The sequence below is a fragment of the Acinetobacter sp. YH12249 genome (assembly GCF_013417475.1).
Taxonomy (GTDB): domain Bacteria; phylum Pseudomonadota; class Gammaproteobacteria; order Pseudomonadales; family Moraxellaceae; genus Acinetobacter.
The window spans coordinates 1-57671 of sequence record NZ_VPDX01000018.1 but is presented as its reverse complement, the minus strand read 5'-3'; the positions used below and the strand labels follow the sequence as shown (position 1 = coordinate 57671).

Sequence of the window (57671 nt, the reverse complement as noted above, 5' to 3'; positions counted from 1 at the left end):
AAGAGTATGTAGAGGTACACGACCTTCACGATACCATTCAGTACGAGCAATCTCAGCACCACCTAAACGGCCTGAAACTTCTACTTTGATACCTTTCGCACCAGCACGCATAGTGTTTTGAACCGCACGCTTCATAGCACGACGGAACATTACACGTTTTTCCAATTGAGAAGCGATAGCTTCAGCAACTAGACGCGCGTCTAAGTCTGGACGATCAATTTCGTTGATACTTACTTGCGCAGGAACACCCATAATAGATGTTAATTCGCGTTGTAATTTCTCAATGTCTTCGCCTTTTTTACCGATTACGATACCAGGACGAGCAGTGCTAATAGTTACTTTAGCAGCGCCTGTTGGACGTTCGATAAGAATATTGCTGATCATTGCATTCTTAAGTTTTTTAGTTAAAAACTCACGAACTTGCAAATCTTTAAGCAAGTATTCAGCGTATTGTTTCGGACTCGCATACCAGTTAGCGTTATGACGTTTCACAACACCTAGGCGGATACCGATTGGATGAACCTTCTGACCCATATCAAACCCCTACCTTAACGGTGATGTGACAAGTACGCTTAGTAATACGATCTGCACGGCCTTTAGCACGTGGCATAATACGTTTCAGGCTCATGCCTTCATCAACGTAGATCGTAGAAACTTTAAGGTCGTCTACATCTAAACTGTTATTATGTTCAGCGTTTGCAATTGCAGATTCCAACGCTTTCTTAACCAATACTGCAGCTTTTTTGTTGCTGAAGTTTAAGATGTTAAGAGCGTGCGCAACAGATTTGCCGCGGATAAGATCTGCAACCAAACGAGCTTTTTGTGCCGAGATAGCGGCACCGCGTAATTTAGCAGTTACTTCCATCATAGCACCTATTAACGTTTAGATTTCTTGTCAACACCGTGACCACGGTAGGTACGAGTCGGTGCAAATTCACCAAGCTTGTGTCCAACCATATGTTCAGAGATGATCACTGGAACATGGTTACGGCCATTGTGTACAGAAATTGTTAAACCAACAAAATCCGGGAGGATCATCGAACGACGCGACCAAGTTTTGATCGGCTTACGGTTATTAGCCGCGATAGCCGCTTCAACCTTAGCGAACAAGTGCGCATCGACGAATGGGCCTTTTTTCAGAGAACGAGGCATTGTCAGATTCCTTTACTTGTTACTTAACGCGACGGTCGCGAATAATCATCTTAGTCGTACGCTTGTTGGTACGTGTTTTGTACCCTTTAGCTTTTTGACCCCATGGGCTTACAGGTTGAATACCTTTGTTACGCCCTTCACCACCACCGTGTGGGTGATCAACTGGGTTCATCGCCATACCACGAACGGTAGGACGAACACCACGCCAGCGTGATGCACCAGCTTTACCTAGTGAGCGAAGATTGCTTTCTGAGTTAGATACTTCACCTAACACAGCGCGGCATTCAACATGAATTTTACGCATCTCGCCTGAACGAAGACGAACGATAGCGTAAGAACCGTCACGACCCAACAACTGAACAGAAGTACCAGCTGAACGAGCTAACTGCGCGCCTTTACCGATTTTAAGTTCGATGTTGTGAAGAGTAGAACCGATAGGCATGTTGCGAAGTGGCAAGCAGTTACCTGGACGGATTGGAGCATCGTTACCAGATTGAACTGAATCACCAGCGCGTAAACCTTTAGGCGCGATGATGTAGCGACGTTCACCGTCAGCATACTTCAACAACGCAATGTGCGCAGTACGGTTTGGATCGTATTCAATACGCTCAACTACAGCTGGGATGCCGTCTTTGTTACGTTTGAAGTCGATTAAACGGTAGTGTTGTTTGTGACCGCCACCAACGTGACGAGTCGTAATGTGACCGTTGTTATTACGGCCGCCAGTACGTTTTTTAGCTTCAACTAGTGGAGCATAAGGCGCGCCTTTGTGAAGGTGATCATGAACCACTTTCTCTACAAAGCGACGTCCTGGAGACGTTGGCTTACATTTTTGAATAGGCATAGTTTTCGTCCTTATTCCGCTGCGCTTTCAGCGGCATCGCCCAAGTCAGCCATTTCAACATCTTGGCCAGCTTTCAGGGTGACGTATGCTTTTTTAACATCAGAACGACGTCCTAATGTTTTACCAAAGCGTTTAGTTTTACCTTTAGTGATCGTAGTGTTAACTTTAACAACTTCTACACCAAACAATTGTTCCACTGCTTTTTTGATTTCAAGCTTGTTTGCATCAAGTGCAACTTTGAATACTTGAACACCAGCAGTTTCACCTAAAACTTGTGCTTTTTCTGAGAAAACAGGTCCTTGCAGGACTTGATATAAACGTTCGTTGTTCATCCGAGTTCTACCTCAATTTTCTTAGCAGCAGCTACAGACATAACAACTTTATCGAACGCGATCAAGCTAACAGGATCGATTGCAGTCGCATCAACCACATCAACGTGTGGAAGGTTACGAGCAGCTAGATACAAGTTCTCATCAACAGCATCAGTAACGATCAATGCACGAGTAGCATTCAAGTCGTTAAGTTTTGCAAGCAATTCTTTAGTTTTTGGAGCTGCAACAGCAAACTCTTCAACTAGAACTAAGCGATCTTGACGAACAAGTTCAGCCAGGATGCATTGCATAGCACCGCGGTACATTTTACGGTTTACTTTTTGAGACCAGTCTTGTGGACGAGCAGCAAAAGTTTTACCACCGCCAACCCAGATTGGGCTACGAATAGAACCAGCACGAGCGCGGCCAGTACCTTTTTGACGGAATGGTTTTTTACCACCGCCAGAAACGTCTGCACGTGATTTCTGAGCTTTAGAACCTTGACGACCACCAGCTAAGTAAGCTGTAACAACTTGGTGTACAAGAGCTTCATTAAATTCACGACCGAACGCAACTTCTGATAATTCAACAGCAGAGCCGGAAACAGTATTTAAATTCACGTTATTTCCCCTCAGGCCTTGATCGTAGGACGAACAGTTACGTCGCCACCAGTAGCGCCAGGAATCGCACCTTTAACTACTAGAACTGAACGTTCTGCGTCGATAGATACAATTTCAAGACCCTGTACAGTTACGCGTTCAGCACCTAAATGGCCAGCCATTTTTTTGCCTTTGAACACGCGACCAGGAGTCTGGTTTTGACCTGTAGAACCTAGAACACGGTGAGAAACAGAGTTACCGTGAGTAGCGTCTTGAGTACGGAAGTTCCAACGCTTAACACCACCTTGGAAACCTTTACCTTTAGACTGACCAGTTACGTCAACGATTTGACCCACTGTGAACAGATCTACACCGATAGTAGCGCCAACTTCACGACCTTCAAGCTCAGCTTCTGAAACGCGGAATTCTTGAACCAGACGACCAGCAGCAACACCAGCTTTCGCGAAGTGACCTTTCTGAGCGTTAGTTACGCGAGATTCGCGACGTTCACCAGTAGTGATTTGAATCGCTTGATAACCATCAGTTTCAAGCGTTTTGATTTGAGTGATGCGGTTAGGATCAACCTCAATCACTGTAACAGGCACAGAAACACCAGCATCTGTAAAGATACGTGTCATACCGCACTTGCGACCGACTAAACCAATAGCCATGTGCATAAACCTCTAAAAAAGCGGCCTAATTAACTTAGAGCGTTAATTAACCCGAAAGCCTTAACCCAATGCGATCTGAACATCAACACCAGCTGCAAGATCTAACTTCATCAATGCATCTACAGTTTTGTCTGTAGGTTGAACGATGTCGATCAAACGTTTGTAAGTGCGGATCTCGTATTGGTCACGCGCATCTTTGTTAACGTGTGGTGATGTTAAAACGTTAAAACGTTCAATGCGTGTAGGCATTGGAATTGGACCACAAACTTGTGCGCCAGTACGTTTTGCTGTTTCTACGATTTCTTGAGCTGATTGATCAATAAGACGGTGATCAAAAGACTTAAGACGGATACGAATTCTCTGGTTAGACATACCAGTTAACTCCAAGCCAAATATATAAAGAATCACTCTTGACGCATCTCACCCCACTATTTTAAGGCAAGTGTCAAGAGCAGTGAAATATCACTAAGGTCGTGATCGATGCCACGACTGTAACGATAGTTAACTACTTTCTTCGCAGTTAACCCCCTTCCTCTCGAAGGGTCGCTTATTATAGCCATTGTTTATTGCATAAGCAAATCCCTTTTACGGTTTTTCTTGCTGTATTTCAATTTATTCGGGAAATCAATTGTTTATTTTTTACCCACTAGGCTGTTTTTTCCAAAACATACTGAATAGCTTGGTTTAGTATTTGATTTCCTTGAATAAAATTATTTTTGGTTGTTCTTTTCAGTTGTTGAATGTCCTGTACATATTTTCCAGAAAATTGTGAAATTTCTTCTTCATTTTCCAAAAACAGCTTTAAAGTTTCCGGGGTGATTTCCGGATGAAACTGGAACCCCAAGACATTCTTGCCGAGTTGATACATCTGATTACGACAGGCTTCATTTTCTGCCAGATGAATTGCCCCTTTAGGTAGTTCAAAGGTTTCACTATGCCACTGCATAATTTCAAACTGTTCAGGTAAAATAAAACAATCCTCGGGTACATGCGCGACTTTGCGTACCGTGGTCCAGCCTAACTCCTGCTCCTGGTTACGGCTGACGGCCGCACCCAAGGCATTGGCAATCAGCTGCCCACCTAAACATAGGCCAATCGCCGGTTTGCCTTGAGAAAGATAACGGCGTAACCAGCGTTTTTCGATCTTTAACCATGGATAATTCGCCTCATCATTAACGCTCATGGTGCCTCCCATGATGATCAGCAAATCAACTTCATCCACTGATGGCAAAGCTTCAATATCCAGTGGACGATCGACGGGTAAAGCAAAGAATTCAGTCGCAGTAATTTGCGCCTGATGCTGCTTTAAAAAATCAATACAACTACCAAAACCCTCGCCAGCAATATGCTGAAAATAATGTACTTTTAACTGCGACTTCATGCGCCTAAACCTTTTGTTGTAGCTCTCTGATTTTAGGTTTTGCAAAAATGAAGCCAACTTTTTAGCAATGTCAGTTTTTTCAACATTTCACAACATAACTGGCAGCAATAATGAGATTCTCTTAAGCTAAAGCAATATTTGATTACATTTAAGAGCATTCACGTGAAAAAAAATCCTCAAACAGCGCTGATTCATGCACCACGAAAGGCCCCGCAATACATTTCCAGTATTCAACCTCCCCTGTTTCGTGCATCCACCATTATCTTTAACAACACCGATACCCTATTTAATCGCCATTGGACTGATGACTATGACTATAGCTATGGCACGCATGGTACACCGACGACATTTACCTTAGGCGATAGCATTGCCCAGATCGAAGGCGGTCAATATTGCTTGCTGGCACCGAGTGGTTTATCCGCGATTAATCTCGTGAATTCTTGTTTTTTAAGCCAAGGCGATGAAGTGTGGGTTGCAGATAATATCTATGGTCCAAACATGGAACATTTACGTAATCTGGAAAACCGCTATGGTATTCAGGTCAAAGTCTATAATGCGATAGATGCGGATACTTTTCAGCCCTCGGAAAAAGCCAAACTGCTTTGGCTGGAAGCGGCGGGTTCCGTGACTTTAGAATTTCCCGATTTGAGTCGCTTGGTCAAGAAGGCTCAAGCCAACAATATTCTCACTGCGCTGGACAATACTTGGGGCGCAGGTCTCGCCTTTAATGCATTTGATTTTGGTGAGGATCATTTAAGTGTCGATATGACCGTGCATGCCCTGACTAAATATCCAAGTGGTGGCGGTGATATCCTGATGGGTTCAGTGGTTACCCGCGATAAAGAATTACATCACAAATTGTTCCGTGCCCATGCCATTCAGGGTATTTCAGTATCAGGTGATGATGTCGCTCAGGTACAACGTAGTCTGGCTTCAATGCAACTCCGATATGAACATCAATCACAAAGCTGCTTAACCTTATTAGACTGGCTCAAACAACAACCAGAATTTGTTCAGGTCTTACATCCGGCTGATACTGACAATGCTGGCCATGAAAACTGGAAAGAAATTTGCAAGCAAGGACATAGTGCCGGACTGGTCAGCGTGATTTTTGACAATAACTACAAGTTGCAAGATATTCGAAATTTCTGTGACAGCTTAAAACTGTTTAAGCTTGGATTTAGCTGGGGTGGCCCTGTGAGTCTGGTCATGCTATATAACTTAAAAGAAATGCGTGTGCTTGAACATTCACATTTGAAAGAGGGTTTTCTGGTTCGTTTCTGTATTGGTCTAGAACATCCGAAAGATCTAATTGAAGATATTCAGCACGCACTACAAAACATGAAAAAACTTAAAAATGAGTAAATAACAACAGGAAAATCTATGGGTACACCAATTATTATTGCTAAAAAAACCAGTGATACCACGCAAAATATTGTGCTGCACTCACAGCTTGCCAACCGTCACGGACTGATTGCCGGCGCGACCGGAACCGGCAAAACGGTAACCTTGAAAGTTTTGGCAGAAAACTTTTCTCGCATTGGTGTACCCGTGTTCCTTGCCGATGCCAAAGGCGATGTTTCCAGCCTGGCCAAGCCAGGCGAAAGTAATCCTAAGTTTGATGAACGTATTAAAAGTCTGAATATTGATTCGATTCCTTTTGAAGCTTCGCCGGTCGTATTCTGGGATCTGTTTGGTGAACAAGGCCATCCGGTCCGTACTACGATTTCTGAAATTGGGCCACTCTTGCTTGCCCGCATCCTTAACCTGAATGACACGCAAGAAGGCGTTCTCTCGGCAGTCTTCCGAATTGCCGACGATCAGGGCTTGTTACTGATCGATTTTAAAGACCTGAAAGCCATGCTCAGCTATGTCAGCGAACATGCTGCAGACTTTAAAGCGGAATATGGCAATCTCTCCCCCGCCAGCCTCGGTGCGATTCAGCGCAACCTGCTTGCACTAGCAGATCAGGGCGGGGATAAATTTTTTGGTGAGCCAGCACTAAACCTGATGGATTTCCTGCAAACGGATAGCCAAGGCCGCGGCAATATCAATTTGCTGGCTGCCGACAAGCTGATGAACACACCGAAGTTGTACGCCACTTTCCTATTATGGATGCTGTCAGAGTTATTTGAACAGTTACCGGAAGTGGGTGATCTGGACAAACCGAAACTGATGTTCTTCTTTGATGAAGCGCATTTACTCTTTGACAATGCCAGCCCTGCCCTACAGGAAAAGATTGAACAGGTGGTACGCTTGATCCGCTCCAAAGGTGTCGGGATTTACTTTGTCACCCAGAATCCACTGGATTTACCAGAAAGCGTCCTCAGTCAACTCGGCAACCGGGTTCAGCATGCCTTACGCGCTTTTACTCCTAAAGATCAGAAGGCAGTCAAAACGGCGGCGGATACCTTCCGTGCCAATCCAGAATTTAAAGTACAGGAAGCGATTACTGAACTTGCTGTAGGTGAAGCGCTGATTAGCTGTCTGGATGAAAAAGGGACTCCACAGATTGTTGAACGTGGCTGGATCATGCCACCACATTCTTCTTTTAGCCCGATTACACCAGAAGAACGTAAAGCACTGATGCAGCAAAGCATTGTCGCTGGTATTTATGAGCAGGAAGTTGACCGTGACAGTGCGCATGAGATGCTGCAGCAAAAAGTACTGGAACTTCAGCAGCAGGCTCAAGCTGCGGAACTTGCCAAGCAACAGGCCAAAGAACAGGAAGCTCTGGCTAAACAGCAAGCCAAGGAACAGGAACGTTTGGCACGTGAACAGCAAAAAGAAGCTGAGCGTGCAGCCAAGCAACGTGAAAAACTCACACAGGATATTGTGGGTACCTTTGCCAAAAGTGCAGCACGTAGTCTGGGTGGTAGTACCGGACAGAAAATTGTGCGTGGTCTATTAGGTTCCCTTTTCGGGCGGAAATAACCTTCATTTCTCCGATCGAAAACATCATTTTTATGGGATATTTTTATATCCCATAATTTTTTTATGGTTTTATGCATTTCTTATATTGTAAAAGCATTTTATAAGATGTATTTTAAATACATCTTATAAATAACAGCCATGAGAGATCAACTATGACTCCACAGCAAATTGACCTTGTAAAAGCCACTGTTCCTGTACTTCGTGAAAATGGGGTCGCCCTGACCGGTTATTTCTATAACCGCATGCTAGGCAATAATCCTGATTTGAAAGAAACCTTTAACATGGGACATCAACGCAGTGGAGCTCAAGCACAAGCCTTGGCAGGTGCGGTTCTGGCTTATGCTGAAAATATCGAAGATCCATCTGTGCTGTTACCCGTGGTTGAGCTGATCGCACACAAGCACGTGAGCTTAAACATTAAGGCACCGGACTACGGTATTGTTGGGGAAAACCTTTTACATTCGATCAGTGAAGTGCTGAACATTTCGATGGATGATCCACTGATTGATGCTTGGGCTGCAGCGTACGGTCAACTGGCGGATCTGTTCATTGCCACTGAAAAAGCGATCTATGATCAGCATGAACAGACTAAAGGCAGCTGGTTAGGCTGGCGCAACTTCAAGATTGCCAAGAAAGTCGTGGAAAGTGACGAAATCACTTCTTTCTACCTGGCTCCAGTCGACGGCGGTCCATTACCAAAATATGAAGCCGGCCAATACATTTCAGTACGTGTATTTGTACCTGAGCTGAACCTGAGACAGCCACGCCAATACACCCTGTCAACTTGCCCACAAGCGGATTACCTGCGTATCTCGGTGAAACGTGAAGATCAGAAAGGCGACATGGTTCCAGGCTGGGTATCGAATACTTTACATAGCCTTCCAGAAGGTTCAGAAATTGAAGTCTCTGCACCAACAGGTAACTTCTACCTGATCGATCCGAACAAACGTAATGTGTTTATCAGTGGCGGTGTAGGCCTGACTCCAATGGTGGCCATGCTAAACCAGCTGGTGACTCTGGACATGCCACAACCTGTGACTTTCATCCATGCCTGCCGTAGCAAACAGGTTCATGCGATGAAACAGCATATTCATGACCTGAAAGCCAAATATCCACGTTTAAGCACAATGACTGCTTATGAATTCCCGCACCCAAGCGATAAACTGGGCGAGGATTATGATGTTGCCGGTCGACTGGACTTAAGCACTGTAGATAGCGCATTATTACCAGCCAACGCAGACTACTATCTCTGTGGCCCAATGCCATTTATGGCTGAACAGCAAAAGGCGCTCGTCGCTCGCGGAATCCCTGCTGAGAACATTCATAGCGAAGCCTTTGGCACAGGTGGTGTAAGCCACTAACAGCTTCTTCAGCTTAAAATAAAAACAGAGGGTTAGTCTGGTATGCTAGACTAACCCTAATTTTTTTCATCAAAAACATCAGTATTATCATGCAACTGAATAAATTTACTGACTATGCGCTGCGCATACTGATGTATGTTGCGCAACCCCGCGATCTGCCTTACACGATTGCCGAGTTGGCGGAGCGCTTACAGATTTCTCAGAACCATGCCATGAAAATCGTCTACTTTATGGCAAAACAGGACTGGCTGATTACCTCTCGCGGTAAAGGGGGCGGAATCCGTCTTAATCCGGCTGCCCTGAAAGTTCAGCTCGGACAGATTGTGCGTATTCTGCAATGTGACAACCAGATTGTGGAATGTAATGATCCACCCTGTGTATTACGTACCAATTGCGGATTAAAAGGCATTCTGGATCAGGCGGTGGAGCAGTTCTACACCAGTCTCGATCAATATATTCTGGGTGATGTCGTTGAACCGACCAAGGAACATTTTAGTATCCAGTCACCAATTAGCCTGATCAATCTCTAATACCCTTATTCTATTGGGCAATTCTAAAGTTCGCTTGCCCGCCCGACTTCCTTTATAATAGCTTCTTGTATAATTAGTCATTGAAGTTGAGCCATGCATCACAGCAGAGGAAAGTCGAAAAACAGTAAGGCATCAAATGCCCCAAAGCAAAAGATCAGCTATGAAAAAAAGGTCGATCCAGCCATTACTGAATATTCGGTACAAGCCCTCAACTGGTTACGCAAAGCTGAGTTCCTGATGAGTGCACCCAAGCTCAGCTTGTGTGTAGAAGATACCGGTTATGAAGTCGCTTTTGCTGGCCGTTCCAATGCGGGTAAATCGAGTGCCATCAATGCCCTGACCAATCAGAAACAGTTGGCTCGTGCGTCCAAAAAACCAGGCCGTACCCAAATGATCAACTTCTTTAGCCTTGGCAATCCGGATCAGCGTCTGGTCGATTTACCAGGTTATGGCTATGCAGCGGTCCCAGAAGCTATGAAAATTGTCTGGCAGAAAGAACTGGAAAACTATCTGATTCACCGTAAGAGCCTGCAGGGTCTGGTGCTGCTAATGGATATTCGTCATCCTCTACAACACTTTGACGTGATGATGCTGGAATGGGCGTATTCACGTAAATTATTCGTACATGTGCTGCTGACTAAAGCCGACAAGCTGAACCGTGGCCCTGCTTCGAAAGCGCTACAAGAAGTGAAAGCCAAACTGAAAAAGATGAAGCTGGATTTCTCGATTCAACTGTTTTCTTCTCTAAACAAGCAAGGTCTGGAAGAACTGGCCAGTGTGATGGGCGGCCGTTTGAACTTCACTTTGAATCAAGCACCTGAATTTGATCTGGACAGCATTCCTGAAGCTTCAATGCATGATTTAAATGAAGCTGATGAACCAATTGAATTATTAGAAGATGAAGATGAGACTAACAGCGCTCATGAAGTCACTGCCAGTGAACTGAATGATCTGGATGCACCTGTGGAAGCCGATCCAACTGAGATTGTCGAACAGGATCCACAAAAATAAGCCGAATGTGTTTCATCGGATAAAAGAATGTCCCGTATTGCCTGCTGCAATTCGGGATATTTTTTTCATACTGTCTTGATCAAGCAGTGATGGATTCACACCATGTCTTTACTTTCGCGCTTCAAAACAACAAGAATTGGCTCTTCCATTTCCTATTTTATCCAGCCTCGCAAAGTCAGCTTTGAATGGCAAGATACTCCGGTCGACTGGATTCCTGATCAGCCCTTTGCCAGTTACTTCGTCAATGAAATTAACAATATTCTTCCTGCAGGTGAACTCTGGTTCTGCCGTTTATATAACAAAGTCCTCCCCCAGATCACTGACGAAAAATTAAAGCATGATGTACAGGCATTTATCCGTCAGGAAGCCATACATGCGCAAGCGCATAATTCGGCCAATAAAGAATATTTATCTGAACGTCAGATTGATATCCAGCGCAATCTGGACATCATGCATTTCCTATTTAACAAGCTGCTCGCCGATCAGCCATTCGGTCTCAAAATCCCTAAAATCCTAGAACACCAATGGGATCTGTTTCGTCTCGGTATCATTGCGACAGTAGAACATATGACCTGTGTCCTGGGTAAATACGCACTCTACAATACTGAATGGGAACGTCTGGGTGCTGATCCGAATATGCTGGATCTGGTGAAATGGCATGGTGCTGAAGAAATTGAACATCGTAGTGTGGCTTTTGATTTATATCGTCACCTAGGTGGCGGCTATATTGCCCGTTATTATCTAAGTGTGGTGGTCATTATTGGTGTAATTGGCCTTTGGGTGGATGGTGCTGCACATCTGTTATCGCAGGATTCACGTTTCAAGCAGTATAAGCCAGCCGTATATAAACCCTGGATCTGGAAAGAATGGTTGCGTATTTCCCAGTCAGATAACCGCCTTCTGCCTAACCCGCTGTGGTTAGTATCCCAACAGCTCGGTTATTTAATGCCTTGGTATGATCCGGTGCATGAAGGCAGTACCGATGATGCGCTGCATTATCTCAACCATTCACAGGCAGCCAAACGCGCTACTCTCAAAGTCGCTTAAGCTTGCCTGTTATTACAATTTCTAACAGCAGGGATCGCTTCCCTGCTTTTTATTTGTCCTAAGATAGAAATATAACAATCATAATCAGGAGGGACTTATGCAAGCACGGATTTCTGTGATTACCCTCGGTGTGCTCGATCTGGAAGCTTCACTACGCTTTTACCGTGATGGACTGGGTTTTCCCAGTGAAGGAATTATGGGTGAAGAGTTTGAATATGGCGCGGTGGCTTTTATTCAATTACAACCTGGTCTTAAGCTTGCCTTATGGCCACAGCGTAGTATCCAGCAAGATACCGGTCTGGAGCCAAGCCCAATCTGTCCGACGCAAATGACTCTGGGGCATAATGTCTATAGTCCCTTAGAAGTCGACCAGGCAATGGCACAGGCTGAACGTGCCGGCGCTAAAATTATTAAACCTGCACACACGACTTTTTATGGCGGATATGCAGGTTATTTTCAGGATCCCAATGGTCATCTCTGGGAAATTGTCTGGAATCCGGACTTAGATAAAGCTGAATTAGACAAAGATTAAACCGGCACTTCAGGCTCGCGGGTATGTCGATCTACCACCACACTAATCATCATATCGCCCTGCACGTTTACTACTGTACGTACGGTATCCAGCAGACGGTCAATCGGAAGTAGAATCGCAATCGCTTCAGCAGGTAAACCCACTGATTGCAGTACCATGATCATGGTGACCATGCCGGCGCTTGGAATGCCCGGTGCACCTAATGACGCAATCATTGCCGTGGCACAAACCACCAGCTGCTGACCTAAGGTTAAATCCAGCCCCATCAGATTGGCAATAAACAAAGCTGCTGCAGCTTCATAAAGTGCCGTTCCATCCATATTCAGCTGCGTGCCAAGAGGAATCACAAAACCGGCTGTTTGCGGACGTACGCCCAGGTTCTCCTGCGCGCATTTTAAAGAAATCGGCATGGTTGCCGAACTGGAGCTGGTGGCAAAGGCAGTAATTAATGCACTACGGGTGCCTTTAAAAAAGGTCAGCGGATTCATTTTTCCGAAGATCCATAGCAATAACGGCAACACCACTATTCCGTGGAAAATTGTAGTGCCTGTCACCACTGCCGCAAACTCGGCCAGACGGCTCAGCACTGAAATATCTTCAGTGGCAATTAACTTGGTGAGTAATGCAAAAATCCCAATCGGTGCCAGTTTCATGATCCAGCCAATCATCAACATCATGATGTCAAAAAACTGGTGACTCAGCTTACGCACAGTACGGAAGCTGTCTCCACCTGCGACCAGCGCCACACCGATAAACAGAGCAAAAATCACAACGGCCAAAACATTGCCATCAGCAAAGGCCTTAAAGGGATTGATCAGGGTATTCTGAATAAAATTAGTAAAGAAAGACGACGGCGTTAAAGTATCAGGAGTCTGATGCTGAGCCATAGCATCCTGAAACATCACCACATCCACACCTCTCCCCACATTAAACAGATGCGCACAGGTTAGCCCTAAAATCAGTGCCAATGAGGTGGTGGTCACACAGCACAGCAAAGTAATTTTCCAGGTTCGACTCAGCTGCCCCCCCGCCTGCAGATTAGAGACCCCAACCACAATTGAGGTAAAAATCAGGGGAATCAAAATCATTTTCAGCAGACCAATAAAAAGGCTGCTGGCGATTCCAATCCCGTACAGGCCGACATCAAAAAATGTGCTTTGCGGAAATAAAGTCAGTAAAAATCCAAACAGCACCCCCAATACGGCGGCAATTAAAATCTGCGTATTTAAGCTCATTTTACATGCATTTTTAATATTGATCTTAAAGGCACTATGCCATGCAAGTACTGGAGAATCGAGTAATTTTTTATAAAGAGTCGTGTTTAAAAATGTATAAAGCCGGATCTGGGATCCGGCTTTATTTAAATTAAAAGTATGCTTTATTGAGTTTCAATTTCACGTAAACGGATCAGACCTTCTTGTGTGGTACTGCAGACCAGCTCACCATTTTGCCACATGCGGCCAAAGTTCAGACCACGTGAACTGGCACTTTGAGTAGCATCCATGTCGTATAACATCCATTCATCTACCCGGAATGGTTTATGGAAATACATGGCATGATCAATACTGGCACATTGCAAGCTTGGAGACAGATAACTTAAACCATGCGGACGTAGCGCCGTGGTCATTAAAGTAAAGTCTGAATAGAAAGCTGCAATCGCCTGATGCAGGGAAATCTCATCCACTTCTGCAGCAATCTTTCCATGAGTACGAATATAGTGCGCATAATTTGGCGCTTCCGGTTGCGGCTGGAATGGATTCACTGGCATTACAGGGCGAATTTCGACATGACGGTCACGCATGAAAGACGCACGCACATTTTCCGGAATAAATTCAATAATCTGTCGGGTGAGCTCTGCTTCATTTTTCAGGCTTTCTGCTGGTGGATACTCAGGTTCTGAAATCTGATAGTTCAGACCTTCTTCCTGATGCGCAAAAGAAACCATACACATGAAAATGGTACGGCCATGCTGAATGGCGCGAACCTGACGGCTGACGAAACTTTTACCATCACGGATACGGTCCACTTCATAAATGATCGGTGCATTGACATCGCCACCAAACAGGAAATAGGCATGCAATGAATGTGCAGGACGATCTGTGGTATAAGACGCAGCACGCAGGGCCTGTCCCAGAACCTGCCCACCAAATACGCGCTTGCCTACCAGATTACGGCTAATTCCCCGGAAAATATTTTCTTCTAACTTTTCTAAACTGAGCAGCTCGACCAGTTCCTGTGTTAAGGCATTCATAAGCAACCTGTGTGATATTGGCAAGATCCAGAAGTGTAGAAATAAATCTATACAATTTATTCTGAATATTCTGCCATAAAATCCAAGCAATCTTCTAAAGATTGATTGACTGTTCTGTCAATTGCTCTTGCAACTTACTAGGAAAAACATCTGCTTTCGCGCTAAAATTGAACCACTTCGATTGAATTTGTCAGAAAATGACATATTGTTTGTTTTTATAATCAATCAAAATAAATTCCCTCAGAAATTCTGTAGTTTTGGTCAGTAAAATTAGGAGTAACTATGTCCAAGAGTGGCTTTGGTCAAATGTATCGCAAGCTTTCAAGTAAGCTACTTGATCTTGTGGTCACCCCGCATGTTCTTGGGGAAGTACCAAGTGAAGTGACAACTCCTACTGCTGACCAGACTCCGGCAGCACAGCAGAAAATCGTCTGCTATATCTTGCAGAATCATTCACGCAGTAATGCATTGGTGGTCGATGCGGAAACTCGCCGTTTAAACATGCCGCCCGCGCTTGACCCTCTACAGATTGGTGACAGCAAGGAAAAGGCTTCGGTGCTGTTCCTGCAGCATCATGATGAGAATAATCTGCTTAGCTCACCACCACATGCTTTTCCTCCACGCCTGTTACGCCTGATTGAAGTCCTAGAAAAAAATCCCGAACTGGATGTGGAACTGGTACCGGTGACTGTACTTTGGGGTCGTGATCCTGAAAAAGAAGATTCTTGGTTCAAGCTTTTATTTACCGATACCTGGTCTACGCCAAGCCGGGTCAAACAGCTGGTCAATATCGGTCTGCATGGTCGCCAGTCTTATCTGGAGTTTCATGAGCCACAATCTTTGCGCGCCCTCATGGAATTTGCCAAAGAAACTTATCCAAATTCAGCGCCAGCGACCTATATTGTCAGCCGTCTGAATGACTATTTGGATGCACAGCGTGAAGTGATCCTCGGCCCTGACCTGTCAGACCGCCGTAATGTGATGCATGGCCTGATTAAATCTCCGGATGTACAGGCGGCTATTCGTAATGAAAGCATCCGCAGCAAAATCAGTATGCTGGAAGCAGAACGTCGTGCGATTGGCTATCTGAATGAAATTGTATCGGACTACTCTCACTCTACCGTACGTTTCGCCGATAAAGCCCTGACCCGTTTATGGACCCAGCTCTATGACGGCGTAGAAGTACATAATTTCAGTACTGTGCGTGAACTGGCCAAAGATTACGAGATTGTCTATACACCATGTCACCGCAGTCATATCGACTATTTGTTATTGTCTTATGTGATTTATCGTCGTGGTTTGATGGTGCCATATATTGCAGCGGGCGATAACCTGAACATGCCATTTGTGGGTCAGATCTTACGGGGTGGTGGTGCTTTCTTTATCCGTCGTACCTTCCGCGGTAATGCACTCTATACCACCGTATTTAAAGAATATCTGTATAGCGTGTTGTCACGTAATACTCCACTGGAATACTTTATCGAAGGTGGCCGTTCACGTACTGGTCGTCTGCTGCCACCAAAAACCGGCATGCTGGCGATGACCGTACATGGTCATTTACGTGGCAAAGCTAAGCCAATTGTCTTTGTTCCGACTTATATCGGCTATGAACGCCTGATGGAAGGTGGTACTTATGTCGGTGAGATGAATGGCAAGCCGAAAGAAGCAGAATCTATTTTTGGCATCCTGAAAACCTTGCGCAAAATTGAACGTATTTTTGGCAAGGTCCATCTGAACTTCGGTGAACCGGTATTTCTGGATGACATCCTGAAACAGCATGGTGCAGAACATATCAAAATTGAAAAGAATGATGATCCGATTCCGCAGCCAGTATCCGACGCAGTCAACAGTTCTGCCCAAGCCATTCTGGAAAATATCAACCGTGCAGTCGTGGTGAATCCGGTTTCACTGCTGTCACTTATTTTATTGGCAACACCGAAACATACGCTGGACGAAGAAATCTGTATCAAGCAGCTGGATACCTACCGTAATCTGCTGGTGGCTTTACCTTATGATGAGCGTATGCAAATTACCTCACTTTCAGGTAAAGAGATTATTGCCTATGCAATGAAGCTCAAGCTGATTAAACGGGTGAAACACGTTCTGGGCGATATCATTGCCATTGAAGATAATCAGGCCGTATTGCTGACTTATTTCCGTAATAACATCGTGCATAGCTTTGTATTGCCGTCCCTGATTGCGGCACTGGTAGAACACAATGGCATGATTCGCCGTGAAGATGCGATCAACGCTAGCAGTACACTCTATCCATTCCTGAAAGCTGAGCTATTCCTGAAATGGAAAGAAGACGAAATTCAGCAACATGTTGATGCTTATATCGATGCTTTACTTGCAACCAATCTGATCAGTGCAGATGGTGAAAATCTGGTAGCGCCAGCACCGAATACTGAAGCGCATCACCAGCTTGAAGTTCTGGCTGCTCCAGTGACCCAAAGTCTGGAACGCTATTACATGACACTGGCTTTGATCACCCAGCGTGGCCCAGGCAATATTTCAACCCGTCAGGTGGAAGAGCTGAGTCATCTGGTGGGGCAACGTCTTTCTGTACTGTATGAATTCAACTCGCCAGAATTCTTTGACAAGGCCTTGTTCCAAAGCTTTATCAAAGTTCTGACGCAAAAAGGCTATATTTGTACCAACGAAGACAATGCCATTGTCTATGATGAGCAGCTGACCAATGTTGCGCAGTATGCAGATCTGGTACTGGATGAAGTGAAGCTGCAAATGCTGCATCACATCACCTCCTTTACCGATGAAGAGTTGAAAGAAGCACTAGATGCGGTTGCGGCTGAACAAGCCAAGAAACGTGCGAAACGCAAGAAAAAGTAAAGTTTACTTAAAGAAAAAGAGAGGTTTTGGCCTCTCTTTTTTTGCTTGAGAATTAATAAAAATGATAAATATTCCCTCTCCTTTTAGGAGATGAGCAGCACTGCTGCGCAAGGGAGAGGTGATTTTAAAAAAACCCTCCTCCTAACCTCCTCCCAGAGGGAGGAGGAACTTCCAAATTTATAAATCAGTCTTATTCATCAACTCTAAATAATCCTGAAAACAATCCTGATGCTCTAACTCAAAGCCTATCTTTTCCATTCTTGTGGCATACAGCTTTTTACCCGTCACCCTGTCACTTTCCACTTTCAATATAAATAAACCCATCTGCTGCTGGAACCATTGCAGGACTTCATGCAAAAGTTGTGGCTGATTATTAGTCAAAATATATGAAGAATCAGGACGTTCCACGTGAATCATATGAGCTAGAAAACGTGATAAGTCTTCAATATGAATACGATTCGACCAGTGCAGATTTGGATAACTGATCATTGAGGTTGCCATTTTCTGCATACGTGCCACAGAAGTCCCATAAATCCCACTTGGGCGGATAATGGTACATTGATCAGGATAAGCCGCGAGATACGCCTGTTCCATGTGATGCAGAATTTCACCTTGAGCATCATTCGGATGAATTTCAGTTTCATCATCCACGCTTTCACCTGCATTCTGTCCATAAACCCGGGTTGATGAAACCACCACAATTCTTTTTACCGGATGGGATTTCAAGGCAGTGACGATTGGCTGAACCGAATCCAGATAAATGTGCTGATAGGCTTCGACACCACTCTGTTTGGGACTGAGTAACACATAGACCCAATCAATCGAAGCGACTGCACTTAAATCTAGAGTATGCACATCCTGAATCAGATGAGTTGCGAATGAATCTGTTTTGGGACTTTGGCTAATTGTGCTAATTTGATGACCTTGCTCAAATAATTGTTTAGCTACCCGCTCGGATGTTTTACCATAACCAATAAATAAAATATGCATTCGACACCGAATCACAGACCTGGTTGAGGGGACATGGCTGCAGTCCATCAGTTACAAGGCGTTGGCAATGCCGCCGCTGCTTTACTCGAAAAACTAAATATCTTTAATACTGATGATTTGCTTTTTCATCTACCACGTGACTATGAAGACCGTAGCACGATCATTCCCATGAATCAATTAATGGTGGGACGCAGCTATTTGCTGGAAGGTGTCGTGAAAGGAATTGACTTCCCACCTGGTAAACGTAAGTCCATGGCAGTTTTACTGGATGATAATTCTGGCAAAGTCACTTTGCGTTTTTATCATATTTATAAAGGCATTACCGATCGCTGCAAGCTCGGTAACCGTTTAAGAGTCTTTGGTGAAGTGCGAGTCGGTGCCCGTGGTCTGGAAATGTATCATCCAGAGCTGCAAGTGATTACTGAACATACGCCTCTGCCTCATACCCAACTCACCTCGATCTATCCGGCAACCGAAGGACTGACTCAGCCCAAGCTACGGGAATATATTAAACAGGCATTAGAGCTGCATAGCGATGATTTACCTGAACTGTTACCACAAAAATTTAGCAATGGTTATGGCCTGAAGCAGGCACTGGAATATATTCATCATCCGCCGCTGGATGCCAATATGTTGCAGCTCACTCAAGGCTCACATCCGGCACAGCAGCGTCTGATTTTTGAGGAACTGGTGGCACATCAAATCAGTTTACTGACCCGGCGTGCTTTTATTCAGCAGATTGAAGCCCCTTCATTTTCCCCGAGTAAAACCTATGCCAAACAGCTTCTGGCTGGTTTGCCTTTTGAAATGACCGGTGCGCAAAAACGCGTATCCAAGGAAATTGCCAAAGACCTGAAACAGAATAAACCGATGCTACGTCTGGTGCAGGGTGATGTGGGTGCAGGAAAAACCTTGGTTGCCGGCGTAGCAGCCTGTCATGCCCTAGAAGAAGGCTGGCAAGTCGCGCTGATGGCGCCAACTGAAATTCTGGCCGAACAGCATTACCTCAACTTCAAGCGCTGGTTCGAACCACTCGGTTTAAATGTCGCCTGGCTTTCCGGCAAGCAGAAAGGTAAAGCGCGTACTACAGCAGAGCAAGTGATCCGTGATGGTAGCGCGCATCTGGTGGTGGGCACACATGCCCTGTTTCAGGAAAATGTCGAGTTTGCCAAACTGGGCTTAGTAATTATTGATGAGCAGCATCGTTTTGGGGTCGATCAACGCTTAGCCTTGAGAAATAAAGGCTTGGATGGCATGTCGCCGCATCAATTGGTGATGACCGCAACCCCGATTCCACGCACGCTTGCTATGTCGGCGTATGGCGATCTGGATACGTCAATTATTGATGAATTGCCACCGGGTCGTACTCCGATCCAGACTGTGACCATTCCGCTGGATCGTCGCGAAGAGGTTCTGCAACGGATTGCCACGAATTGTGCTGAAGGTAAACAGGCTTATTGGGTCTGTACTTTGGTGGAACAGTCGGAAACTCTGGATGCTCAAGCCGCAGAAGCAACCTTTGCCGAGATCAAGGAACGCTTCCCTGAACTGAATATCGGTCTGGTACATGGCAAAATGAAAGCCGATGAAAAACAGGCAGTCATGCAGGAATTCAAAGACAATAAACTGCAGCTACTCATTGCTACAACTGTGATCGAAGTCGGTGTTGATGTCCCGAATGCTTCGATTATGGTGATTGAAAATGCCGAACGGCTTGGCCTGTCACAACTACATCAGCTGCGTGGTCGGGTGGGTCGTGGTGCCAAAGCCAGTTTCTGTGCCCTGCTCTATAAAAATCCATTGTCACAAAATGGTCAGGAACGTCTGCGTATCATGCGCGAAACCAATGATGGCTTTATCATTGCCGAGAAAGACCTGGAATTACGTGGTCCGGGTGAATTGTTAGGAACCAAACAGACCGGTGATATGGGTTTCCGTGTAGCCAAACTGGCACGTGATGATCACTTGCTGAATCAGGCGCATTATGTCGCCCAGCAGATGTTAAAAGATTATCCGAAACAGGCGGATGCATTATTAAAACGCTGGCTACCTGAGGCTCCACGCTATGCCTATGTTTAAGCTGTTACAACAGGGTAAACTCTGGCTGAATCGTTTACAGCCTTGTCAGCTGTGCCAGACAGATTATCAAAACCTGCATTCTGTCTGTCAGGATTGCTGGCAACAGTTACCTTGGGCACATCAGACTATTCAGCGTCAGGAAATGCAGTTTCAGGTGGCTTGTGACTATGCCTACCCGATGGATCGCCTGATTCAATTATTTAAATATGAGCAAAAGCTGCATCTGGAACCTTTATTGGCGGGTGCATTACTAACCTTAAAATTTCCTAAAGTCAGCGCAGTGGTTCCTATGCCGATTTCAACCGAACGGCTGGTCGAACGTGGCTATAATCAATCTTTGTTGCTGGCCAAGCATGTAGCTAAACATTTACAAGTTCCTGTCTGGCAACCAGTTGAGCGACTCAAGCAACATTCACAAAAGGGCTTAAGCCGTCTGGAACGTATCGAAGACATTGAAGCTCAATTTAGGGTCACTACCTCTTCAAAAGTTCGTTATCGTAAGGTTCTGATTATCGATGATGTGGTTACGACTGGCAGCTCGATTCGGGCTTTAAGCCAGCAACTGGAAAAACTGGGCTGCCAGCAGATTTACGCCGCCTGTCTAGCAGGAGCCAAACTTTAAATCAGGCTTGGGCCAGTAAGTTCTTTTTAACCCAAGGTATGACAATTTCTGTAGTTAAAGGTGCAAGTTTCACATCTTTCTGATCCAGATCCACCCATTTCATCTCGGCAATCTCAGCTTCAATATGTGGTTCGCCATCTAACTGCACCAGATAAACATAACTGACCAGTTGATGATCCGGTTCATTGGCAGTTTGAGTTTCAAAACACCCGATAAATTGCTGAATCTCAGCCTGACAGCCAATTTCTTCCTGAATTTCACGTAACATAGTACATTCAGGCGCTTCATCCGGTTCCAGCTTGCCACCGACTTGCATAAAACAGACAGTATTTTTCTTACGAACCACCAGCAGCTGCTGATCTGAATTCAAAATAATGGCAGCTGCGACGGTAATAATTTTCATGAATTCGGAACGATCAAGTGGAAAACACTTATTTTACGAGATCTTCCTGATCGACCATACCCCATTTTGCTTCAGGCGGCTGGTAGTCTTGAAATTTCTGTAAAATTTCTTCGAAGTCATCACTCACGATCAGGGATTCAGTAAAACGTGGCTTGGTAAAACCCTTGTCCGTGGTCATCTGAATAAATTTCAGCAAATCATCATAAAAGCCATCGACATTGAGAAAAGCACAAGGTTTTTTATGAATCCCGAGCTGAGCCCAAGTCCATTGCTCAAAAATTTCCTCGAGCGTTCCCGCCCCACCCGGAATGGCAATAAAACCATCGGAGAGTTCTGACATTTTGGTCTTACGCTCATGCATATTATCGACCACATACAGCTTGGTAATATGCGGATGCGCCAATTCACGATTCACCAAGGGTCTTGGAATGACACCAATGACCTCGCCCCCTGCAGCCAGGGCACTATCTGCTACAATGCCCATTAATCCGGAACGACCACCACCATAAATCAGTGTTTGCTGTCTTTTTGCCAGGGCTTGGCCTACCTTTTCGGCAATTTGTTTATAACCAGGTTCAGAACCTAGCGCTGAGCCACAGAAAATTGCGATAGAATTCATCATTTTCACCATTGCATTGCCGGTATATAGTACGCAGGCAGCGCCTGAGAGTTTTTTTTCAAAAATAACTGCACAATCAGTGTTTTTATTCAATTCCTTGTCTAAAATACACGCATTTAGATTAACATACTGCGCAAGGGAGAAAAGACAGCATGCTTGAAGCCTTTTACGCCACAGAGCGCGGTAGCCTAGAAGATGCCACCATCAATGGTGATTTCGACCTGCATCCGGAACTGGTTTGGATAGATTTAATTGCGCCTTCACAGGAAGAACAGCAATGGATTCTGGATGCCTATGAGCAAAACCTACCCACTTTAAAATCTCTGGAAGATATTTCTTCGAGTGCCCGATTTTACCGTGATGATGACGGTATTTTGCACATCAGTACCTATTTCTTAACGAAAAATAAAAATTATCAAGTCGAAAGTGAACATGAGGATGATGCCAGCATCCTCGCAACGGTTCAGACAGTCGCTTTCATTTTGCATAAAGACCGGCTCTTTACCCTACGCGGTGAAAAGCTGGTAGCTTTCCGGGCCTTTCGTGCCCGTGCGCGTCGCAATGATTATGATATTGACTATAAAGATCCGACATGGATTCTGCTGGGTTTGCTCGAGGCCAAACTGGATGAGTTGGCCGATATTCTGGAAGATGTGCATAAGGATCTGGAAAAATACTCAACCGAAGTGCTGAATAACCGGCATCGTGAACAGATCCTTGATCTGGATGACATGATTACCCGTCTGGCCCAACTGGAAGATATGCTCGGGAAAGCTCAGCTCTGTCTGATCGATTTACGACGGGTACTTACCTTCCTGTCACGTCCACGAGCCTTAGGCAGTCATATTTATGATGCAGATATTCGAGAACTCAGTGAAGACGTCCGCTCACTGGTCGAGCATGATGCCTTCCTGTTCCAGAAAGTCCGCTTCTTGCTGGATACCACGTCCGGATTCATTAACACTGAACAGAATGATACGATCCGTCGCTTCTCGATTTTACCGAGTATGCTTGCGCCACCCATGCTGATTGCCAGTATTTACGGGATGAATACTGATGTCTTGCCCTTCGCTCAAGGTTCGATGAGCTTTGTGATGGTAAGCATTATTATTATGGGCTTTTTGATTGGGCCTCTTATTTACTTTAGATGGAAGAAGTGGATTTAGAATCCCTCCTAATTTCTCCTAAGGGAGGAATTTCCCTCTCTTTTCAGGTGATGTGCAGCACTGCTGCTCAAGGGTGAGGTGAGAATTAACTCTCTTGTGCTTAGATTTAAGGCAGTGCTTTAAATCTCGCTCAGAGAGAAAAGACTTCCAATATTTGCTTAAAGTTCGAGTCTAGGCCCATTTCTCCACTTTTTTAAAATACAAGTTCCCTCTCCTTTAGGGAGAGGTTAATTAACTAACCCCTCCTAAGCTCCCTTTGAGAAAGGGAGGAACTTTTTTAAAATATACCGGCAATAAAAAAGCACCTTTCGGTGCTTTTTTATTTACTGAATGATCTGTAAATCATCCTGCAAATGACAGGCCTGAATGATCTTCATCATTTTTTCAGGAACCGCTTTAAACTGTAGTCCTCGTGCTTGCGGGGTCTGGCGCAACCAGCGCACCAGAACGGCCAAAGCCAAAGTACTACCCTGCTCAAGTCCAGCCAGATTAACTACCACAGGAAACTTGTCCTGTGACTGAATGAAGCGCAGACCATCTAGGTAATAGTTCTGCGCATTGTCAGCGTCAATCTTGCCTGAAACCTGTAGTTCCTGATTATTGAATTGAATCACAACTCACCTATCTTATTTTTTCTTGTCAATCGCCGCTTCTGCATCTGGCTTGAAGTTGGCAATGGCTTTATCCAGATTACCACCATTACGTTTTACTGTAGCCGCAAACTGGTTACGGAACTGCAGACCTAGGTCAATACCAGAAACATTGATGTTACGGATTTTCCATTGTGAACCTTTATCAACCAGCTGGAAAGCAACCGGGATTTTCTCGCCTTTGTTATTAAAGTCGATAGTCACCACAGGATTTTTGCTGTTAGTCGCCTTGTAAGGACGAACGCTGTAAGTCTGGTTACTGAACTTAGAGAAAGCCGTACCATAATTTTCAATCAGGGTTTCACGGAAGTTCTTTTCAAACTGTGCACGCTGCGCCGCAGTACTATACTGATTGGTCGCATAAGTCCCCATCACAATCCGGGTAAACGATTGTGAATCGATATACGGGTCAAGATTCTGACGAACAATCGTTTTCACAAGCGCAGGATTATTCTGCAATTTGGCATGATCGGTTTTAAGACGATCAATCAAATTGTCTGCAACTCTTTTAATAAAAGCAGGTGGGGCTTCAGACGGTGCAGCAAACACTGTACCAGCAACCATTGTTGAAAGAATGCTTGCAGCAAGCGTTTGTTTTACTAAAGTCTTCACTCAAATCTCCTCAATCTGTTATTCAACAAATGCAGGTTCTGCATCTGTTGTTTCTGAAAATGCAGCTTCTTCTGAGGCACTTTCCTGACTATCTGACGATTTTCCGGCACCACCGGTAATAAATTTCGTCACTAAATCTTCAATTTCCATGGTGCCTTGAGTGTTCGCAATCTGCTCACCACGTTTCAAGTAAGTCAGACCGCCACCTGGAATAATTTTCAGATACTTTTCACCCAATAAACCATTTGTTGCTACCATAATGTAAGCATCTTCATCAATATTGGTGATGGATTTCATGTTATCTAATAGTTGTTTTTCCATTGTTTTTTGTTGCGCAAGATCGGCTGCGGTATAGTCTGAACTATAACGTAACTCTTCCAATGCTTCCTGCTGAACCTGCTTGAGCTGCTCGGCATTAAAAGAAGTCAGAGAGCCATCTAGCGTCATATGGACAGTGGCTAAACGGGTCACCGGATCCAGCGTAATTTTATCAACCTGACCGACTTTCACCCCACTTAAAGCAACTTTAGCGCGTGGTTTGATGCCATTTACATTTTCAAAAGTCGCTGTCATCTGATAGCTATCAGAAATATTGGTGCCTACCAGACCGCTAACACGCATCGCCAAAAAGAACAGGGCGATACCAAAAAGAATGACAAAAACACCAACGGCCAGCTCACTAGTACGTGATTTCATTAAATACCTCCGAACATGACCGCAGTCAACACGAAATCAAAACCTAATACGCACAGCGAAGAATAGACGACCGTACGTGTTGTAGAAGTTGCGATACCTTCTGATGTTGGTTCACAAGCATAACCCTGATAAACCGCGATCCAGGTACAAATTAATGCAAAAACAAAACTCTTGATAATGGTGCCATTCAGGACATCTTTATAGAATCGCACGGTACTTTCCATGCCACTCCAATATGCGCCTTCATCAGCACCCAGAAAATCAACGCCTACCATTTTTCCGCCCATGATCCCGACCGCAGCAAAGATCACAGAGAGCATTGGCAAGCTAAAAATACCGGCCCAAAGGCGTGGTGAAATCACCCGTTTTAAGGGATCGACCCCGATCATTTCCATACTGGACAATTGCTCAGTTGCTTTCATCAGACCAATTTCGGCGGTTAAGGCAGAACCGGCACGACCCGCAAATAGTAAGGCAGCAACCACAGGTGCCAATTCACGTAACAAGGTTAAAGCCACTGCAGTACCAAGCATCGCTTCACTACCAAATGTCGACAGAATGGTATACATCTGCAAACCGAGTACTGAACCAATAAACAGGCCAGATACCGCAATGATCAAGAGCGACAGTACCCCGACCCGATACATCTGATAAACAAACAGCTTTACTCCAAGCCAGGTTGGCATGGAAAAGAGAATCTGCAACAGCATCAGTGTTGCAACACCAATTCCCTGAACACGTTCAATAACGCGTCTACCTAAGGCAGCAATGACATTCATGAACGTACCTCATCACTTAAATAAGCCTGATGACTAAACTGATAATCTACCGGGCCTTCAACCGAACCGGTTAGGAACTGTTGCACAAAGGCTGAAGGATGATTTTTCAATTCTTCTGCTGTGCCCTCACCCTGAATTTTGCCTTCAGCGACTACATAAATGTAATCGGCAATCGATAAAGTCTCTGCTACATCATGCGAAACAATAATAGTTGTTAAATCCAGCGCTTCACGTAGAGAGCGGATCAGTCGGGTCAAAACACCCATCACAATCGGATCCTGCCCGGCAAAAGGCTCATCGTACATGATCAGCTCCGGGTCCAGTGCAATCGCACGAGCCAATGCGACACGACGATTCATCCCGCCAGACAGCTCTGAAGGCATCATCTGCTCTGCCCCACGCAGTCCTACTGATTCGAGTTTCAAAGCCACGATTTCAGCAATCAAATGTTCAGGCAATTTGGTATGCGCACGAATCGGAAAGGCAACATTTTCATAGACGCTCATGTCGGTAAACAGAGCACCACTTTGGAACAGCATCCCCATACGTGCACGTGCGGAAAAAAGCTCGGAACGGGACATCTTGGCAATATCTTTACCGTCCAGTAAAACCTGACCCTGTTCAGGCGTCAGTTGCCCACCGATCAATCTTAATAAAGTGGTTTTACCAGTTCCGGAAGGTCCCATAATGGCGGTAATCTGCCCACGACGAATTTTTAAACTGACATCGTCATAAATTACACGCTCACCCCGCTTGAAACTCAAATTCTTGACTTCAATCAAAGACTGAGGATCCTGCGCTGTTTGATTTTTCATAGCTGAGTTTATTCCTGCATTTTTTCAGCATGCATATGACAAAAGAACGAAGTTCAACATGTTAGCATTTGAAAATGAAGGGTCAAGTTCATGGAAAACATAATGCTCCATGCCTGGCCATATATTTCTAGTAATCAAAAATTTTATTTCGACGCGATTTTAACAGACTATGATCCATTTAAAAAACGATATACATAATAAATCAGATTGCACAAAAGCAAAGTTACCGCAATGTAGGACATGTACCCCTCAATAATATGAAAGACTATAAAAAGACACTTTCAGATTACGGATCATCATAAACCTAGAAAAAGTTAATGAATTAGGCATTTTATGCTGAAAAAACAAAAAATCAATGCATAAAAAAACCAGCACTCAGGCTGGTTTTTTTTCAGACGTTATTCAATTAGTCATTGAATTTACGACGTGGACGATCTTCACCGAATGAACGCTCGCCACGTGGCTTGTCATCAAAGTTGCGACGCGCTGGACGGTCACCAAAGTCACGTTTTGGACGGTCATCACCGAATGAACGTGCTGGGCGATCACCGAAACCACCTTCGCGACGTGCTGGACGATCACCGAAATCACGTTTAGGACGGTCACCGAAACCACCTTCACGACGTGGAGCAGGACGATCACCAAAATCACGTTTAGGACGGTCACCGAAAGAACCTTCACGACGTGGTTTGTAATCTACACGGTTACCGCGGTTGTCATCATTACCTTCGAAACGAGGACGGTCACCAAAGTCACGACGTGGACGATCATTGTTAAACTCGCGACGTGGACGGTCTTCATTGAAGTCACGACGTGAACGATCACTGAAACCACCTTCACGACGTGGACGATCGCTGTTGAAGTCACGACGTGGACGATCTTCGCCACCGAACGCAGGACGTTCGCCACGAGGTTTGTCATCGAAGCTACGACGTGGACGGTCATCACCACCTTCACGACGTTTGAAGTTGCTCTCGCCTTCGAAACGACGACCACCACCGAAGCCACGACCACCATCACGACGACCGCCACGACCACGACCAGCGCCATCACGGCTACCGCGTGCAGGAGGTGGAGATGGCTCAAGACCTTCAATTTCAGATACGTTTAGACGAGCTTCAAGGAAGTCTTCTAGTGCACGGATTTTACCGCGTTCACGATAAGTCGCTAAAGTAATTGCTTTACCAGTACGGCCCGCACGACCTGTACGACCGATACGGTGTACATAGTCTTCGTTCTTCATAGGAAGACCAAAGTTGATCACGTGAGAGATTGTCGGTACGTCAAGACCACGTGCTGCAACGTCAGTTGCAACCAGGATTTTTGCACGACCTTCACGGATGCTGCGCAGACGACGGTTACGAACGGTTTGTGGCATCGCACCATGTAGAGCAACAACGGACAAACCTGCTTCAGCAAGTTCTTCAGCCAGCATATCTGTATCTTCTTGAGTAGAAGCAAAGACCACTGCCTGATCAACGTCTTCTTCGTTTAACCAGTGAGTAAGAAGTTTTTTCTTGTGCTCAAAGCCATCAGTCCAGTGTAAAGTCTGGGTAATGTCAGTATTGGTAGAGTGACCAGTTTCAATTGCAATACGCTCTGGTTCATTCATCATGCGTTCAGCAAGGGTAATGATACGTGGAGCGAAAGTTGCAGAGAACATCAGTGTTTGTTTACGGTTTGCAGCCAAGTCACCGATTGCTTCTAGGTCTTCAGAGAAGCCAAGATCCAGCATACGGTCAGCTTCGTCGACGATCAGCGAGTCAACTTTGTCAAGTTTGATTTGACGACGGTTAACAAGGTCAAGTAAACGGCCTGGAGTTGCTACAACAACCTGTGCACCTTTTAACTGCTGGATTTGTTTACCAAATGGCATACCACCCATAATTGCAGCAATACGAACACCTTTCATGTGACGTACAAATGCGATCGCGTCTTGGCATACTTGTTGTGCCAATTCACGAGTTGGTGAAATCACCAGAATAGTTGGTTGAGTCACCGCTTTCATACGTTCTTTAAATGGTACGAAAGTATCTTGGTTAGCAAGTGCGTTCAAAGTTGGGAGAAGGAACGCAGCGGTTTTACCCGAACCTGTCTGGCTAGATACTAAAAGGTCTTTACCTTCTAGTGCAGCAGGGATAGATTGTTCTTGTACAGGAGTCGGAGTAGTAAAACCTAAGCCTTGAAGGGCTTGTTGTAACGATTCATGCAAAGAAAATTCAGCAAAAGTTTTGCTCATAGAGTATTCCACCCGGAAATTGGGTGCTCCATTAAAAATAAAGTCAAATGGACATCGACAAAAAGCGGTACAGCAATTAAACGCTGAAAAGAGATGATTCAGCGGCGATCCGAGTAACGACGATGTGATATAACGCACGCATGATTACGGCATAACCTGAAGGAATCGCTTTAGCGATTGGGGCGCGAGATATCGTCCTCTCTTTGGACCGCACGCGCATACACAATGATAAGAAGAGAAATGTTCAGGTGACGAACAGAAATTAAGTGCGTGCGCAGATTATAGCAGGATTATTCATAAAGTCATCCGCTTTTCAGATTATTTTGTTTAACTGCTAATTTCTTCATCAATTTCTAAGACTTAACCAAGAAAAGAAATGTAATTAATCCTCCAGCTGGTCAATTTTCTTTTTATCAATGCTGTGAATCATCTAAATATGAAGATATTTATCTCGTAATTATTTTTAAAAAATAAAAAAGGCATCCCGAGAGATACCTTTTTAATATTCGATTTACGGCGTTAAACCCGATTATTTCGCTGCCTCACCCCAAGCAGGAACAACTGCTTGCATAAGAGGTTTCAGCATTTTCATTGAACAAGCCAAAACTTGACCATTTTCCATAGAATCGCTACCACCACGCGCATCAACCACAGTTCCGCCCGCTTCTTTCACGATTAACTCGCCTGCTGCAATATCCCAAGGTTTCAAGCCAAGCTCGAAGTAACCATCAAGACGACCAGCAGCGACATAAGCCAGATCCAAGGCAGCTGAACCACCACGACGGAATTGTGCACCTGCTTCAGTCACATTGAGCAATGCATCAAAATGATTCTTGGCATAAGAGACTACTTCACCATTACGTTTAGTACGGTAAGCATGACCTACTGCCAGGAAAGTATTGTTCAGACTGTCTTTAACATTTACACGGATACGGCGCTGGTTCAGCATCGCACCACGACCACGGCTCGCAGAGAATAGCTCATCTTTCACCGGGTCATAAATAACACCGTGTTGAGTTACACCTTTGTGCTGAACTGCGATAGAGATACAGAAATGCGGAAAACCGTTGATAAAGTTTAGTGTGCCATCAAGTGGATCGATCACCCAACACCAATCAGCGTCGTGACCTTTACCTTCTTGCAGACCAAATTCTTCACCAAGGAAACTGTGATTTTTATAGCTTTTACGTAGAGTATCGATGGTCAACTGTTCCAGATAACGATCTACACGCGTTACCGGACCATCAATGCCTTTTTCTTCGACTTGCAGATCGAGTTTATGACGATTTTGATGCGCTTTTAAAAGCTCTTGACCAACTAATTGAGCCGCACGCGCAGCCATCACCACCATAGGTTCCATTGAACACCCACTACAAATTTGAAGATACTGATAAAGAATAATGCATAAAAGCCCGCATATTTTAGCAAATATCCGGGCTTTTTGGGAAAAAATGTGTCGAAACTTTTTAAGCGTTTATAACAGAACGCTTTGACCTAGCTTTGACCAGGCCTCATTGATTGATTTTTCAATGCCTTGGCTATCAAGTCCTGCCTGCTGCAACATCTGGCTATGTGTTGCTTGTGCCATAAAGTTATCCGCTAAACCTAGATTCAGGATTGGTTTAACGATTTGAGCTTCAGCCAGATACTCATTCACTGCACTTCCTGCGCCGCCCATAACTGCATGTTCTTCAACAGTGACAAACAGGCTGGTAGAATGGGCCAGCTGGTTTAACATTTTGGTATCCAGTGGTTTGATGAAACGCATATTTACCACGCGTACACCCACATCATGCTTGCTGGCAAATACTTGAGCGGCTTCAACTGCGGCTTGAACCCGACTACCGAACGCTAGAATTGAAACATATTCATCATATTGTTCGTTCAGACTGAGCAACAATTCTGCCTGACCGATCTGCATCTCGGTCATGGTTTTCTGGATTTCCACACCCAGTCCATTCCCGCGCGGATAACGCACTGCTGCCGGACCATGATACAGATAAGCCGTATGCAACATCTGACGGCATTCATTCTCATCTTTTGGTGCCATGATCACCAGATTCGGAATGGTACGCATATAGGCATAATCATAGGCGCCGGCATGCGTTGGACCATCTTCACCAACCAGACCGGCACGATCGATCCCAAACGTCACATCCAGATTTTGCAGCGCTACATCATGCACCAACTGGTCATATCCCCGTTGCAGAAAAGTTGAATAAATTGCGACGACCGGTTTTAAACCTTCACAAGCCATACCAGCGGCAAGCGTCACTGCATGTTGTTCGGCAATAGCCACATCAAAGAAACGTTCAGGGTATTCTTTGGCAAACTGCACCATGCCTGAACCTTCACACATTGCCGGAGTAATCGCCAATAGGCGTTTATCCTGTGCTGCTTCATCACATAACCATTGTCCAAATACATCTGAATATTTGGGTGCTGGATTAGGGGCTGCAACTGCATTGAGTTTGCTAATCGCGTGATATTTAATCTGATCACATTCTGCTGGCGCAAAGCCCTTACCTTTTTTGGTATAGATGTGGATCAGACGTGGGCCTTTACGTTTTTTCAAGGCTTTAAAAACGTGTACCAGCTGTTTAACATCATGGCCATCATAAGGACCAAAATAATCAAAACCAATGGCTTTAAACAGGTTATCTGCGGCATCAGTTGCAGCCTGATGTAAACGCGAGTTATACAGCCATTCCGGATGCGGCTGTACATAAGCCTCACCATCTTCAGTCACGTTGACGAATTCGCCACGTTCCCAGATTGCAGCAAGATGCTTGGCAAAACCACCAGTACTGCAAGAGATCGACATATCATTGTCGTTCAGAACCACCATCAGGTCAGCCTGATGTGCCACAGCATCATTCATAGCTTCAAAGGCCATGCCTGCTGTCATGGCCCCATCACCAATGATTGATACGACTTCACACGGATTGTTCTGATAACGGCGGGCCAAAGCCATGCCAAGGCCAGCAGAAATGGCGGTAGATGAATGTCCTACCCCAAAAGTATCAAATTCAGATTCTTCACGCGCTGGAAATGCGGCCAGACCATCTTTTGCACGGATTGTAGTGAGCTGTTCACGACGTCCAGTCAACGCCTTATGCGGATAAGCCTGATGACCCACATCCCAGATCAGGCGATCATGTGGCGTATTAAAGCAATAATGTAAAGCGACTGTGAGCTCAATCACACCCAGATTGGCCCCAAAGTGTCCACCACTCTGACCCGCAGCATACAAAATGAATTGACGTAACTCATCCGCCACTTGAGTGAGCTGGCTTTGCTCGAGTGCACGCAGTTGCTCAGGATGATCGATCGCATCAAGCAACGGTGTTACAGGGCGTTGAGTTGGTATTTCTGTATACAGCATATATGGCAAAGCCTTCTAAAGCCTGGCAAAATCTTAAGCTAGGTCAATGGGGAATAACCGATCATATAGTTGAATTGTAGCAGCTTCAATTCAGCTACGCTTCTAGCGATGCAATATTAAACAGCGATCTCGTCGGGGTGAAAAATTTGCAGGCTACGATTATCCTGAATAATCTTACTATTTATCAACTATTATCGTTCGCTTTCTACAAAAAAGAAAATGTTCTTCATAAATTCAGCTGAGCAATTCTACTAATGTTTAAGCATTACGCTATACTTTAGCTACTTTATTAGGATTTTACGGGTTCAGCTGTGCCTATCGAATTTGTCGCAACTTCAAGATTACCGACCGCTCATGGCGAATTTAAAATTACTGTTTTTCAAGACCCTAAAACTGGCGAAGAACATGTCGCTCTTTCTAAAGGCTTAGAAGAACCAAGTGATGAACCTGTGCTGGTCCGTGTACATTCTGAATGTTTAACCGGTGATGCCTTTGCTTCATTAAAATGCGACTGTGGCCCTCAACTCCAGGCAACACAAAAACTGATTAATGAAGTGGGTCGCGGTGTCATTCTTTATTTACGTCAGGAAGGACGCGGAATTGGCTTGACCAATAAAATCCGTGCATACGCCTTGCAAGACCAGGGCCATGATACGGTCGATGCCAATCTGATGCTGAATTTACCGGCAGATGCACGTCAATATGATATGTGCAGCATCATGCTGGATCACTTAGGTGTAAAAGCCGTCCGCTTGATCACCAATAACCCTTTAAAAATTGATGCACTGAAAGAGCAAGGCATTAATGTAGTGGACCGTGTACCACTCACTGTGGGTCTGAATCCATTCAATGAGCAATACCTCAAAACCAAGCATGAGCGTATGGCGCATATGTATCAGAAGGAAGATTTTTAATTATTTTTAAATCTCTTCGACCTTTTAACTTAACCCCTCCAAACCTCCCTTTCTTGCGCTTCGACTTAAAGCCATGCTTAAGTCTTGCTCAGGGAGGCTTTTCCCCCTCTTTTTCAAAGATGAGGAGCACTGCTCCGCAAGAGGGGGAGATTCAGATCGTCATCGAGAAAATCCGGTTCTCTGGCATACGACGCTTTAAACGTAAATCAAAAGCCATGCAAATATTGCGTACAAATGGTTTCCCTTTCTCCAAAATCGTGACTGAAGAGTCTTCAATTTTGATCAACTGATCCTGCTGCATTTCCACCAACTGCTTTAGAACTTCATCAATTTCAGCAAACTTCATGTCAGGTTTTGCCCAAGAAGTAGTAAAGCTACACATCAGATTCAGGATATGTTTACGAATAATCAGATCTTCCTGAGTCAGGATATGGCCTTTCACCACTGGAATCTGATTCTGCTCTAACAGTTCATAATATTCTTCAATGGTTTTCACATTCTGCGCAAAGCTATACCAGCTATCACTAATCGAAGAAATTCCGAGTCCGATCATCACCTGAGTTTTAGACGCGGTATAACCCATAAAATTACGGTGCAAAGTCCCAGACTGAAAGGACTGGTACATGCTGTCTTTTTCTAGCGCAAAATGATCCATACCAATTTCATGGTAACCATGCGCCAGGAGCTTTTTCTTACCCTCTTCATAACATTGACGCTTGATCTCATCTTTGGGTACATCAGCATCTTTAAAACCGCGCTGGCCATTCCCTTTAATCCAAGGTACATGTGCATAGCTATATAAGGCCAGACGGTCTGGTAATAGGGAATTGGTCTGATCGATGGTATTTAAGACATCCTCCAGGCTTTGAAATGGCAGACCAAAAACCAGATCATGCGAAATCGATTCATAACCAATTTCACGTGCCCATTCAGTCACCTGTTTAACATTTTCATAAGGCTGAATCCGGTGAATGGCTTTTTGTACGGTTTCATTATAATCCTGCACGCCATAACTGACCCGACGAAAACCCAGGTCATGCAAGCCTTGCAAATGCTCACGCGTGGTATTGTTTGGATGACCTTCGAAGCTGAATTCATGCTCTGCTGCAATCTTGGCTTTGGACAAAATACCTTGAATCAGCTGGGTTAAATGTTCAATGGAAAAGAACGTCGGTGTCCCACCACCAAGATGAATTTCTTTGATGATGGGTTTTTCTTCTAATAACTCACAATATAACTCCCATTCTTTCAGCACAGCTTGTATATAAGGCAGCTCGACTTCATGACGTTTGGTCACCCGTTTATGACAGCCACAAAAGGTGCATAAGCTTTCACAAAATGGTAGATGGATATACAGGCTAACGCCTTCAGTCGCATTCGACTCCTGAAAAGAACGTTTTAGTGTCTGCTTCCAAAGCTCTAGTGAAAATCCTGACTCTTCCCAATAAGGTACAGTTGGATAACTGGTGTAGCGAGGACCGGGGACATTATATTTTTGAATGAGAGAATTTGCCTGCACAGTCATGAATGCCTACCACCTTATCAGTCAGGTTAATGCGCTGCATAGAGCGCTGTTAGGGTTATTGTGCGGAGCTCAAAAAAAGAATTCAACCTAGTAGTGTGGTCGGATTTGAGCTGAAGCAAATTGCTCTAAAACATTAGATTGAATGTTGTTACAGATGGTGAGCCTCCAGAAAAACACCTTAATTTTTAGGCCATTTTATGCTTTGATGTAAGCAGTCTTTTTATTTCCCTATGAGGGTTCTGATGCAGCATCCTACCTCTGCAGATATTCAACGCGTTCGCGATTTTCTCCTCGACCTGCAAGCCCGGATTTGTGCCGCGCTGGAACAGCAGGAACGTGCCGGTGGCGGCACGGCTGAATTCGTGATTGATGACTGGGAACGTCCTGAAGGTGGCGGTGGCCGTTCACGCGTGCTGCAAAATGGTAAGGTGATTGAAAAAGGCGGTGTGATGTTCTCTCACATCAATATTTCCAAACTGCCCGCTTCTGCCACTGAACGCCATCCGAATATAGCCGGAGCTAAAGCCCAAGCCATGGGTGTATCTTTAGTTATCCATCCTAAAAATCCGAACGTCCCGACCTCACATGCCAATGTACGTTTATTTGTGGCGGAAAAAGAAGGTCAGGATCCAATCTGGTGGTTTGGTGGCGGTTTTGACCTCACCCCTTTCTATCCAAATGATGAAGATGTGCTGTCATGGCACCAGACAGCGCATGATCTCTGTGCGCCTTTTGGCGAAGAGGTTTATCCAGAACATAAAAAATGGTGTGATGATTATTTCTATCTAAAACATCGTGATGAGCAGCGCGGTGTCGGCGGTCTATTCTTTGATGACCTGAATCAATGGGATTTTGAAACCTGTTTTCAGTATATGCAGGCTGTAGGCAATGGCTATTTAGAGGCCATTCTGCCAATTTTCCAGCGTAACCAAGACAAGTCTTATACTGAAGCACAACGTGATTTCCAGCTGTATCGTCGTGGCCGTTATGTGGAATACAATCTGGTATATGACCGGGGCACACTATTTGGCCTGCAGACGGGTGGCCGGATTGAATCAATTCTAGTCAGCCTGCCACCTCTTACCGGCTGGTTATACCGTCCGGAATGGGCCGAAGGATCACCAGAAAAACGCTTGACTGATTACTACCTTAAACCACATGACTGGTTAACAGAATTAAAAACAAAATAAAGCAATCAAAATATTTAAATACAAATTGCCCTCAGATCGAGGGCTTTTTTAATGGATAAATCCTCTATACTGCAACTCAGAAAGATATTTCAGGATCTACTCCTTGATCTTGACTCTGATAAAGATAAATTCTGCTAGGTAAAAATAACAATGTTTAAGCTTCACCTTAATCCTGCTACGTTGGCCTTTTGGCTATTTCTGGCGCTTGGTATTAGTGCGATTAGTACCGCTGTCATCAGCCATAACCTGATTCTAGATGTAGTTGCCATTTCTGTGAGTGTTCTCACGATTGCCGGAACCTTATTTAGTATGGCCTTGCTTTTTGTCGAACATATTATTGAGATTTGCAGTTCCTAAACCTTTAATCTTTAGCCTGCTTTTCACTGCTGACAGGCTTTAGCCCTCCTGCATTTTCACGTATATTAATGGCCATTTCCGCACATGGACATGGTGAAATGAGCAAGCAATTTGCCGTCATTGGCAACCCCATCGAACAATCACGCTCTCCTGAACTGCATCAGGCTTTCGCTGCCAAAACCGGGGTCAATCTGACCTATACCAAACGCCTTGCCCCTCTGGATGGTTTCACAGCCAATATCCAGGAATTTTTTGCTCAGGGCGGTATTGGCATGAATGTGACTGTGCCCTTCAAAGAACAGGCCTTTGCCCAGTGCCAGGTCCTTACCGAACGCGCCAAAATCGCCAAAGCCGTGAATACCCTATGGATGAAAGATGGCATTCTGCATGGTGACAATACTGACGGACAAGGCTTAGTCGAGGCTATTCGTGCTCTTGACTGGACTCTGGAAAATACCGATATCCTGATTATTGGTGCTGGTGGCGCGACCCGCGGCGTGATCTATCCATTGGTACAGGCTAGTGTGAAGAAGATTGTTATTGCTAACCGTACTTTGTCACGTGCAGAACAACTGGTTGCCGATCTAAAAGACGCTGTGCCTCAAGCGGAGTTACAAGCCATTGCCTTAACTGATTTAGCTGGTGAGTTTGATATCGTGATTAATGCGACTTCTGCCAGTCTTAGCGGTGATGCGCTGGTACTACCTGAAGCTCTACAGTTTAAACATGCCTATGAAATGGCCTATGGCAAACCGTCCACGTTCTTAGATCAAGCCAAAGCCCGTGGCGTCCCTACCTCTGAAGGTTTCGGCATGCTAGTCGGTCAGGCCATTGAATCTTTTTATATCTGGAACGGAGTAAAACCTGAGCTGAAAGATTTTCTTTAATTCTGAATATTTTTGAGATGAACGGGTTAGCCATTAATCCGTTCACTCTTTTCCTTTCATTAAAAATAATAAAATTAAATTGGATTTAATGACATGATTTATCCAATGATTAGCCCCTAACATTCGTGTACAATTCATACAAAAATACCCCTAGACAATCTCCCTAAATATTGATTAAAGTCCAGACAGATAAGCATTTTTCAATATAAGTGCCTTATTTAAAGATGGAGAGTTCCGTTATTTAATCTTTAAACTTGTCTGATCTTCTCGATTCGCTTTTCTGACATTTTTATTTGTTGTCTTTATCAATGTTTTTTTATCCCCAATGTGAATAATCATAGAATCGATACAGATAATCCAAAACTATTTTAATCAGGATTAAACGCATGCCAGCATATAAAGCTCCTTTACGTGATATTCGCTTCTTAATGAATGAAGTGCTTGATTACCCTGCACATTACCAAAAACTGTCAAATGGCGAATATGCCGATGCAGATACGGTAGACATGATTCTAGAAGGTGCGGCAGATTTCTGTGAAAATGTACTTTCTCCACTGAACCAGACCGGCGATGCAGAAGGCTGTCATTTTGAAAATGGCGAAGTACGCACACCTAAAGGCTTCAAGGAAGCTTATGATCAGTTCGTACAAGGTGGCTGGCAAGGTCTGTCTTATCCTGAAGAATTTGGCGGTCAAAACCTGCCGATGTCTTTAAACCTGATCAAATCCGAAATGATGGGTACAGCAAACTGGTCTTTCCAGATGTATCCAGGTTTGAGCGTGGGCTGTATCAATACCATCATCCAGTATGGTACTGACGAGCAGAAAAACACCTATCTACCGCATTTGGTTGCAGGTACCTGGTCAGGAACCATGTGTCTGACTGAGCCACAATGTGGTACCGACCTGGGTCAGGTAAAAACTAAAGCAGAACCGCAAGCTGATGGTACTTATGCGATTTCTGGCACTAAAATCTTCATTTCTGCGGGTGAACACGATTTAACTGAAAATATCGTGCACATCGTTTTGGCACGTCTTCCAGATGCGCCACAAGGCACTAAAGGCATTTCCCTGTTCATCGTACCGAAATTTATTGCCACTGAAGATGGCGGTATTGGTGAACGCAATGCGGTGAACTGTGGTTCGATTGAACACAAAATGGGGATCCGTGCCTCTGCAACAGCGGTACTAAACTTTGACAATGCAGTAGGTTATTTAATTGGCGAGCCAAACAAAGGCTTGCATGCCATGTTTACCTTCATGAATACCGCGCGTATTGGTACCGCAATCCAAGGTATCTGTCATGCAGAACTATCGTTCCAGGGTGCATTGCCATATGCCAAAGAACGTATGTCGATGCGTGCCCTGTCTGGTAAAAAAGATCCAGAAAAAGTGGCGGATGCGATTATCCACCATGCTGATGTACGCCGTATGCTGTTGACCCAGAAAGCGATTGCTGAAGGTGGTCGTGCCATGATCTATCATGCAGCACAAATTGCAGATAACATGAATGATGCCCTGCTGCGTGGTGATACTGCTGAATTTGAACAGCAGGATGATCACTTAGGTTTCTATACCCCTATTCTGAAAGGCTTCCTGACTGAAATGGGTTATGAAGCAGCGAACCACGGTATGCAAGTATTTGGTGGTCATGGTTACATCAAAGAATGGGGCATGGAGCAAATCGTTCGTGATTCACGTATCTCTACCCTGTACGAAGGAACGACTGGCGTTCAGGCACTTGACCTGATTGGTCGTAAGGTCCTGCTAACCTCTAAAGGTAAAGTGATTCGTGATTACACCGCTGAAATTCTGAAATTCTGTGGACAGCATGCACGCAATAAATACATGCGCCGTTTTGCCTGGGACCTGACCAAGCTATGTGCACAGTGGAATGCGTTAACTGTACGTATCATGCTGGCAGCACGTAAAGACCGTGACATCGTATCCTCTGCTTCTGTGGACTTCCTGATGTTCTCAGGCTATGTAATGATGGCTTACTTCTGGGCACAACAAGCTGCAGTGGCTTCAGCGAAACTGGTTGCTGGTGATGGTGCAGAAGTTCCAGAGTTCTACAAAGCGAAAATTAAAACTGCTGATTTCTACTTTGAGCGTTTATTGCCACGTGCCCAAGGCCATGCTGAAGCAATGGTGAATCCATCCAAAACCATGACTTCACTGGCAGCAGAACACTTCAGTTTTGATTACTAAGTCAAAAGTTTAGGTTTTAGCTTTAAAAAGAGCGCTACGGCGCTCTTTTTCATATGTCAAAATGATGACTGGATACAAAGAAAAATCTGCTGCGTACACAAACTACACAAATTTATATCTATAATTTTCAGACGTCTATTAAATAATCCATATAATTTACTTGAATATCTATAAATACAGGGTATGATGGCGATAACTAGAAAAATTCTTGTTTTGGTTAGTCTTCTTTTAAGTATCGCAGTTTTAGTCATAAACCTTCGTTTTAAAGATCAATAAGCTCCATCCTTTTTATTTTTCAAAGTTACAGCTAGTCATCTGAAATTTTGACTATAAATCCATAAGATTCAATAGGTTATATTATGTCTAACACAGTTACCGGTACAGTAAAGTGGTTCAACGAAACTAAAGGTTTTGGCTTCATTCAACAAGACAATGGTCCAGACGTTTTCGCTCACTTCAGCGAAATCCAAGGTTCAGGTTTCAAAACTTTAGCTGAAGGCCAAAAGGTTTCTTTCAGCGTAGCTCAAGGCCAAAAAGGTCCTACAGCGACTAACATCACTGCAATCTAATATTGCGAAGATGAAAAAAAGCACTCATTAGAGTGCTTTTTTTTTTGTACCTAAATTGACTAATTTTAGTTTCTAGATCAATTAATTAAATTTTAAAGATAATTAAAAATATTCGCTTTTCATTCATCATCTTGTCCTAAATTTCTTCATCTAAATTTAGTCAGGTTAAAACATGAAGAAACTGAGAAGAAATTTGATGATTTTAAAATCAAAAATTGCCCATAAAAATATAGAAGTTTTAATTAAAAATATTATTTATTAATTACTTATATACGAAATTGAAAGAAATTCTGAAATTTACAAAAGTCTTGTCTACGGCTCCATTTTCCCTACATCACTGACTCCTATGATGAACTCATTGAATAAATATGAGTATGATCATGAAAAAATTAGTTTCTTCTTTAATGATTGGCTTGATCGCAACAACAGCTACCATGTCAGTAATGGCAGCTCCTGGACCGGATCATCGTCATCCAACGCCAGCAGCGCATCATTTTGATAAGAAACCAATGCCGCATAAAGGGGGTTTCCATAAAGCACCTCCTAAAGCGCATTTTAACCAGCATGATCGTCATGATAAGTTTGGCAAGAAAGACCATAAAGGCTTCTTCAACAAAAATCATCACAATGGCCCGCATCACAAGTTGCCACCTAAGTATCGTTAATCCGAATGGCTTAAATGCATAGTGGAGAGAGAAGAAAAAGCCCGATGTAACTCATCGGGCTTTTTCTTTTTAAACTGGATTAATTATTCGGATAGATTAGGCAATTAAAGAAACTCTTCCAGCACAGAGTTTAAAAAGATGTGACCTTGCTCAGTACATGCCAGACGTTCTGCATCTTCTACCATTAATTGACGTTGGCGCAATGAAGTCAGCAATTCATCCAGTGTATCCAGACTATAACCTGTTCGTTCAAGATAAAGCTTCGCTTCCACACCCTCATTTAAACGTAAGGCATTCATCATAAATTCAAACGGCATATCTGCCGCTTCGATGCGCTTAAACTGCAAATGTTCTGCTGGCACTTTGGCTAAATAGTCTTTGGGCAAACGGGTTTTCTGGAAACGGTAAACACCATCCGGTTGAGTCACTTTGCCATGCGCCCCTGCTCCAATGGCCAGATAATCACCAAATTGCCAGTAATTCAGGTTATGTGCCGATGGTAATTCTTCACGCCAGGCAGAGACTTCATAATTGATAAAGCCATTGGCTTTTAAATAAGCCTCGCCCTGTTCCTGAATCTCTTCCAGTACTTCATCGACCGGTAAAATCGGCTGAGTACGGAAAAACACAGTATTCGGCTCAATAGTTAACTGATACCAGGAAATATGCGTAGCACCATTCTCGACTGCCAGTTTCAGGTCATTGAGTGCCTGCTCTAGTGTCTGTTCAGGTAAGCCATGCATCAAATCCACATTAATCCGTTGAAAACCAGCATCACGCGCCAGGCCAATCGCCGAGATCGCATCTTCATTGCTATGGATTCGGCCCAGCTTTTTCAGATGCTCGGTATTAAAACTTTGCACGCCAATCGACAGACGATTAATACCAGCTGCTAAATAGCCAGCAAATGGATCATGCTCCACCGTACCTGGATTGGCTTCCAGTGTGATTTCACAATTCTCTTCAAAAGGAATCAGTGCTTTCAGTTCGGTAAACAGCCACTGATAACCTGCAGCAGAGATCAGTGATGGCGTTCCCCCACCGATAAATACACTATGAATCGAACGGCCTTGGGCAAAATCAACCTGAGTTTTAAAGTCCTCTACCAGCGCATGCAGATATTCCCGCTCCAGCTCGAGAGACAATTCCCCATCAGGCACGGCATGCGAGTTAAAGTCACAATACGGACATTTACGTACGCACCACGGCATATGGATATACAGGGATAAGGGAATAAGTGCAGGATTCAATTCAGCCAAAGAACTACTCAAAAACAACTACAAGATCTAGCGTAATTTTAACATGACTCGGCAACAACACTGCTAAAATTAAAATCGCCATCACCTAATGCTTAAAAATTTAAATAGAATTAGATAGTTAAAATTATGAAAATATCCTCCCAGCTCCTTATTTTATTGCCTTTGGTGTTTGCAATCGGGGTCTTGCTGACCTTACAGACGGCTATTAATACCCAATTAAAAGAATATTTATATTCTCCTATTCAAGCTGCATTTTTTTCCTTTTTGATTGGTACAATAGTACTTGCCGGCATCGTGCTGTTTCAGTCACATCCCAAACCAGGCTTACAGGAGCTGATGGCAATTCCCTGGTATCTCTGGTTAGGTGGTTTTTTGGGTGTTTATGCGATCAGCATGAGCATTTATGCTGCACCTAAAATGGGCTTCCTGACACTGACCGGAATGATTATTTTTGGTCAGATGGTGATGTCCATGATCGTCGATCAGTTTGGTCTGCTGGGCAATGAAAAAATGCCGGTGAACTGGCAACGTCTTTTAGGTGGCGTGGTGATTTTTATTGGTGTGCTTCTCACTTTACAACGCTAAACCTTATCTCTAAGCACATGATCACTAATGAGTAATTTTTGTGTCGAATGTTTTGACAGCCACAACCCGTCGTTATGAATTAAAACAGCTGTTCCATCTGATGTTGCCCATTCTGGTCACACAATTCTCCCAGGCAGGTTTGGGCCTGATTGATACCATTATGGCCGGGCGTCTCTCACCAACTGATCTGGCAGCGATTGCGGTTGGTGTCGGCCTCTGGATTCCAGTCATGCTACTCTTCAGTGGCATCATGATCGCCACCACGCCTCTAGTCGCTGAAGCTAAAGGTGCACGTACACCTGAGAAAATTGCCACAATTGCGCGACAATCATTATGGGTCGCATTCATCCTTGGGGTGATTGCGGGTCTGGTTTTACAAGTTTTGCCCCTCTCTTTACCTTTACTAGGTGTCCCAGAAAGCTTGCAACCTAAGGCTGGTCTGTTCCTACATGCCATCGGCTTTGGTATGCCTGCTGTGACCATGTATGCGGCTTTACGTGGTTATTCTGAAGCCATTGGTTATCCACGTCCGGTCACTGCTATTAGCCTCATGGCGCTACTGCTTTTGGTTCCATTAAACTTCATTTTTATGTATGGAGTTGGCCCTATTCCGGCACTGGGCAGTGCCGGTTGTGGTTTTGCCACAGCAATTCTGCAATGGTTAATGTTACTCAGCTTGGCGCTGTATATTTTTAAAAATCGGGTTTATCAAAGTAGTCAGCCATTTAGTCACTGGGAAAAGCTGAACGGATATTGGCTGAAACGGATTTTAAAGCTGGGCTTTCCGATCGGACTGGCAATTTTCTTTGAAGTGAGTATTTTTAGTACCGCAGCGATAGTCTTGAGCCCATTGGGTGAAACCATTGTGGCCGCTCACCAGATTGCTATTTCTGTTACCTCACAGCTGTTCATGATTCCGATGTCTCTCGCCATTGCACTAACCATTCGGGTGGGAACTTATTATGGTGAACAGAACTGGGATGCCATGCGTAGAGTGCAAGGCTTAGGTCTGATGACCGCGACGATTTTGGCTCTGCTGATCATGTTATTACTCTGGGTGTTCCGTAGTGAAATCGTAGCGCTTTATACCTCTGATCCTATGGTGACCCAGATTGCGCTTTATCTGGTGCTCTTTGCAGTGGCCTATCAGCTGATGGATGCCTGGCAGATCAGTGCTGCAGGTTGCTTACGGGGTATGCAAGATACCAAAGGCCCAATGTGGATCACCATGATTGCCTATTGGGTGATTGCCTTCCCGGTGGGGGTTTATTTGTCCCGTTTTGGAGATATGGGGGCAGCAGGCGTCTGGGTCGGTCTGATTGTCGGTCTGAGCGTGGCCTGTGTTTTATTGCTGGCACGACTTTATGGCAATAATAAACGTTTAAGCCAGCGTGCCTAATCCTCTTATTATTTAACAAGATGCATTGAATTACTGATTTAGTGCATCTTTTAATCCCTGTGGAATCTCCGACTCATCTGCGACTTCTTTAATCACCACTTGCCCGACAATGACATCTGTTCCATTAAAGGTCATGGTTGGCGCACCATAAAGTTCATAGCCTTCATTGAGTGCCTTGGTCACACGGGCACAAAAATTCACATCATCTTTGCCAGTAAAATATCGATAGACTTTCATTGAAATTTCTTGATCTTGAGATGCCATTATTTTAAGCCTTTCATCATGGAAAGGAACTCAAAAATCATGCTTTGCTCTCTCCAGAATAATTAAATAATTGATTCAAAAACTGCCGTACAGACACCAAGATGGTTTAAAAATTGCATAAATCAAGTGAACAATATCAAGTAAATATGAATACTTTGAGAAGCTTTGCAACATAACATCTACAATTAAATATAGGCAATTTATAGTTTGTCACCTATGATCAAATACACCCATAAAAATGGTGATTTTGAGGAATCTCGCATGGCAAAAACGGCTCGAACGCCTGGTCGCCGCTTTATGAAATTGGCTGGAATGACCGCAAGTATTGCAAGTAAAACCCTATCCAATTCGATTAAAAATTTAACTGCGGATGAAGAGCAGAAAAATGCTGCACGCAGTAAATTATTTCAGGATATTGGAGTACAGATTGCTGATACCTTGGGGGAAATGAAAGGTGCGGTGATGAAAGTCGGCCAGATTGCCTCGCAATATAAAGATATTTTCCCGCCTGAAGTTGCTCGAGCCATTTCCAAATTGCAGCGTCAGGCTCCACCGATGCCATTTAAAGAGATTCAGTCACAGGTTGAAAAAGAATTAGGTAAATCTTTGCAGGACCTATTCCAGCAGTTTGATGAGCAGCCTTTTGCCGCAGCCTCGATCGGACAGGTGCATAAAGCGACTCTACCCGATGGCCAGCAGGTTGTGGTCAAGGTGCAATATCCGGGAGTGGAAGAAGCCTGTGAAAGTGACCTGAAACAGGTTCGTCTGGCCTTGCGTTTGATGGGTGTACTAAAAATTGACCGCAAATTGCAGGATCAGCTATTCAAGGAAATCCAGCATAGTCTGGACAATGAACTCAATTATGAAATTGAAGCTCAGAATCTGGAAGTGGCACGTGCCTTTCATGAATCACTCGATCACCAAATTGTGATTCCAAAAGTATTTAGTGAATATTCTTCCCGCCATATTCTGACCCTAAGCCTGGAACAGGGTGAAAGTATGGAAACAGCCAGCCAATGGCCGCTAGAAACCCGTAATGCCCTAGGCCGCCGTTTATTCCGTGCGATTGGTCAGGAAATTTTCTATCTGAAACGTTTCCATTGTGATCCGCATCCAGGGAACTTTGCCTTCCGTGAAGATGGCTCGGTGATTATTTACGATTACGGCGGTGTTAAAACGCTTTCTACCGAGATCATTACTCATTTCAAAGAGTTGATCCATGCAGCCCGTGACAAGGATATTTCGACCATTGAACAGCAACTGGATGCCTTGCATACCCTGACAGAAACCGGAAAATTCCCGGCCGATCTGTATGAGCAATGGCTAGAAGTGCTGATGCGTCCTTTAACCACTAATTATGATTTTGCTGAAAACTCAGCACATCATGATGGAATGGAATTGCTCAAACCTTCTCTGAAATATTGGGATGTATTCAAACCGTCGCCGGATACCCTGATGGTAAACCGTACTATTTCCGGACAATACTGGAACTTGATTCATTTGAAAGTACATGATGATTTGAGTGATGTATTTGAAGAAATCGTGCCAAGTCGCAGTTAAGTTGAAGTAATAAGCTTACAAGCTGTAACCCTACTTCACTTGAAATATCAAATGTTACATTATAACATTACTCTTAAATTACAAGAGGAATATTACGATGCGTCCAGACATTCATCCCGAATATCGAGAAGTTTTATTTCATGACACCAATGCTGATGCCTACTTCGTGATTGGCAGCACCATGACTTCTAGCCAGACCAAGGAATATGAAGGTAAGACCTATCCTTATGTCACCCTGGATATTTCGAGTGCTTCACATCCGTTTTATACCGGTGAGCAACGTCAAACCAGTAATGAAGGTCGCGTAGCGAGCTTTAACAAACGTTTTGCCCGTTTTAAACGTGGTTAAACTTAAAACCTCCGATTTTTACTCTCAATTTAAATCGCGGTTTATGTCAGGAAATTACCTCCAATTTCCTGACTTTTTTATGCCTGCGCTAAAGCCAGCTGAGTTAAATAGAAGCCCACACCCAGCATCAATACTCCGACAATCACACTAGAGATCACATAACTGAGGGCAATCGTGACTGCACCCTGCTTAAGCAGCTGAAAAGTTTCTAGGCCAAAACTGGAAAAAGTCGTAAAGCCGCCCAAGATGCCTACCATCAAAAATAGCCGTGCTTCAGTTTGCAGGAAACTGTATTTCTGGCTAAGGGCAAAGAAAATCCCGGCAAACAGACAGCCTATAATATTGATCCACCAGGTCGGCCACGGAAATAGCATCTGTGGCTTGGCAATCAACATTCCTGCTCCATAACGCAGTGTTGCCCCGATTGCCCCGCCCATTGCCACCAAAAGCCAGTTCATGTCTACTCCGTCTTTACTCGATCTTAAACCTTTTCTCAGCCACCATGTGGGACGAGAATAATGAATAACATCATGCACCTAAAATTGCAGAATGAACATGGACCTTTGCCAAAAAATTGGTATATTCGACGCCATTCAAATTGATTTAAGTTAGAGGGAATCCACATGGCTCAGGAATTACTGGCTCAATTGGCTGCGGGCGAAGCTAAATTTGCAGATGTGATTGCATATATCGATGCGCACTATGCTCATACACCTACTGCTTTTAAAAATGGCCAACAGGCTAATGCTGCCACTGAAAACCAAGGCAGTGCCAAAGTATTTTCATTTGCCAAACTGAATGGTTTGGATCAGGCACAAACCTTGAGCCTGTTTGCAGAACACTATGCGGCTGTACTGGCCACACCAGAAGCAACGGATCACCAGAATATCCGCCAGTTCATGCAAAATGGCTGGGATGGCATTGCCTTTGAAGGTGAAGCACTGGCTGCCAAATAAGTTATTCTGCCAAATAAAAAACCGCCTATTTCTGGCGGTTTTTTATATCAAAATAACAGAACAAGATGACATTCGTATTTAAGATTAAAATTATTTTTGGAGAAGTAATTCAATTTAAAAATGAAAAACTATAAGGCTTAAAATAAATTAAATATCAAGAAAGCCAAGCCACCCAGCAACACTTCAAACGCCCCTTTCAGAAAGCCATAAGTTTTTCCAGTTTTAACCTTTACCTACTTTCTCAATCCACTTGATTGAGCTGACCCGAAATACTTCACAAGCACCATCACCGGTATCGGTTGGGGTTAAAGAAGATTTCCAGACGAGATCTTTATCACGCACTTCCACCAACTCACCTTGTAAACGCACCAGATCCCCACGTTTTACCTGTTTAATTGCTTTGGCAATTTGTGGATTGGCAGGAATGATGTGCATATTGGAGACCATCTGTTTGGCCTGTTCAATGGGCACTGGCACGCGATCCATTTTCCAGTTCAGGTAACGGTTATACTGATTGACCGTAATGTGCCGGGCAATTTCAGGTTGTGCAAACAGCCCCCAACTCACCGCATAATCGATCGGAGAGAACTTGGCCTGCTCGTCGTCGGTATAAATTTTTGATCCCAAAATACGGAAATCACCTTTAAACGGCTGCAAGACTGAAATGGATTGGTCTTTAGCCATAGGCGGCAGTCCTTTGGCAACATTATGGTCTACAGAAGTGTGACCATAAAGCGGTAGTAAAAGACTGGCCGCCAAAGCATAGTATCGAAGATGTTTGAACATAATTCTGTCTTTATTCCATCAAATCTTTCCAAGAATATCTTGTTTGATAGTACGATTTTTTTAATGAATAAATAGTTGAAATTAGTAACAAGTTGATCAATTTTGGTGAGCAGAGATCTTTAGCTAATCTAATTATTTTCGGTTAATCTAGGCTTGTCTAAGAATAATTTGAATGCGACCATGCTGTATAAATTCTATCAACAACATATTTTTCCGCATCTGCTGAATCAGGTCATGCAGACTCCATCCCTGATGGATTTACGCCGTGAATTATTATTACCTATTACAGGTGAAGTTCTGGAAATTGGCTTTGGTACAGGATTGAATCTGCCTTTTTATCAGGCCGTCGATAAAGTCTATGCGCTGGAACCTAATCCGGACATTTTTAAACTGGCTGAGCAGCGTATCAGTCAAAGCCCTTTTGCGGTCGAACAGATTCAGGCCCGTGCAGAAGCCCTGCCTTTTGCAGAAAATAGTCTGGAAAATATCGTATCAACCTGGACCTTATGCAGTATTCCGGATCTACATCAAAGTCTGCATGAAATTTATCGGGTTCTGAAGCCGGGCGGCCATTTTCATCTGGTTGAGCATGTATTAAACCGAGAGCATCTCAACATTCAGCGCTTGCAGCATTTACTCACCCCGATTCAGAAGAAAGTGGCAGATGGCTGTCATCTTAACCGGGATATTGAAACTGCTCTTTTAGAGGCCGGGTTTGACCTGGATGAAGTTCATTATACCGATGCAGAAGGTATTCCAAAGATTGGCCAGCGTATGCTGCTGGCACGAGCACATAAACCGCTTTAATCCAGCACTTTTAAATCAGTTATTCTAAACAGACGGCATTGGGCTGATCTTGGATTGCCTTTTCCAACCTGAAATTCTTGCTGGCTGGTCGCTGATTTGACCTGTACCCAGTCACCTTGCAGCCAGATCCGCTGATCTGCTTTTAAACGGCGAACCTTATTGGCAACAGCTTCGCTGGCGGCAATCACACTCAGGTTCAGCAAATGAGGTTGAATGTTCGCAGGATTGGCCTGTGCGTCTGTAGCGGTCATATTGAAACAACGCCTGTCCTGCTCAAGCTTGAATGATTTAAATACAGCACTGGATACTTCCGGTGCGGCCAGTAACAGATCAATATTGCTGACATAGGCCAGATCATTAAAGCTTCCCACCACCGGACTGGCTGGATGAATGGTACGGCGCTCAGGTCCATAATACTGTTTGGCCAGTACGCGATATTCAGCCTGATGCGGCTCAATCGATTCTACCTGAAAATTTTTGAGTACTCCGGCCTGCTCCAGATTCGGAATCGCCCGAAAGTATTCCGACCAGATCCATAGTCCAAGCGCAAACAGTGCTGCGGCAATAATCAGTTTATCCATAGTGTAGCGTTGAAGCTTGCTGTCCTTCAGTCTTCAAAATCAATCCGGATGGTCTCAAAACGTACCCGCCCTTCCTGAATGGCTTGAGCAATTGCCATCTGGCCTTTGGTCAGACGTGCACCCCCACTTTTAATATCAATCAAAACCACTTCAATATCTTCTGCCAGTCCTTCACCATCACGAAAATCGGTATAACCATCAAAGACTACATAATCCACCGGATCGCCTAAAAATTTGGCATCACTAGGTAGATATTGAAACTCTGGCATGATCGGTGCCAACTGCTCGGCCATTTTGCCTTTGAGTACCGCGCGACTGGTATTTACACTGCGTTTTTGTGCAGCGACTAAAGCTTGCTGATGTTCCAGCTCCAGCTCGGCAATATATTGTTCATATTCTGCTTTAATTCGACCATTTCGCGTCTGGCCCAGAATCAGGGTAGTTAAAACCACTCCAATACAGGCACCAATCAGCATAGCCATTCCAATGGACATTCAATCTTCCTAATCTGCTTTATTTTGCTGCCTACCTTCGACTGAAGTTGAAAGGGTCTGCCATCCAGTAAGCCTGCAAAGAATGATATGCTAGGCGGGAGCAGAATTAAATCATCCCGGGTCATGAAAACTATTTTAATTGCAAATCAGAAAGGTGGCTGTGGTAAAACCATTACTGCGATTAGCCTGGCAGCTGCCCTGGCACAAAAGGGTTATAAAGTTGCTCTGGCTGATGCGGACAGCCAGAAATCGACCTTGCAATGGCTGAAACATCGCCCAAAAGATGCCGCACCGATTCAGAGTCTGGACTGGCGGAATGCCAAATCGATTGGGGATGCGCCTAAAAACTTGGAATATCTGATTATCGATGCACCCGGAGCGCTGACTGAAGATCATGCCGAACAGCTAATTAGTGAAGCGGATGCCATCATTATCCCGCTGCAGCCTTCTTTTTTTGATATTGATTCTACGCGCCGTTTTCTCAAACATTTGCAGGATATTAAACGTATCCGTAAAGGCAAGGTTGAAATTCTGCTCCTCGCTAACCGCACCAAACCTAATGCAGCCAGTAATCAGGACATTCAGCAATTCTTTAATAAAATTGATCAGCAACCGGTTACCTGGATTTCTGAACGTGCACCCTATAGCCGACTGGCCATGCAAGGCCTGTCTATTTTTGATAAACAGCAGAAGATGTACCGTGAATTACAGGATCAATGGCAACCTTTATTGAATGCCATTATTGACGATCCAAGCCAATGGTTCTAGTTCTGTTATTTTTAGCCTCTTCTTTTTATTCTAAGGAAAATAATCGTACTACTTCCCGCACTATCGTTTTCGATCGCTTTTTTTTCAGTTAATATGCCTGACACGACCTAAAAAAATGAGCCTCTAAATTCAGTGCAACAGTACGCGCCTACACTACAAAAAGTCTTATTATTTGGACTATTTTTCATTCTGATTTTTTTGAGTTTTCACATACTCAAGTATTTCATCATTCCTGTAGTTTGGGCAGCCATTATTGCGTACATGACCTGGCCGCTGTATCAGTCGATCTTAAGAATGAGTGGCAATCGGCCGACACTGAGTGCGACCATTATGATTCTGGGTGTGATTCTGGTATTTGGTTTGCCTTTTATCTTTGCCATTTTTATGCTGCAACACGAAGGCCGGAACCTGTATTTTGAATTGCAGAAACAGGTATTCTCAGGTCATCTCAGCGTTCCAGATTTTATTCGCGGCCTACCACTTGTAGGTAAGGAAATTACCCGCACCCTGAATGAGATTAATGCCGATCCAAATAGCATTGCACAAACCATTTCAGTCTGGATTCAGGGTCATCTGAATTACGGTAAAATTGTGCTGAATGAAATCAGTAAAAATGTCTTCAAGCTGTGTTTTGCCGTGCTGTCGTTATTCTTCTTTTATCGTGATGGCCATACCATTCTGAATCAGGTGCGTAAAGCCTTTGAAATGGTAGTCGGTCCACGTATTCATCATTATCTGGCTACAATTTCGGATACTACACGTGCGGTGGTCTATGGCGTAGGTTTAACGGCGATTGCCCAGTCTTTACTGGCAGGTATCAGCTACTTTGTGGCTGGCGTACCGAACCCAATGGTACTGACCATTATCACCTTTATCTTTGCTTTAATTCCTTTTGGCCCTCCTGTTGCTTATGGTGCAGTTTCGCTATGGCTGTTCTCGCAAGGTCAAACCATTGAAGCCGTAGGGGTCATGATCTGGGGTGTCTGTATTGTGAGTACGGCAGATAATGTTATTCGTCCACTGGTCATTTCAGGTGCAACACAAATTCCATTCCTGCTGATCATGTTTGGTGTCTTGGGTGGCATTGCCAGCTTTGGTCTGGTTGGTGTCTTTATTGGACCGGTGATTCTGGCCGTACTACTGGCCATCTGGCGTGAATGGCTGCATGAAAGCAACTTGAATGAACCTTTGATGATGCCTAAAGCCACTATGGCGCATGAGGTTGAACCGAAGAAAAAATTCCGTCTGCGTCGTAACAAGACGCCTAAATCACCAGACTGACCGGCTTAAACAAATTAAAACATTTAAGTACTGATTTTCTATAGTGCTTTTGGTCTTGCTCTGTTTCAATAGATTCCGAAAAACAGAATAAAGATCAAGGTGTGATAATTATGTCTTCATTGTTTAAACTTACAGCTTTGTGCGCAGTCAGTGCCGCACTTTTTACCGGTTGCGCTTCAACCTCCACTTCGACTGAAAATGTTAAAACCGTGACCCTGAATGCTGTCTCTGCACAGGGCGTCGGTGAATCGATTGGTACCGTATTATTGAGTGACAGCCCTGCGGGCCTGGTGATTCGTACTAACCTGAAACAGCTTCCTGCGGGTGAGCGTGGCTTCCATATTCATGAAAATGGTTCATGTGCACCGGGTGAAAAAGATGGCAAACCAGGTGCTGCACTTGCTGCCGGCAGTCACTACAACCCGAATCAGGCACCTCATCATGGCACACCCATGACGGGTCATCTGGGTGACTTACCAGCCCTTAAAGTAAACACTGATGGTACAGCACGTGTGACTCTGCTTGCGCCACGCCTGAAACTGGCAGATGTTCAGGGTCGTGCCATCATGGTCCATGCAGGCGGTGATAACTATTCAGATGAACCGCAGCCATTAGGCGGTGGCGGTGAACGTATTGCATGTGGCGTAATCTGATTTATTACAGATTATTAGTATTCAAAAACGGGCTTCTTGCCCGTTTTTTAGTAGATATTTCTTTTGAAATTGGCGCTTAAATTGCATTCAAAACCGGCAGTCAAATACCACGGATCATATTCTTGTGAATAGCTCAGATTCCATATTGCATCCTCTTCAGCACATACTTAAAAAAGCCCTGTTGCCTTTTCAGTCCAGTGCCTTGATGACTTACTGTTTGCAGATGTTCATTGTGCTTTCAGGAACGACTTTTGGTCTAAAACTTCTCGGTTATGAAACCTTGATTGTTCCGGTCACTTTAGGAGCAATTGCCACTGCCCTGACCGATTTTGATGACCGTTTAAGTTTAAGGCTGCGCAATCTGGGGCTGGTCATGCTGCTGTTTTTTGCAGTCAGTAGCATGCTGGAATTTCTGCATCCCTATAAAATCTGGTTTGCACTCTGGCTATCACTTTCTAGTGCCGTATTTATCTTAATGGGGGCTTTGGGACAGCGTTATGCCACCATTTCATTTGGCACTGTATTGCTGTCCATTTACACCATGTTTGGCTTGGGAGAATATGCGCACTGGTACGAACAGCCGCTTTATTTTGTAGTTGGTGTGCTGTGGTATGGCCTGACTTCTATCCTATTTTATCTGATTCGTCCAACTTTACAGGTTCAGGAAAATCTGTCCATCAACCTACAACAGATGGCCGAACTGCTATCGACCAAAGCCAAATTATTTGATCCCGATAATCAGAATAATGTCGAACCGCTGCTTTATGAACTTTCCTTAAAAAATACCCAAGTCATTGAAAGCTTTAACCGCACCAAAGATTCTTTACTGACCCGACTCAAAGCCTCGCGCCCAAATCATAAAACTATTTACTGGCTGAATCTTTATTTTCTGACTCAGGATATTCATGAGCAGGCAACTGCTAACTATCTGCATTACGAGCAGATTCACCAGCATTTTAGCCGTACCGATCTGATTTTTCGCATTCAGAAAAATATTCACTTGCAGGCGCTTGCCTGCCAGCAGTTGGCTACTTGCGTATTGCGTAATGAAACTTATCAGCTTCCTGAACAGCATCAACTGGCACTCAAAGCATTAGAAGCTTCCATGCAGGACTGGATTGCCCAGCACCCCCAGAATATTGAAGTGAAAAACTTACAGCTCATTCTGAGCAATCTGCTGAGTGTGCATGAACAGCTGCAACATTTGCAGGATGGACAAGCCATTTACCGTCCGGATTATCCAAAGCATTTTGATGATTCCAGCCTGTTTGATGATGACCTGCGTGGACCCGCAGATTTCTGGCTGAAATTAAAACCCCATTTGGGACCGCAATCGGCGCTGTTTCGTCATGCGGTGCGGATCGCTTTGGTCTTTCTGGTCGGCTATGCAATTTCTCTATTGCCCTTTGCCAAAAATGGCTACTGGATATTGCTGACCAGTCTGTTTGTATGCCAGATCAGTTATTTCGCTACCAAAAGCCGTTTAAAACTGCGAACTTTGGGTACATTGCTCGGCGTCATTCTAGGAATTCCAATCCTGTATTTTGTACCAAGTATTGAAGGCCAGTTGCTGCTTACGGTGATTTTTGGTGTCGGCTTTTTCTATTTGCGCTCCAAGAAATATGCTATGGCTACATTAATGGCGACCCTAGTAGTACTGCTGATTTTTAATCTGAAAGGCGCAGGCTATGCTGTCATTCTGCCGAGAATTATCGATACCCTGATTGGCTGTCTAATTGCCTGGCTGGCGGTCAGTTGTATCTGGCCGGATTGGAATTTCCGTAATATTTCCAGCAATATCAAAAAATCCTCCCAAGCGACGCTGAACTATTTACTGGCTATTCTGGAGCAATATCAGCATGGCAAAAATAACAGCATTGCTTATCGGACAGCACGTCGTTTGGCCCACAATGCCCAGATTGACCTTTCCAATATGATTTCCAGTCTGAGTACCGAACCAAATCCAGATCCGGTGCTGATTCGCAATGCCTTCCGTTATCTGGTTTATAGCCACAGTCAGCTCAGTTATATTTCCGCATTGGGTAGCCATCGTGAACAGGTATCTGATCCGCAAATTCTGCAACTGCTTTCTGCCTGTCAGCAGACTTTAACTAATGCCCTGTCAAATCCTGAAAATGTACCGCAGCAGGACATTCAAGGCCAATTGGCAGAAATCCGGCAACTGAGTCAGCAGGAACATATTTCCACCCACCTGCTGCTGGTACTTAAACAGATCAGTCTGTTACTGGAAACCTTGCCTGAATTATTGTCTCTAAGACAGCAATTACTGGCAGTTGAAATCAAATAACCAAGCGGAGCACTAGGATATAAGTATTTAAAATAATTCATTTTATTCTATAAATTTCATTTTGCTTAAATCGGCAGATTGGGTACACTCAAGCCTGATTGAATAGAACATAGAAGAGTGAGTGCGCGTGAATATTAAAACTTTGCGTCTGGTTGGATTGCTTGAAGGTATTTCATTTCTGCTGCTGTTATTTATTGCCATGCCGGTCAAGTACATGATGGATAACCCGATTCTGGTAAAATATATCGGCATGGGTCACGGCGTTCTTTTCGTGCTTTTTCTTGTGGTGTTATTTGCGGTCTGCGAAAAACAGAAATGGTCTCTGAGTATGTTTATTCTGGGCTTGATCGCGTCGATTCTGCCGTTTGGGCCATTTATCTTTGATATGAAATTAAAGAAGTTGGAGCAGCCGGCTGAAGCTTAACTTTTGGATTCTAATCATTATTAAATCAATAATGGATGTTTTCTCTCCTTTTAGGAGATGAGTAGCACTGCTGCGCAAAGGTAAGGTTATTTTATTAATATTTCCCTCTCTCTCCCATAGGGAGAGAGAACATTCAATACTTTTATTTGAGGCAAATAAAGTAAATAGCTTCATTCGATTAAATATTTAAGAGAAAGGAATCCTTTTAAAACTCCCCTCGCCCTTTTCTTTCCAACATCACCTGTTTCAGCTGCATACGTGGCAAGCTAAACCACAGCGCAATTAAAATAAACGAGGCACCGCAATAAGCCCAAAGATCAAAAGCTTCATAAGCAATTCTGACCACTTCAATCACGATAAAGAAACTCAGCATCATCAATATGGATACTGTTGCCGCAACCGTGCCTTTAGACACTTCAGATGACATCAGCGCAAACCGGTACAATACCGAAAAGCTGATCCCTTCACCCAGACTGATGCAAGTGGTACCGATAATCAGGCAATGCAGAAAATAATCCGGAATCAGCATTCCCACTAAAAGCAAAATGGTTCCAAACAACATCAATGGCACACCCAGCATCACTGTTTTACCGAGCGGCATCTTGTCGATAATTTTCAGCAGAATGATATTGCCCAGAATCAGGCCACCCAATACCGGAAACTGAGCCAGGCCATATTGCATGCTGCTCAAGCCCAATTCTTCAACCAGAATCACAGGAGATAAGGCAATCCATAGCATCAATGGCAAGCTCACCAGTGGCAATGCCATGGTCATGATCACAAAGCGTTTATTTTTCAGAACCTGCTTAAAGTCATCGACAATATAGCTAAGTGGCTGTTTCGGAATACTGATATTGGGATTTGGCATTTTCGCTTTCAGTCCAAACCAGCTCACAAATGCCAGACAAGCGATGCCGATAAAGCCCCAATGCCATGAGACATGATCAATCATAAAAGCACCAACCACTGGCCCTAAAAGGGGTGCCAGCAAGGAGACATTGGCCATAAGCGCCATCACTTTAATGGCATCGCGTTCTTCAAAACTTTCCTGAATCGCGGCATAACCCACAGCAGCAATAAAGGACAAACCAAAACCTTGTAAAAAGCGCAGGAACAGAAAGCTTTGAATATTCGGTGTAAGTAAAATCGCCAGACAGCAGATTACAAAAAATGCTACGCCACCGAGCAGGACTTTTTTACGGCCTAATCGGTCTGATAAGGGTCCTAAAATTGCGGCAACAAATGCCCCACCTAACAGGAAAAAGGACATAGAAGATGGTGCCCAGGAACTGCTTACGCCAAAATCACGGGTAATGGCCAACATGGCCGGCTGGATCAGGTCATTACAGATATAGACGGAGAATTCAAACAGCACCAGTGCCAGAGGAAACATCAGTGTGGCACGGGTCAGTTTGTGGGTTTGGGCGTTTTGCATGGGAGTTGTTATTGCCAGTCTGTCCATTAATAGCAGACCGAACTTTATCTAAAATAGAAAGAAATAATTTTAGCAGAGATCGGATTTAAAGTATTTTAAACTTTAACTACTCTCAACCGATTTCTTCATTTTTAAAGATTCAGCTAAAACTTTATTTGCCTCTGTCAGTAATTTGACTTGTTCCAACGAATTATCAGAATTTGAATCAGCTTTCGAATCGTTATAAAGTTCCTGTCCAAAGAAACGATCAGCCAGTCTTTTTCTTAGCTCTAAACGATCTTCATCTTTAAATTCACGGGCATATAGCGGGAAAGCAGCAAGTTCTGTTCCTAACATTCTGGCTTTATAAGCCACTTTAAGATGTTTCGAGGACTCACGTGCCAAATACCAAGCAGGTGTAGTTAAGCTAAAAAGCATTAATGTTTTAATTAAGCTACCCCACCCGAAAGGAATATAAATATAGCTACTATCTCTTAAATAGTTCCAATTTTGAATAGATAAATTTAAAAAACCTAGAATTAAAAGCACGCCAATAAATGCAAAAATACCTAAAGCCCAATTTCTATATTTGTTTGCTATCGAAACTTCTTCCTCATGAATTTCATCATATAATTTTTTAATTAAGCTATTATTTTTATCGTCTATATCCTGATTTAATAAATACTTCTTTACTCTTAACTCTTCAACTAATTGATTAGCTTCACTCTGTAATTTCAAAACATCTTCATTATTAAAAGAAATTCTTAATTGTTCTTTATGTATATCAAATAGTTGTATGTTTATTTTTCTATAGATCTCTTTCATAAATCAAAAAACGATCTTCTTTTTGGTTAATATTTGCACTCCGGATTTCTTAGCATTCGTGCATAATCTGCGGATGAAATACATCGATTCAAACAAGCTTTCTGATCCTCAG

At 44.0% G+C, this 57671-nt stretch carries 60 protein-coding genes (1 of these 60 running past the window's edge); 29 read left to right on the top strand and 31 right to left on the bottom strand.

From position 1 onward, the window contains the following. The 9 genes from rpsC to FTV25_RS10560 form a co-directional block, all read right to left on the bottom strand. Positions 1-534, bottom strand: partial view of a 30S ribosomal protein S3 gene (gene rpsC, locus FTV25_RS10600; protein WP_004786918.1) — the 5' portion only. 219 nt of this gene lie to the left of the window's left edge; 534 of the gene's 753 nt are visible here — the first part of the coding sequence; it begins with the start codon at positions 532-534; its stop codon lies off the left edge, out of view. 1 nt (position 535) lies between these two features. Continuing rightward, positions 536-865, bottom strand: coding sequence for a 50S ribosomal protein L22 (gene rplV, locus FTV25_RS10595; RefSeq protein WP_001982638.1), 330 nt, complete (start codon positions 863-865; stop codon positions 536-538). A gap of 11 nt (positions 866-876) precedes the next feature. Further along, positions 877-1152 carry a 30S ribosomal protein S19 gene (rpsS, locus tag FTV25_RS10590; protein WP_004673001.1) on the bottom strand — a complete coding sequence of 92 codons (276 nt, stop codon included), beginning with the start codon at positions 1150-1152 and terminating at the stop codon, positions 877-879. 19 nt (positions 1153-1171) lie between these two features. Further along, the gene (rplB, locus tag FTV25_RS10585) at positions 1172-1996 is read right to left on the bottom strand and encodes a 50S ribosomal protein L2 (protein ID WP_005233738.1); all 825 of its coding nucleotides are present in this window, start codon (positions 1994-1996) and stop codon (positions 1172-1174) included. 11 nt (positions 1997-2007) lie between these two features. Beyond that, entirely contained in the window at positions 2008-2328 is a 321-nt protein-coding gene (gene rplW, locus FTV25_RS10580) for a 50S ribosomal protein L23 (protein ID WP_004786923.1), read from the bottom strand. Continuing rightward, the gene (rplD, locus tag FTV25_RS10575; protein WP_004786925.1) at positions 2325-2927 is read right to left on the bottom strand and encodes a 50S ribosomal protein L4; all 603 of its coding nucleotides are present in this window, start codon (positions 2925-2927) and stop codon (positions 2325-2327) included. Before rplD ends, rplW begins: the two co-directional genes overlap by 4 nt. 11 nt (positions 2928-2938) lie before the next feature. Next, positions 2939-3577 carry a 50S ribosomal protein L3 gene (rplC, locus tag FTV25_RS10570; protein ID WP_005233737.1) on the bottom strand — a complete coding sequence of 213 codons (639 nt, stop codon included), beginning with the start codon at positions 3575-3577 and terminating at the stop codon, positions 2939-2941. 60 nt (positions 3578-3637) lie between these two features. Next, positions 3638-3949, bottom strand: coding sequence for a 30S ribosomal protein S10 (gene rpsJ / locus FTV25_RS10565; RefSeq protein ID WP_000070912.1), 312 nt, complete (start codon positions 3947-3949; stop codon positions 3638-3640). A 274-nt stretch (positions 3950-4223) separates the two neighbouring features. Next, on the bottom strand, positions 4224-4958 hold the full coding sequence (locus FTV25_RS10560; RefSeq protein WP_004786930.1) for a type 1 glutamine amidotransferase: 735 nt from the start codon (positions 4956-4958) through the stop codon (positions 4224-4226). Positions 4959-5120: 162 nt separating this feature from the next. Here FTV25_RS10560 and FTV25_RS10555 point away from each other — a divergent pair, with 162 nt between their 5' ends. The 7 genes from FTV25_RS10555 to FTV25_RS10525 all read left to right on the top strand — a co-directional run bounded on the left by FTV25_RS10555 (position 5121) and on the right by FTV25_RS10525 (position 12373). Then, on the top strand, positions 5121-6323 hold the full coding sequence (locus FTV25_RS10555) for a PLP-dependent transferase (protein WP_180003309.1): 1203 nt from the start codon (positions 5121-5123) through the stop codon (positions 6321-6323). Between the two features lie 18 nt (positions 6324-6341). After that, on the top strand, positions 6342-7892 hold the full coding sequence (locus FTV25_RS10550; protein ID WP_180003307.1) for a helicase HerA-like domain-containing protein: 1551 nt from the start codon (positions 6342-6344) through the stop codon (positions 7890-7892). 152 nt (positions 7893-8044) lie between these two features. After that, positions 8045-9253, top strand: a complete 1209-nt coding sequence (hmpA, locus tag FTV25_RS10545) for an NO-inducible flavohemoprotein (RefSeq protein WP_180003306.1) — start codon at positions 8045-8047, stop codon at positions 9251-9253. An 89-nt stretch (positions 9254-9342) separates the two neighbouring features. After that, the gene (locus tag FTV25_RS10540; protein WP_180003304.1) at positions 9343-9783 is read left to right on the top strand and encodes an Rrf2 family transcriptional regulator; all 441 of its coding nucleotides are present in this window, start codon (positions 9343-9345) and stop codon (positions 9781-9783) included. Between the two features lie 93 nt (positions 9784-9876). After that, positions 9877-10794, top strand: coding sequence for a ribosome biogenesis GTP-binding protein YihA/YsxC (gene yihA / locus FTV25_RS10535; RefSeq protein ID WP_180003302.1), 918 nt, complete (start codon positions 9877-9879; stop codon positions 10792-10794). Between the two features lie 102 nt (positions 10795-10896). Beyond that, entirely contained in the window at positions 10897-11841 is a 945-nt protein-coding gene (locus tag FTV25_RS10530) for a metal-dependent hydrolase (RefSeq protein ID WP_180003300.1), read from the top strand. 97 nt (positions 11842-11938) lie between these two features. Then, complete coding sequence (locus FTV25_RS10525; RefSeq protein WP_179992769.1) at positions 11939-12373, top strand: VOC family protein; 435 nt, start codon at positions 11939-11941, stop codon at positions 12371-12373. Here FTV25_RS10525 and FTV25_RS10520 read toward each other — a convergent pair. Continuing rightward, positions 12370-13608: a dicarboxylate/amino acid:cation symporter gene (locus FTV25_RS10520; RefSeq protein WP_180003298.1), complete on the bottom strand. Its 1239-nt coding sequence runs from the start codon at positions 13606-13608 to the stop codon at positions 12370-12372. The two genes, FTV25_RS10525 and FTV25_RS10520, sit on opposite strands and share 4 nt — an antisense overlap. A 143-nt stretch (positions 13609-13751) precedes the next feature. Further along, positions 13752-14624, bottom strand: a complete 873-nt coding sequence (locus tag FTV25_RS10515; protein ID WP_004786947.1) for an acyl-CoA thioesterase II — start codon at positions 14622-14624, stop codon at positions 13752-13754. Positions 14625-14906: 282 nt separating this feature from the next. Here FTV25_RS10515 and plsB point away from each other — a divergent pair, with 282 nt between their 5' ends. Beyond that, positions 14907-17474, top strand: coding sequence for a glycerol-3-phosphate 1-O-acyltransferase PlsB (plsB, locus tag FTV25_RS10510; protein ID WP_166135528.1), 2568 nt, complete (start codon positions 14907-14909; stop codon positions 17472-17474). Between the two features lie 177 nt (positions 17475-17651). Here the strand turns inward: plsB and FTV25_RS10505 are convergent, their stop codons facing one another. Then, on the bottom strand, positions 17652-18464 hold the full coding sequence (locus FTV25_RS10505; RefSeq protein ID WP_180003296.1) for an NAD-dependent epimerase/dehydratase family protein: 813 nt from the start codon (positions 18462-18464) through the stop codon (positions 17652-17654). A 33-nt stretch (positions 18465-18497) separates the two neighbouring features. Between FTV25_RS10505 and recG the strand changes: the two genes are divergently transcribed. Further along, positions 18498-20543, top strand: a complete 2046-nt coding sequence (recG, locus tag FTV25_RS10500; protein WP_180003294.1) for an ATP-dependent DNA helicase RecG — start codon at positions 18498-18500, stop codon at positions 20541-20543. Then, on the top strand, positions 20530-21165 hold the full coding sequence (locus FTV25_RS10495) for a ComF family protein (RefSeq protein ID WP_180003292.1): 636 nt from the start codon (positions 20530-20532) through the stop codon (positions 21163-21165). Before recG ends, FTV25_RS10495 begins: the two co-directional genes overlap by 14 nt. Before the next feature lies 1 nt (position 21166). Here the strand turns inward: FTV25_RS10495 and FTV25_RS10490 are convergent, their stop codons facing one another. Continuing rightward, positions 21167-21568, bottom strand: coding sequence for an NUDIX domain-containing protein (locus FTV25_RS10490; protein ID WP_180003290.1), 402 nt, complete (start codon positions 21566-21568; stop codon positions 21167-21169). A gap of 28 nt (positions 21569-21596) precedes the next feature. Next, positions 21597-22187: a TIGR00730 family Rossman fold protein gene (locus tag FTV25_RS10485; protein WP_180003288.1), complete on the bottom strand. Its 591-nt coding sequence runs from the start codon at positions 22185-22187 to the stop codon at positions 21597-21599. A gap of 152 nt (positions 22188-22339) precedes the next feature. Between FTV25_RS10485 and FTV25_RS10480 the strand changes: the two genes are divergently transcribed. Beyond that, a complete protein-coding gene (locus tag FTV25_RS10480) occupies positions 22340-23353 on the top strand; it encodes a CorA family divalent cation transporter (RefSeq protein WP_004786961.1) in 1014 nt (337 codons plus the stop codon). 323 nt (positions 23354-23676) lie between these two features. Here FTV25_RS10480 and FTV25_RS10475 read toward each other — a convergent pair whose 3' ends face one another. The 8 genes from FTV25_RS10475 to dxs all read right to left on the bottom strand — a co-directional run bounded on the left by FTV25_RS10475 (position 23677) and on the right by dxs (position 32529). After that, complete coding sequence (locus FTV25_RS10475; protein ID WP_180003286.1) at positions 23677-23967, bottom strand: lipid asymmetry maintenance protein MlaB; 291 nt, start codon at positions 23965-23967, stop codon at positions 23677-23679. A gap of 12 nt (positions 23968-23979) precedes the next feature. Beyond that, complete coding sequence (locus tag FTV25_RS10470; RefSeq protein ID WP_004786965.1) at positions 23980-24615, bottom strand: phospholipid-binding protein MlaC; 636 nt, start codon at positions 24613-24615, stop codon at positions 23980-23982. A gap of 18 nt (positions 24616-24633) precedes the next feature. Continuing rightward, positions 24634-25311, bottom strand: a complete 678-nt coding sequence (locus FTV25_RS10465; protein WP_180003284.1) for an outer membrane lipid asymmetry maintenance protein MlaD — start codon at positions 25309-25311, stop codon at positions 24634-24636. Then, positions 25311-26090, bottom strand: a complete 780-nt coding sequence (gene mlaE, locus FTV25_RS10460) for a lipid asymmetry maintenance ABC transporter permease subunit MlaE (RefSeq protein WP_180003282.1) — start codon at positions 26088-26090, stop codon at positions 25311-25313. The genes FTV25_RS10465 and mlaE overlap by 1 nt, the downstream gene beginning before the upstream one ends. After that, positions 26087-26905, bottom strand: coding sequence for an ABC transporter ATP-binding protein (locus tag FTV25_RS10455; RefSeq protein ID WP_166135908.1), 819 nt, complete (start codon positions 26903-26905; stop codon positions 26087-26089). The genes mlaE and FTV25_RS10455 overlap by 4 nt, the downstream gene beginning before the upstream one ends. A gap of 406 nt (positions 26906-27311) precedes the next feature. Continuing rightward, entirely contained in the window at positions 27312-29144 is a 1833-nt protein-coding gene (locus tag FTV25_RS10450; protein WP_180003280.1) for a DEAD/DEAH box helicase, read from the bottom strand. 529 nt (positions 29145-29673) lie between these two features. Continuing rightward, positions 29674-30504, bottom strand: a complete 831-nt coding sequence (locus FTV25_RS10445; protein ID WP_004786976.1) for an inositol monophosphatase family protein — start codon at positions 30502-30504, stop codon at positions 29674-29676. 114 nt (positions 30505-30618) lie between these two features. Next, positions 30619-32529, bottom strand: a complete 1911-nt coding sequence (gene dxs / locus FTV25_RS10440; protein WP_180003278.1) for a 1-deoxy-D-xylulose-5-phosphate synthase — start codon at positions 32527-32529, stop codon at positions 30619-30621. A 311-nt stretch (positions 32530-32840) separates the two neighbouring features. Here dxs and ribA point away from each other — a divergent pair, with 311 nt between their 5' ends. Continuing rightward, a complete protein-coding gene (ribA, locus tag FTV25_RS10435) occupies positions 32841-33443 on the top strand; it encodes a GTP cyclohydrolase II (RefSeq protein WP_004786979.1) in 603 nt (200 codons plus the stop codon). Between the two features lie 151 nt (positions 33444-33594). Here the strand turns inward: ribA and hemN are convergent, their stop codons facing one another. Beyond that, positions 33595-34968 carry an oxygen-independent coproporphyrinogen III oxidase gene (hemN, locus tag FTV25_RS10430; RefSeq protein WP_180003276.1) on the bottom strand — a complete coding sequence of 458 codons (1374 nt, stop codon included), beginning with the start codon at positions 34966-34968 and terminating at the stop codon, positions 33595-33597. A gap of 242 nt (positions 34969-35210) precedes the next feature. Here hemN and hemF point away from each other — a divergent pair, with 242 nt between their 5' ends. From hemF to FTV25_RS10400, 6 genes are all read left to right on the top strand, one after another. Further along, entirely contained in the window at positions 35211-36158 is a 948-nt protein-coding gene (gene hemF, locus FTV25_RS10425) for an oxygen-dependent coproporphyrinogen oxidase (protein ID WP_166135895.1), read from the top strand. A gap of 150 nt (positions 36159-36308) precedes the next feature. After that, the gene (locus FTV25_RS10420; RefSeq protein ID WP_004786985.1) at positions 36309-36515 is read left to right on the top strand and encodes a hypothetical protein; all 207 of its coding nucleotides are present in this window, start codon (positions 36309-36311) and stop codon (positions 36513-36515) included. 98 nt (positions 36516-36613) lie between these two features. Continuing rightward, a complete protein-coding gene (gene aroE, locus FTV25_RS10415; RefSeq protein WP_166135892.1) occupies positions 36614-37402 on the top strand; it encodes a shikimate dehydrogenase in 789 nt (262 codons plus the stop codon). 386 nt (positions 37403-37788) lie between these two features. Next, complete coding sequence (locus FTV25_RS10410; RefSeq protein ID WP_166135889.1) at positions 37789-39612, top strand: acyl-CoA dehydrogenase C-terminal domain-containing protein; 1824 nt, start codon at positions 37789-37791, stop codon at positions 39610-39612. Positions 39613-39971: 359 nt separating this feature from the next. Next, positions 39972-40181 carry a cold-shock protein gene (locus FTV25_RS10405; RefSeq protein WP_004786992.1) on the top strand — a complete coding sequence of 70 codons (210 nt, stop codon included), beginning with the start codon at positions 39972-39974 and terminating at the stop codon, positions 40179-40181. Positions 40182-40561: 380 nt separating this feature from the next. Next, positions 40562-40846: a hypothetical protein gene (locus tag FTV25_RS10400; protein WP_159122646.1), complete on the top strand. Its 285-nt coding sequence runs from the start codon at positions 40562-40564 to the stop codon at positions 40844-40846. 104 nt (positions 40847-40950) lie between these two features. Here the strand turns inward: FTV25_RS10400 and hemW are convergent, their stop codons facing one another. Then, positions 40951-42105, bottom strand: coding sequence for a radical SAM family heme chaperone HemW (hemW, locus tag FTV25_RS10395; RefSeq protein WP_180003274.1), 1155 nt, complete (start codon positions 42103-42105; stop codon positions 40951-40953). 126 nt (positions 42106-42231) lie between these two features. Between hemW and FTV25_RS10390 the strand changes: the two genes are divergently transcribed. Together FTV25_RS10390 and FTV25_RS10385 are read left to right on the top strand one after the other, a co-directional pair. After that, a complete protein-coding gene (locus FTV25_RS10390) occupies positions 42232-42690 on the top strand; it encodes a DMT family transporter (protein ID WP_004786999.1) in 459 nt (152 codons plus the stop codon). Between the two features lie 40 nt (positions 42691-42730). After that, the gene (locus FTV25_RS10385; RefSeq protein WP_180003265.1) at positions 42731-44089 is read left to right on the top strand and encodes an MATE family efflux transporter; all 1359 of its coding nucleotides are present in this window, start codon (positions 42731-42733) and stop codon (positions 44087-44089) included. A 30-nt stretch (positions 44090-44119) separates the two neighbouring features. Here the strand turns inward: FTV25_RS10385 and FTV25_RS10380 are convergent, their stop codons facing one another. Continuing rightward, positions 44120-44326 carry a DUF1737 domain-containing protein gene (locus FTV25_RS10380; RefSeq protein ID WP_034701512.1) on the bottom strand — a complete coding sequence of 69 codons (207 nt, stop codon included), beginning with the start codon at positions 44324-44326 and terminating at the stop codon, positions 44120-44122. 288 nt (positions 44327-44614) lie between these two features. Between FTV25_RS10380 and FTV25_RS10375 the strand changes: the two genes are divergently transcribed. Then, positions 44615-45913, top strand: coding sequence for an AarF/ABC1/UbiB kinase family protein (locus FTV25_RS10375; protein ID WP_004787005.1), 1299 nt, complete (start codon positions 44615-44617; stop codon positions 45911-45913). Between the two features lie 97 nt (positions 45914-46010). Next, positions 46011-46262, top strand: coding sequence for a type B 50S ribosomal protein L31 (locus FTV25_RS10370; RefSeq protein WP_004787006.1), 252 nt, complete (start codon positions 46011-46013; stop codon positions 46260-46262). A 77-nt stretch (positions 46263-46339) separates the two neighbouring features. Here FTV25_RS10370 and crcB read toward each other — a convergent pair whose 3' ends face one another. Beyond that, entirely contained in the window at positions 46340-46720 is a 381-nt protein-coding gene (gene crcB, locus FTV25_RS10365; protein WP_159122650.1) for a fluoride efflux transporter CrcB, read from the bottom strand. A gap of 165 nt (positions 46721-46885) precedes the next feature. Here crcB and FTV25_RS10360 point away from each other — a divergent pair, with 165 nt between their 5' ends. Continuing rightward, positions 46886-47218, top strand: coding sequence for a HopJ type III effector protein (locus tag FTV25_RS10360; RefSeq protein WP_180003263.1), 333 nt, complete (start codon positions 46886-46888; stop codon positions 47216-47218). Positions 47219-47440: 222 nt separating this feature from the next. Here the strand turns inward: FTV25_RS10360 and FTV25_RS10355 are convergent, their stop codons facing one another. Then, positions 47441-48004 carry a hypothetical protein gene (locus FTV25_RS10355; RefSeq protein ID WP_004787012.1) on the bottom strand — a complete coding sequence of 188 codons (564 nt, stop codon included), beginning with the start codon at positions 48002-48004 and terminating at the stop codon, positions 47441-47443. Between the two features lie 180 nt (positions 48005-48184). Here FTV25_RS10355 and FTV25_RS10350 point away from each other — a divergent pair, with 180 nt between their 5' ends. Then, positions 48185-48811 (top strand): class I SAM-dependent methyltransferase, encoded by a 627-nt coding sequence (locus tag FTV25_RS10350; protein WP_180003319.1) that lies wholly within the window; start codon positions 48185-48187, stop codon positions 48809-48811. Here the strand turns inward: FTV25_RS10350 and FTV25_RS10345 are convergent. After that, entirely contained in the window at positions 48808-49392 is a 585-nt protein-coding gene (locus FTV25_RS10345) for a hypothetical protein (protein WP_180003261.1), read from the bottom strand. The genes FTV25_RS10350 and FTV25_RS10345 overlap by 4 nt on opposite strands. 26 nt (positions 49393-49418) lie before the next feature. Next, positions 49419-49886 carry a Holliday junction resolvase-like protein gene (locus tag FTV25_RS10340; protein ID WP_004787020.1) on the bottom strand — a complete coding sequence of 156 codons (468 nt, stop codon included), beginning with the start codon at positions 49884-49886 and terminating at the stop codon, positions 49419-49421. 123 nt (positions 49887-50009) lie between these two features. On the opposite strand from FTV25_RS10340, the gene FTV25_RS10335 reads away from it, so the two are divergent. The 5 genes from FTV25_RS10335 to FTV25_RS10315 all read left to right on the top strand — a co-directional run bounded on the left by FTV25_RS10335 (position 50010) and on the right by FTV25_RS10315 (position 55320). Continuing rightward, entirely contained in the window at positions 50010-50654 is a 645-nt protein-coding gene (locus tag FTV25_RS10335) for a ParA family protein (protein WP_180003259.1), read from the top strand. 132 nt (positions 50655-50786) lie between these two features. Continuing rightward, the gene (locus FTV25_RS10330; protein ID WP_180003257.1) at positions 50787-51935 is read left to right on the top strand and encodes an AI-2E family transporter; all 1149 of its coding nucleotides are present in this window, start codon (positions 50787-50789) and stop codon (positions 51933-51935) included. Between the two features lie 110 nt (positions 51936-52045). Continuing rightward, positions 52046-52588 (top strand): superoxide dismutase family protein, encoded by a 543-nt coding sequence (gene sodC / locus FTV25_RS10325; RefSeq protein ID WP_180003255.1) that lies wholly within the window; start codon positions 52046-52048, stop codon positions 52586-52588. A gap of 205 nt (positions 52589-52793) precedes the next feature. Further along, positions 52794-54896, top strand: coding sequence for a YccS family putative transporter (gene yccS, locus FTV25_RS10320; RefSeq protein WP_257218940.1), 2103 nt, complete (start codon positions 52794-52796; stop codon positions 54894-54896). A 127-nt stretch (positions 54897-55023) separates the two neighbouring features. Next, on the top strand, positions 55024-55320 hold the full coding sequence (locus FTV25_RS10315; RefSeq protein ID WP_004787034.1) for a DUF3817 domain-containing protein: 297 nt from the start codon (positions 55024-55026) through the stop codon (positions 55318-55320). A gap of 205 nt (positions 55321-55525) precedes the next feature. Here the strand turns inward: FTV25_RS10315 and FTV25_RS10310 are convergent, their stop codons facing one another. After that, positions 55526-56755 carry an MFS transporter gene (locus FTV25_RS10310; protein WP_125279694.1) on the bottom strand — a complete coding sequence of 410 codons (1230 nt, stop codon included), beginning with the start codon at positions 56753-56755 and terminating at the stop codon, positions 55526-55528. A gap of 102 nt (positions 56756-56857) precedes the next feature. After that, positions 56858-57559 (bottom strand): hypothetical protein, encoded by a 702-nt coding sequence (locus tag FTV25_RS10305; RefSeq protein ID WP_180003251.1) that lies wholly within the window; start codon positions 57557-57559, stop codon positions 56858-56860. Between the last annotated feature and the right edge of the window lie 112 nt (positions 57560-57671).

Excerpts from the sequence above, each read along its gene's own strand:
- rplV (WP_001982638.1), bottom strand. The coding sequence starts at position 865 with ATGGAAGTAACTGCTAAATTACGCGGTGCCGCTATCTCGGCACAAAAA.
- rpsS (WP_004673001.1), bottom strand. The coding sequence starts at position 1,152 with ATGCCTCGTTCTCTGAAAAAAGGCCCATTCGTCGATGCGCACTTGTTC.
- rplB (WP_005233738.1), bottom strand. The coding sequence starts at position 1,996 with ATGCCTATTCAAAAATGTAAGCCAACGTCTCCAGGACGTCGCTTTGTA.
- rplW (WP_004786923.1), bottom strand. The coding sequence starts at position 2,328 with ATGAACAACGAACGTTTATATCAAGTCCTGCAAGGACCTGTTTTCTCA.
- rplC (WP_005233737.1), bottom strand. The coding sequence starts at position 3,577 with ATGGCTATTGGTTTAGTCGGTCGCAAGTGCGGTATGACACGTATCTTT.
- rpsJ (WP_000070912.1), bottom strand. The coding sequence starts at position 3,949 with ATGTCTAACCAGAGAATTCGTATCCGTCTTAAGTCTTTTGATCACCGT.
- FTV25_RS10560 (WP_004786930.1), bottom strand. The coding sequence starts at position 4,958 with ATGAAGTCGCAGTTAAAAGTACATTATTTTCAGCATATTGCTGGCGAG.
- FTV25_RS10550 (WP_180003307.1), top strand. The coding sequence starts at position 6,342 with ATGGGTACACCAATTATTATTGCTAAAAAAACCAGTGATACCACGCAA.
- hmpA (WP_180003306.1), top strand. The coding sequence starts at position 8,045 with ATGACTCCACAGCAAATTGACCTTGTAAAAGCCACTGTTCCTGTACTT.
- FTV25_RS10540 (WP_180003304.1), top strand. The coding sequence starts at position 9,343 with ATGCAACTGAATAAATTTACTGACTATGCGCTGCGCATACTGATGTAT.
- yihA (WP_180003302.1), top strand. The coding sequence starts at position 9,877 with ATGCATCACAGCAGAGGAAAGTCGAAAAACAGTAAGGCATCAAATGCC.
- FTV25_RS10530 (WP_180003300.1), top strand. The coding sequence starts at position 10,897 with ATGTCTTTACTTTCGCGCTTCAAAACAACAAGAATTGGCTCTTCCATT.
- FTV25_RS10525 (WP_179992769.1), top strand. The coding sequence starts at position 11,939 with ATGCAAGCACGGATTTCTGTGATTACCCTCGGTGTGCTCGATCTGGAA.
- FTV25_RS10520 (WP_180003298.1), bottom strand. The coding sequence starts at position 13,608 with ATGAGCTTAAATACGCAGATTTTAATTGCCGCCGTATTGGGGGTGCTG.
- FTV25_RS10515 (WP_004786947.1), bottom strand. The coding sequence starts at position 14,624 with ATGAATGCCTTAACACAGGAACTGGTCGAGCTGCTCAGTTTAGAAAAG.
- plsB (WP_166135528.1), top strand. The coding sequence starts at position 14,907 with ATGTCCAAGAGTGGCTTTGGTCAAATGTATCGCAAGCTTTCAAGTAAG.
- FTV25_RS10505 (WP_180003296.1), bottom strand. The coding sequence starts at position 18,464 with ATGCATATTTTATTTATTGGTTATGGTAAAACATCCGAGCGGGTAGCT.
- recG (WP_180003294.1), top strand. The coding sequence starts at position 18,498 with ATGGCTGCAGTCCATCAGTTACAAGGCGTTGGCAATGCCGCCGCTGCT.
- FTV25_RS10495 (WP_180003292.1), top strand. The coding sequence starts at position 20,530 with ATGCCTATGTTTAAGCTGTTACAACAGGGTAAACTCTGGCTGAATCGT.
- FTV25_RS10490 (WP_180003290.1), bottom strand. The coding sequence starts at position 21,568 with ATGAAAATTATTACCGTCGCAGCTGCCATTATTTTGAATTCAGATCAG.
- FTV25_RS10485 (WP_180003288.1), bottom strand. The coding sequence starts at position 22,187 with ATGAATTCTATCGCAATTTTCTGTGGCTCAGCGCTAGGTTCTGAACCT.
- FTV25_RS10480 (WP_004786961.1), top strand. The coding sequence starts at position 22,340 with ATGCTTGAAGCCTTTTACGCCACAGAGCGCGGTAGCCTAGAAGATGCC.
- FTV25_RS10465 (WP_180003284.1), bottom strand. The coding sequence starts at position 25,311 with ATGAAATCACGTACTAGTGAGCTGGCCGTTGGTGTTTTTGTCATTCTT.
- mlaE (WP_180003282.1), bottom strand. The coding sequence starts at position 26,090 with ATGAATGTCATTGCTGCCTTAGGTAGACGCGTTATTGAACGTGTTCAG.
- FTV25_RS10455 (WP_166135908.1), bottom strand. The coding sequence starts at position 26,905 with ATGAAAAATCAAACAGCGCAGGATCCTCAGTCTTTGATTGAAGTCAAG.
- FTV25_RS10450 (WP_180003280.1), bottom strand. The coding sequence starts at position 29,144 with ATGAGCAAAACTTTTGCTGAATTTTCTTTGCATGAATCGTTACAACAA.
- FTV25_RS10445 (WP_004786976.1), bottom strand. The coding sequence starts at position 30,504 with ATGGAACCTATGGTGGTGATGGCTGCGCGTGCGGCTCAATTAGTTGGT.
- dxs (WP_180003278.1), bottom strand. The coding sequence starts at position 32,529 with ATGCTGTATACAGAAATACCAACTCAACGCCCTGTAACACCGTTGCTT.
- hemN (WP_180003276.1), bottom strand. The coding sequence starts at position 34,968 with ATGACTGTGCAGGCAAATTCTCTCATTCAAAAATATAATGTCCCCGGT.
- hemF (WP_166135895.1), top strand. The coding sequence starts at position 35,211 with ATGCAGCATCCTACCTCTGCAGATATTCAACGCGTTCGCGATTTTCTC.
- FTV25_RS10420 (WP_004786985.1), top strand. The coding sequence starts at position 36,309 with ATGTTTAAGCTTCACCTTAATCCTGCTACGTTGGCCTTTTGGCTATTT.
- aroE (WP_166135892.1), top strand. The coding sequence starts at position 36,614 with ATGAGCAAGCAATTTGCCGTCATTGGCAACCCCATCGAACAATCACGC.
- FTV25_RS10410 (WP_166135889.1), top strand. The coding sequence starts at position 37,789 with ATGCCAGCATATAAAGCTCCTTTACGTGATATTCGCTTCTTAATGAAT.
- FTV25_RS10405 (WP_004786992.1), top strand. The coding sequence starts at position 39,972 with ATGTCTAACACAGTTACCGGTACAGTAAAGTGGTTCAACGAAACTAAA.
- FTV25_RS10400 (WP_159122646.1), top strand. The coding sequence starts at position 40,562 with ATGAAAAAATTAGTTTCTTCTTTAATGATTGGCTTGATCGCAACAACA.
- FTV25_RS10390 (WP_004786999.1), top strand. The coding sequence starts at position 42,232 with ATGAAAATATCCTCCCAGCTCCTTATTTTATTGCCTTTGGTGTTTGCA.
- FTV25_RS10380 (WP_034701512.1), bottom strand. The coding sequence starts at position 44,326 with ATGAAAGTCTATCGATATTTTACTGGCAAAGATGATGTGAATTTTTGT.
- FTV25_RS10375 (WP_004787005.1), top strand. The coding sequence starts at position 44,615 with ATGGCAAAAACGGCTCGAACGCCTGGTCGCCGCTTTATGAAATTGGCT.
- FTV25_RS10370 (WP_004787006.1), top strand. The coding sequence starts at position 46,011 with ATGCGTCCAGACATTCATCCCGAATATCGAGAAGTTTTATTTCATGAC.
- crcB (WP_159122650.1), bottom strand. The coding sequence starts at position 46,720 with ATGAACTGGCTTTTGGTGGCAATGGGCGGGGCAATCGGGGCAACACTG.
- FTV25_RS10360 (WP_180003263.1), top strand. The coding sequence starts at position 46,886 with ATGGCTCAGGAATTACTGGCTCAATTGGCTGCGGGCGAAGCTAAATTT.
- FTV25_RS10355 (WP_004787012.1), bottom strand. The coding sequence starts at position 48,004 with ATGTTCAAACATCTTCGATACTATGCTTTGGCGGCCAGTCTTTTACTA.
- FTV25_RS10350 (WP_180003319.1), top strand. The coding sequence starts at position 48,185 with ATGCTGTATAAATTCTATCAACAACATATTTTTCCGCATCTGCTGAAT.
- FTV25_RS10345 (WP_180003261.1), bottom strand. The coding sequence starts at position 49,392 with ATGGATAAACTGATTATTGCCGCAGCACTGTTTGCGCTTGGACTATGG.
- FTV25_RS10340 (WP_004787020.1), bottom strand. The coding sequence starts at position 49,886 with ATGTCCATTGGAATGGCTATGCTGATTGGTGCCTGTATTGGAGTGGTT.
- FTV25_RS10335 (WP_180003259.1), top strand. The coding sequence starts at position 50,010 with ATGAAAACTATTTTAATTGCAAATCAGAAAGGTGGCTGTGGTAAAACC.
- sodC (WP_180003255.1), top strand. The coding sequence starts at position 52,046 with ATGTCTTCATTGTTTAAACTTACAGCTTTGTGCGCAGTCAGTGCCGCA.
- yccS (WP_257218940.1), top strand. The coding sequence starts at position 52,794 with ATGACTTACTGTTTGCAGATGTTCATTGTGCTTTCAGGAACGACTTTT.
- FTV25_RS10310 (WP_125279694.1), bottom strand. The coding sequence starts at position 56,755 with ATGCAAAACGCCCAAACCCACAAACTGACCCGTGCCACACTGATGTTT.
- FTV25_RS10305 (WP_180003251.1), bottom strand. The coding sequence starts at position 57,559 with ATGAAAGAGATCTATAGAAAAATAAACATACAACTATTTGATATACAT.